General features: G+C 60.9%; 55 protein-coding genes (1 of these 55 running past the window's edge). 27 read left to right on the top strand and 28 right to left on the bottom strand.

Annotated elements, in window-relative coordinates; all coding sequences use genetic code 11:
- Both ACIROW_RS16685 and ACIROW_RS16680 read left to right on the top strand, forming a co-directional pair.
- Window positions 1–110, top strand: partial view of a type 1 glutamine amidotransferase domain-containing protein gene (locus ACIROW_RS16685; RefSeq protein ID WP_402277503.1) — the final stretch only. 571 nt of this gene lie to the left of the window's left edge; 110 of the gene's 681 nt are visible here — the last part of the coding sequence; its start codon lies off the left edge, out of view; it ends in the stop codon at window positions 108–110.
- Complete coding sequence (locus ACIROW_RS16680) at window positions 107–439, top strand: putative quinol monooxygenase (RefSeq protein ID WP_402277501.1); 333 nt, start codon at window positions 107–109, stop codon at window positions 437–439. The genes ACIROW_RS16685 and ACIROW_RS16680 overlap by 4 nt, the downstream gene beginning before the upstream one ends.
- Before the next feature lie 9 nt (window positions 440–448).
- Here ACIROW_RS16680 and ACIROW_RS16675 read toward each other — a convergent pair whose 3' ends face one another.
- Window positions 449–2,236, bottom strand: a complete 1,788-nt coding sequence (locus tag ACIROW_RS16675; RefSeq protein WP_402277499.1) for an ATP-binding protein — start codon at window positions 2,234–2,236, stop codon at window positions 449–451.
- A 112-nt stretch (window positions 2,237–2,348) separates the two neighbouring features.
- Here ACIROW_RS16675 and ACIROW_RS16670 point away from each other — a divergent pair, with 112 nt between their 5' ends.
- The 3 genes from ACIROW_RS16670 (at window position 2,349) to ACIROW_RS16660 (ending at window position 5,932) form a co-directional block, all read left to right on the top strand.
- Window positions 2,349–2,978 carry a response regulator gene (locus tag ACIROW_RS16670; RefSeq protein WP_402277497.1) on the top strand — a complete coding sequence of 210 codons (630 nt, stop codon included), beginning with the start codon at window positions 2,349–2,351 and terminating at the stop codon, window positions 2,976–2,978.
- A 574-nt stretch (window positions 2,979–3,552) separates the two neighbouring features.
- A complete protein-coding gene (locus ACIROW_RS16665) occupies window positions 3,553–4,509 on the top strand; it encodes a hypothetical protein (RefSeq protein WP_402277495.1) in 957 nt (318 codons plus the stop codon).
- Between the two features lies 1 nt (window position 4,510).
- Window positions 4,511–5,932: a surface lipoprotein assembly modifier gene (locus tag ACIROW_RS16660; protein WP_402277493.1), complete on the top strand. Its 1,422-nt coding sequence runs from the start codon at window positions 4,511–4,513 to the stop codon at window positions 5,930–5,932.
- A 6-nt stretch (window positions 5,933–5,938) separates the two neighbouring features.
- Here ACIROW_RS16660 and ACIROW_RS16655 read toward each other — a convergent pair whose 3' ends face one another.
- Together ACIROW_RS16655 and ACIROW_RS16650 are read right to left on the bottom strand one after the other, a co-directional pair.
- Window positions 5,939–6,850 carry a cupin-like domain-containing protein gene (locus ACIROW_RS16655; protein WP_402277491.1) on the bottom strand — a complete coding sequence of 304 codons (912 nt, stop codon included), beginning with the start codon at window positions 6,848–6,850 and terminating at the stop codon, window positions 5,939–5,941.
- Window positions 6,847–7,593 carry a GntR family transcriptional regulator gene (locus ACIROW_RS16650; protein WP_402277489.1) on the bottom strand — a complete coding sequence of 249 codons (747 nt, stop codon included), beginning with the start codon at window positions 7,591–7,593 and terminating at the stop codon, window positions 6,847–6,849. Before ACIROW_RS16650 ends, ACIROW_RS16655 begins: the two co-directional genes overlap by 4 nt.
- 160 nt (window positions 7,594–7,753) lie before the next feature.
- On the opposite strand from ACIROW_RS16650, the gene ACIROW_RS16645 reads away from it, so the two are divergent.
- From ACIROW_RS16645 to ACIROW_RS16635, 3 genes are all read left to right on the top strand, one after another.
- Window positions 7,754–8,932, top strand: a complete 1,179-nt coding sequence (locus ACIROW_RS16645) for a mandelate racemase/muconate lactonizing enzyme family protein (protein WP_402277487.1) — start codon at window positions 7,754–7,756, stop codon at window positions 8,930–8,932.
- Window positions 8,933–8,963: 31 nt separating this feature from the next.
- Window positions 8,964–9,326 (top strand): 5-carboxymethyl-2-hydroxymuconate Delta-isomerase, encoded by a 363-nt coding sequence (locus ACIROW_RS16640; RefSeq protein ID WP_402277485.1) that lies wholly within the window; start codon window positions 8,964–8,966, stop codon window positions 9,324–9,326.
- A gap of 124 nt (window positions 9,327–9,450) precedes the next feature.
- Window positions 9,451–10,743 (top strand): MFS transporter, encoded by a 1,293-nt coding sequence (locus ACIROW_RS16635; RefSeq protein WP_402277483.1) that lies wholly within the window; start codon window positions 9,451–9,453, stop codon window positions 10,741–10,743.
- 141 nt (window positions 10,744–10,884) lie between these two features.
- On the opposite strand, the gene ACIROW_RS16630 is transcribed toward ACIROW_RS16635, so the two are convergent.
- Window positions 10,885–11,502 (bottom strand): CGNR zinc finger domain-containing protein, encoded by a 618-nt coding sequence (locus ACIROW_RS16630; RefSeq protein ID WP_402277481.1) that lies wholly within the window; start codon window positions 11,500–11,502, stop codon window positions 10,885–10,887.
- Window positions 11,503–11,787: 285 nt separating this feature from the next.
- Between ACIROW_RS16630 and ACIROW_RS16625 the strand changes: the two genes are divergently transcribed.
- From ACIROW_RS16625 to ACIROW_RS16610, 4 genes are all read left to right on the top strand, one after another.
- Complete coding sequence (locus ACIROW_RS16625) at window positions 11,788–12,636, top strand: alpha/beta fold hydrolase (protein WP_402277480.1); 849 nt, start codon at window positions 11,788–11,790, stop codon at window positions 12,634–12,636.
- Window positions 12,637–12,676: 40 nt separating this feature from the next.
- Window positions 12,677–13,651: a zinc-binding dehydrogenase gene (locus ACIROW_RS16620; RefSeq protein WP_402277478.1), complete on the top strand. Its 975-nt coding sequence runs from the start codon at window positions 12,677–12,679 to the stop codon at window positions 13,649–13,651.
- A gap of 46 nt (window positions 13,652–13,697) precedes the next feature.
- On the top strand, window positions 13,698–14,465 hold the full coding sequence (locus tag ACIROW_RS16615) for an SDR family oxidoreductase (protein WP_402277476.1): 768 nt from the start codon (window positions 13,698–13,700) through the stop codon (window positions 14,463–14,465).
- A gap of 93 nt (window positions 14,466–14,558) precedes the next feature.
- The gene (locus ACIROW_RS16610) at window positions 14,559–14,984 is read left to right on the top strand and encodes a hypothetical protein (protein WP_402277474.1); all 426 of its coding nucleotides are present in this window, start codon (window positions 14,559–14,561) and stop codon (window positions 14,982–14,984) included.
- Here the strand turns inward: ACIROW_RS16610 and ACIROW_RS16605 are convergent.
- The 6 genes from ACIROW_RS16605 to ACIROW_RS16580 form a co-directional block, all read right to left on the bottom strand.
- Window positions 14,981–16,681, bottom strand: a complete 1,701-nt coding sequence (locus ACIROW_RS16605) for a methyl-accepting chemotaxis protein (protein WP_402277473.1) — start codon at window positions 16,679–16,681, stop codon at window positions 14,981–14,983. The two genes, ACIROW_RS16610 and ACIROW_RS16605, sit on opposite strands and share 4 nt — an antisense overlap.
- Window positions 16,682–17,039: 358 nt before the next feature.
- Window positions 17,040–18,161 carry a porin gene (locus ACIROW_RS16600; RefSeq protein WP_402277472.1) on the bottom strand — a complete coding sequence of 374 codons (1,122 nt, stop codon included), beginning with the start codon at window positions 18,159–18,161 and terminating at the stop codon, window positions 17,040–17,042.
- Window positions 18,162–18,316: 155 nt separating this feature from the next.
- Entirely contained in the window at window positions 18,317–18,772 is a 456-nt protein-coding gene (locus tag ACIROW_RS16595) for a hypothetical protein (protein ID WP_402277704.1), read from the bottom strand.
- 248 nt (window positions 18,773–19,020) lie between these two features.
- Window positions 19,021–19,704, bottom strand: a complete 684-nt coding sequence (ligK, locus tag ACIROW_RS16590; RefSeq protein ID WP_402277702.1) for a 4-carboxy-4-hydroxy-2-oxoadipate aldolase/oxaloacetate decarboxylase — start codon at window positions 19,702–19,704, stop codon at window positions 19,021–19,023.
- An 11-nt stretch (window positions 19,705–19,715) separates the two neighbouring features.
- Complete coding sequence (locus ACIROW_RS16585; RefSeq protein WP_402277700.1) at window positions 19,716–20,747, bottom strand: amidohydrolase family protein; 1,032 nt, start codon at window positions 20,745–20,747, stop codon at window positions 19,716–19,718.
- Between the two features lie 8 nt (window positions 20,748–20,755).
- Window positions 20,756–21,907 carry a 4-oxalomesaconate tautomerase gene (locus tag ACIROW_RS16580; RefSeq protein ID WP_402277471.1) on the bottom strand — a complete coding sequence of 384 codons (1,152 nt, stop codon included), beginning with the start codon at window positions 21,905–21,907 and terminating at the stop codon, window positions 20,756–20,758.
- 125 nt (window positions 21,908–22,032) lie between these two features.
- Here ACIROW_RS16580 and ACIROW_RS16575 point away from each other — a divergent pair, with 125 nt between their 5' ends.
- The 3 genes from ACIROW_RS16575 to ACIROW_RS16565 all read left to right on the top strand — a co-directional run bounded on the left by ACIROW_RS16575 (window position 22,033) and on the right by ACIROW_RS16565 (window position 26,168).
- On the top strand, window positions 22,033–23,238 hold the full coding sequence (locus ACIROW_RS16575; RefSeq protein ID WP_402277469.1) for a LysR family transcriptional regulator: 1,206 nt from the start codon (window positions 22,033–22,035) through the stop codon (window positions 23,236–23,238).
- 268 nt (window positions 23,239–23,506) lie between these two features.
- Window positions 23,507–24,835, top strand: a complete 1,329-nt coding sequence (locus tag ACIROW_RS16570; protein WP_402277467.1) for an MFS transporter — start codon at window positions 23,507–23,509, stop codon at window positions 24,833–24,835.
- 10 nt (window positions 24,836–24,845) lie between these two features.
- Window positions 24,846–26,168 (top strand): gallate dioxygenase, encoded by a 1,323-nt coding sequence (locus ACIROW_RS16565; protein ID WP_402277466.1) that lies wholly within the window; start codon window positions 24,846–24,848, stop codon window positions 26,166–26,168.
- A 46-nt stretch (window positions 26,169–26,214) separates the two neighbouring features.
- On the opposite strand, the gene ACIROW_RS16560 is transcribed toward ACIROW_RS16565, so the two are convergent.
- A complete protein-coding gene (locus ACIROW_RS16560) occupies window positions 26,215–27,102 on the bottom strand; it encodes a LysR family transcriptional regulator (protein ID WP_402277465.1) in 888 nt (295 codons plus the stop codon).
- A 162-nt stretch (window positions 27,103–27,264) separates the two neighbouring features.
- Between ACIROW_RS16560 and ACIROW_RS16555 the strand changes: the two genes are divergently transcribed.
- Complete coding sequence (locus ACIROW_RS16555) at window positions 27,265–28,797, top strand: MFS transporter (protein ID WP_402277463.1); 1,533 nt, start codon at window positions 27,265–27,267, stop codon at window positions 28,795–28,797.
- A gap of 9 nt (window positions 28,798–28,806) precedes the next feature.
- On the opposite strand, the gene ACIROW_RS16550 is transcribed toward ACIROW_RS16555, so the two are convergent.
- From ACIROW_RS16550 to ACIROW_RS16540, 3 genes are all read right to left on the bottom strand, one after another.
- Window positions 28,807–29,472: a response regulator transcription factor gene (locus ACIROW_RS16550; protein WP_402277461.1), complete on the bottom strand. Its 666-nt coding sequence runs from the start codon at window positions 29,470–29,472 to the stop codon at window positions 28,807–28,809.
- A 233-nt stretch (window positions 29,473–29,705) separates the two neighbouring features.
- Window positions 29,706–30,866 (bottom strand): alpha/beta hydrolase family esterase, encoded by a 1,161-nt coding sequence (locus ACIROW_RS16545; protein ID WP_402277459.1) that lies wholly within the window; start codon window positions 30,864–30,866, stop codon window positions 29,706–29,708.
- 22 nt (window positions 30,867–30,888) lie between these two features.
- A complete protein-coding gene (locus tag ACIROW_RS16540) occupies window positions 30,889–31,302 on the bottom strand; it encodes a CopG family transcriptional regulator (RefSeq protein WP_402277458.1) in 414 nt (137 codons plus the stop codon).
- Between the two features lie 366 nt (window positions 31,303–31,668).
- On the opposite strand from ACIROW_RS16540, the gene uvrA reads away from it, so the two are divergent.
- Entirely contained in the window at window positions 31,669–34,248 is a 2,580-nt protein-coding gene (gene uvrA, locus ACIROW_RS16535) for an excinuclease ABC subunit UvrA (RefSeq protein ID WP_402277456.1), read from the top strand.
- Here uvrA and ACIROW_RS16530 read toward each other — a convergent pair.
- The 4 genes from ACIROW_RS16530 to ACIROW_RS16515 all read right to left on the bottom strand — a co-directional run bounded on the left by ACIROW_RS16530 (window position 34,229) and on the right by ACIROW_RS16515 (window position 37,872).
- Window positions 34,229–34,690 carry a cupin domain-containing protein gene (locus tag ACIROW_RS16530; RefSeq protein ID WP_402277454.1) on the bottom strand — a complete coding sequence of 154 codons (462 nt, stop codon included), beginning with the start codon at window positions 34,688–34,690 and terminating at the stop codon, window positions 34,229–34,231. The two genes, uvrA and ACIROW_RS16530, sit on opposite strands and share 20 nt — an antisense overlap.
- 63 nt (window positions 34,691–34,753) lie before the next feature.
- The gene (locus ACIROW_RS16525) at window positions 34,754–36,070 is read right to left on the bottom strand and encodes an MFS transporter (protein WP_402277453.1); all 1,317 of its coding nucleotides are present in this window, start codon (window positions 36,068–36,070) and stop codon (window positions 34,754–34,756) included.
- Window positions 36,071–36,139: 69 nt separating this feature from the next.
- Complete coding sequence (locus ACIROW_RS16520) at window positions 36,140–36,898, bottom strand: aldolase (protein WP_402277451.1); 759 nt, start codon at window positions 36,896–36,898, stop codon at window positions 36,140–36,142.
- A 95-nt stretch (window positions 36,899–36,993) separates the two neighbouring features.
- Window positions 36,994–37,872 (bottom strand): LysR family transcriptional regulator, encoded by an 879-nt coding sequence (locus ACIROW_RS16515; protein ID WP_402277449.1) that lies wholly within the window; start codon window positions 37,870–37,872, stop codon window positions 36,994–36,996.
- A gap of 291 nt (window positions 37,873–38,163) precedes the next feature.
- Here ACIROW_RS16515 and ACIROW_RS16510 point away from each other — a divergent pair, with 291 nt between their 5' ends.
- A complete protein-coding gene (locus ACIROW_RS16510; RefSeq protein WP_402277447.1) occupies window positions 38,164–39,285 on the top strand; it encodes an asparaginase in 1,122 nt (373 codons plus the stop codon).
- 280 nt (window positions 39,286–39,565) lie between these two features.
- On the opposite strand, the gene ACIROW_RS16505 is transcribed toward ACIROW_RS16510, so the two are convergent.
- Window positions 39,566–40,519: an amino acid ABC transporter substrate-binding protein gene (locus tag ACIROW_RS16505; protein WP_402277446.1), complete on the bottom strand. Its 954-nt coding sequence runs from the start codon at window positions 40,517–40,519 to the stop codon at window positions 39,566–39,568.
- Window positions 40,520–40,545: 26 nt separating this feature from the next.
- Window positions 40,546–40,968, bottom strand: a complete 423-nt coding sequence (locus ACIROW_RS16500) for a VOC family protein (protein WP_402277699.1) — start codon at window positions 40,966–40,968, stop codon at window positions 40,546–40,548.
- A gap of 170 nt (window positions 40,969–41,138) precedes the next feature.
- On the opposite strand from ACIROW_RS16500, the gene ACIROW_RS16495 reads away from it, so the two are divergent.
- Both ACIROW_RS16495 and ACIROW_RS16490 read left to right on the top strand, forming a co-directional pair.
- Window positions 41,139–42,062, top strand: a complete 924-nt coding sequence (locus tag ACIROW_RS16495; RefSeq protein WP_402277444.1) for a LysR family transcriptional regulator — start codon at window positions 41,139–41,141, stop codon at window positions 42,060–42,062.
- Between the two features lie 221 nt (window positions 42,063–42,283).
- Window positions 42,284–42,574, top strand: a complete 291-nt coding sequence (locus ACIROW_RS16490) for a putative quinol monooxygenase (protein ID WP_402277443.1) — start codon at window positions 42,284–42,286, stop codon at window positions 42,572–42,574.
- Between the two features lie 90 nt (window positions 42,575–42,664).
- Here the strand turns inward: ACIROW_RS16490 and ACIROW_RS16485 are convergent, their stop codons facing one another.
- Window positions 42,665–43,072, bottom strand: coding sequence for a VOC family protein (locus ACIROW_RS16485; protein ID WP_402277442.1), 408 nt, complete (start codon window positions 43,070–43,072; stop codon window positions 42,665–42,667).
- Window positions 43,065–43,562: a helix-turn-helix transcriptional regulator gene (locus ACIROW_RS16480; RefSeq protein ID WP_402277440.1), complete on the bottom strand. Its 498-nt coding sequence runs from the start codon at window positions 43,560–43,562 to the stop codon at window positions 43,065–43,067. The genes ACIROW_RS16485 and ACIROW_RS16480 overlap by 8 nt, the downstream gene beginning before the upstream one ends.
- Window positions 43,563–43,840: 278 nt before the next feature.
- Here ACIROW_RS16480 and ACIROW_RS16475 point away from each other — a divergent pair, with 278 nt between their 5' ends.
- Window positions 43,841–44,272 (top strand): acyl-CoA thioesterase, encoded by a 432-nt coding sequence (locus tag ACIROW_RS16475; protein ID WP_402277439.1) that lies wholly within the window; start codon window positions 43,841–43,843, stop codon window positions 44,270–44,272.
- Between the two features lie 158 nt (window positions 44,273–44,430).
- On the opposite strand, the gene ACIROW_RS16470 is transcribed toward ACIROW_RS16475, so the two are convergent.
- A complete protein-coding gene (locus ACIROW_RS16470) occupies window positions 44,431–44,685 on the bottom strand; it encodes a hypothetical protein (protein ID WP_402277437.1) in 255 nt (84 codons plus the stop codon).
- A gap of 96 nt (window positions 44,686–44,781) precedes the next feature.
- Between ACIROW_RS16470 and ACIROW_RS16465 the strand changes: the two genes are divergently transcribed.
- Window positions 44,782–45,561 (top strand): AraC family transcriptional regulator, encoded by a 780-nt coding sequence (locus tag ACIROW_RS16465; RefSeq protein WP_402277436.1) that lies wholly within the window; start codon window positions 44,782–44,784, stop codon window positions 45,559–45,561.
- A gap of 194 nt (window positions 45,562–45,755) precedes the next feature.
- Here the strand turns inward: ACIROW_RS16465 and ACIROW_RS16460 are convergent, their stop codons facing one another.
- From ACIROW_RS16460 to ACIROW_RS16450, 3 genes are all read right to left on the bottom strand, one after another.
- Complete coding sequence (locus ACIROW_RS16460; protein WP_402277434.1) at window positions 45,756–46,178, bottom strand: hypothetical protein; 423 nt, start codon at window positions 46,176–46,178, stop codon at window positions 45,756–45,758.
- A 79-nt stretch (window positions 46,179–46,257) separates the two neighbouring features.
- A complete protein-coding gene (locus ACIROW_RS16455; RefSeq protein WP_402277697.1) occupies window positions 46,258–46,641 on the bottom strand; it encodes a TipAS antibiotic-recognition domain-containing protein in 384 nt (127 codons plus the stop codon).
- A 275-nt stretch (window positions 46,642–46,916) separates the two neighbouring features.
- Window positions 46,917–47,822 carry a LysR family transcriptional regulator gene (locus tag ACIROW_RS16450; RefSeq protein ID WP_402277433.1) on the bottom strand — a complete coding sequence of 302 codons (906 nt, stop codon included), beginning with the start codon at window positions 47,820–47,822 and terminating at the stop codon, window positions 46,917–46,919.
- 199 nt (window positions 47,823–48,021) lie between these two features.
- Between ACIROW_RS16450 and ACIROW_RS16445 the strand changes: the two genes are divergently transcribed.
- The 5 genes from ACIROW_RS16445 (at window position 48,022) to ACIROW_RS16425 (ending at window position 52,728) form a co-directional block, all read left to right on the top strand.
- Window positions 48,022–49,344, top strand: a complete 1,323-nt coding sequence (locus ACIROW_RS16445) for an aspartate aminotransferase family protein (protein ID WP_402277431.1) — start codon at window positions 48,022–48,024, stop codon at window positions 49,342–49,344.
- Between the two features lie 110 nt (window positions 49,345–49,454).
- On the top strand, window positions 49,455–50,345 hold the full coding sequence (locus ACIROW_RS16440) for an amino acid ABC transporter substrate-binding protein (protein ID WP_402277430.1): 891 nt from the start codon (window positions 49,455–49,457) through the stop codon (window positions 50,343–50,345).
- A 181-nt stretch (window positions 50,346–50,526) separates the two neighbouring features.
- A complete protein-coding gene (locus tag ACIROW_RS16435) occupies window positions 50,527–51,240 on the top strand; it encodes an amino acid ABC transporter permease (protein ID WP_402277428.1) in 714 nt (237 codons plus the stop codon).
- Window positions 51,241–51,291: 51 nt separating this feature from the next.
- Complete coding sequence (locus ACIROW_RS16430) at window positions 51,292–51,975, top strand: amino acid ABC transporter permease (RefSeq protein WP_402277427.1); 684 nt, start codon at window positions 51,292–51,294, stop codon at window positions 51,973–51,975.
- A gap of 15 nt (window positions 51,976–51,990) precedes the next feature.
- Window positions 51,991–52,728, top strand: coding sequence for an amino acid ABC transporter ATP-binding protein (locus tag ACIROW_RS16425; protein ID WP_402277426.1), 738 nt, complete (start codon window positions 51,991–51,993; stop codon window positions 52,726–52,728).
- 247 nt (window positions 52,729–52,975) lie between these two features.
- Here ACIROW_RS16425 and ACIROW_RS16420 read toward each other — a convergent pair whose 3' ends face one another.
- Window positions 52,976–53,410 carry a hypothetical protein gene (locus ACIROW_RS16420; protein ID WP_402277425.1) on the bottom strand — a complete coding sequence of 145 codons (435 nt, stop codon included), beginning with the start codon at window positions 53,408–53,410 and terminating at the stop codon, window positions 52,976–52,978.
- Window positions 53,411–53,597: 187 nt separating this feature from the next.
- Window positions 53,598–55,415, bottom strand: coding sequence for a glutamine--fructose-6-phosphate transaminase (isomerizing) (glmS, locus tag ACIROW_RS16415; RefSeq protein WP_402277424.1), 1,818 nt, complete (start codon window positions 55,413–55,415; stop codon window positions 53,598–53,600).
- Between the last annotated feature and the right edge of the window lie 48 nt (window positions 55,416–55,463).

The raw sequence follows: 55,463 nt of genomic DNA, 5'->3' as shown, positions 1-55,463 counted from the left end.
GGCACTCCCACGTGGTGGTCGACGGTCGTCTGCTGACCGGCCAGAATCCGGCCTCGGGCGGAGCGCTGGCCGAAGCGATGGTTGACGCGTTGCAAGGAGTATCGCAATGAGCGCCGCAATCAATGCAGTGGACAATGCAGCTTCCGCGATCACGGTGGTGGCCCGCTGGCAACCCGCCAGCGGAGCGCACGGCGACGTGCTCGCGCTGATCGCCGAACTGCGTCCGAAGTCGCTGGCCGAGCCGGGTTGCCTGGCTTACGAGGTGTACCAGAGCGTGGACGTGCCGCGCAGCATCTTGCTGGTCGAGCGTTACCAGGACCAGGCGGCACTCGATGCGCACAAGGCGTCGGCGCATTATCAGGAGCTGGTGGTGGGACGCGTGCTGCCCTTGCTGACCGACCGTCGTGTGCAGTTGTTGCAGGCGCGCGATGCCGGTTGATGCGCGGGATCAGTCCGCCATCAGCAACTGCGAGATGGCTGCGCGCAGTTGTTGCGGATCCAGCGGCTTGTGCAGCACCTGATAGCCGCTGGCGCTGGCCAGTGCGATGCCTTGCGGCGAGGTGTCGCCGGTGACGATGATGGCGGGGACCTCGCGGCCCGTGGCATGAAAGACGGCGTGGATGACGTCGATGCCGGTGACGTCGGCGGCCAGGCGGAAGTCGCTGATCACCAGGTCCGGTCGGCGCGCGTCGTCGTCCGCTGCGTCCAGGGCCTCCAGCGCTCGCTCCAGCGAACGCGCGGCGAGCACCTTGTAGCCCCAGCTGCGCAACAGGATCTGCATGCTGTCGAGCACTTGCTTGTCGTCGTCGACGACCAGTACGGTGGCGTCCGGCGCAGTTGAGGCAACAACAAGCGGCGCCACGAAAGCAGGCGGGATGTCCGCCTGCCGGGTGTCGCGCAGGCTGCGCAGGTGCAACGAGAAGCACGACCCTTTTCCCGGTGCAGAGCGCAGGTCGACGCGCGCATCGATCAGCTCGGCGGTGCGCTGCACGATCGCCAGTCCCAGTCCCAGACCTTGTTCGCGGTCGCGGGCAATGTTCTGGACCTGATAGAACTCGTGGAAGATGTGCCCGAACTGATCGGCGGCGATGCCCACGCCGGTGTCGATCACGCAGATCTCCAGCATATCGTTGCTCCTGCGCCGGCAGGCCAGCAGGATCTTGCCGTTTTCGGTATAGCGCACGGCGTTGGAAAGCAGGTTGGCCAGGATGTTGTGCAGCAAGACCGGATCGGTGTCGAGCCAGGCCGTGGTCGGCCTGACCTTGAGTAGCAGTCCCTTGGCGGCGGCAGCCTGGGCGAACTGGTTGGACAGCAGCGTGAAGGTTTCCTGCAGGCCGAAGCGGCGTTTCTCGATGCGGATCACGCCCGCATCGAGGCGCGAAATATCCAGCAGCACATTGAGCAATTGCGACATGCCGGTGAGCGCCGACTGCAATCGGCCGGCCAGCATGTCGACCATGCCGGGTTCGATGTGCGGCGTCTGGGCCACCGTGCGCAGCGTGGCGATATACAGGCCGAGCGCGTGCGCCGGCTGGCGCAGGTCGTGGCTGGCCGCGGCGAGGAACTGCGACTTGCTGCGGTTGGCTTGCTCGGCGCGTTCTTTCTCTTCGGTGAGCTGGCGGATCAGGGCGTTGTTCTCGAAGCGCAGCGCAATGGCGTCGCGCACGGTGCGCTGGATCACCCGGCTATACGCCAGGTTGACGCCCAGCAGGAACAGCGACAGCACGCCAAGCACCGAAAACAGATGAGTGCCATGCGCGAACGAGCGCATGGCGAATGGCAGCACCGTCGGCAGGGCGTAGACGTAATAGGCCGGCCAGAATGACGACAGCGACGCCACCGAACCGCCGGTCATGCCGGCCAGCACGATGCAGATGTAGACGGTCACGATGGTATTGTCGGGAGAGAAAAACAGCAGTCCCATCGCGCCCCACAGGCAGCCGGATACACCCGCCCAGGCCACGTAGCGCCAGCAGCGGCGCGACGCAGACGCCTCTGCCGCAGTGCCCAGGCTGCGGCGATCGCGCCACACCAGCACGATGCGCAGCGCGGTGAGCAGATAAATGGCCGCCGCCCAGCCCAGCAACGCGGCATGGGCCACTTCCTTCCACAGCAGGAAAATTGTCAGGCCGGCAACCGCAGCGTTGCCGAGAAAAATCGGCGGCGACTGGCGATACAGTGTGTTGACCAGTTCCAGATACACCGACCGGTCTTGGGTGGGGAGCAGGCGCGTCATTGTCGTTGGATGCCGTTGGCTCAGGGCGGCAGGCTTGCCGGGTTGCAATGCAGTTTACTGTAATATCGGCGATCTGATGGGGTGCACGCTGCATTGCAAGGGGATCGCGGGAATGAAAAACATAGTGCTGGCCGAAGACCACGCGATCATTCGCGACGGTCTCAAATTGCTCATCTCGACGCGGCCGAATCTGAGCGTGGTGGCCGATACCGGTGATGGCGGCGACGTCGAGCGTCTGCTGCGCGAGCATCAACCGGACCTGCTGCTGCTCGACCTCGACCTGCCCGGCCTGCATGGCCTCGAGCTGACCCGCCGCATCAAGACATCCACGCCGGCCGTGCGCGTGCTGATCCTCACCGGCAGCCCCGGGCCGGCCTCGGTGCGCGCGGCTTTCGAGGCTGGCGCCGACGGTTACGTGCTCAAGCATGAAAACGCCGATGAATTGTTGCACGCGATTTCCCTGGTGCTGTCGGGCATCGTCTACCTCAGCAAGGGTCTCAACGGCATGGCGGATGATTTGCCGTCGTCGCCGGCGCCGGCGCCCATCACCGCGCGTGAACAGGAAATCCTCGCCCTCATCGCCCATGGCGCTTCCAGCAGCGACATCGCGGACAGACTCCATCTTTCGGTGTTGACGGTGCGCAAGCATCGCCAGAATCTCATGGGAAAACTATCGCTGCACAACGTCGCCGAAGTCACCGCCTACGCCTTGCGCAGCAACTTGTTCCGCCCCCCGCCTTAGCAGCCGTGGTGGAGGCAAATACTACAGATGCAGTATTTACCGCCGGCCCACCCGGTCTTAGCATGATGCCCACAGAAAACAATGCCGTGATCACCGGCAATCCAGGGGGTAAGCATGCCAGGCAACCATCCATCGCGTATCCGTTTGCAGCGTAGCCGCAGCGTTGCACATCGACTTCCCGCAATGATCGGTCTGCCGCTGATGCTGCTGGCGCCCGGCGCACAGGCGCAACTGCCGGCGGGGGTGTCGGGCGTCAACATCGAAGCAATGGATCTGGCCTCAGTCATGTTGCTGGTTCAGCAGCAGCGCACCACCATTCAGAATGCTGATCCCGGTCAGCAACCGCAACTGCAGCAGGAACAGACCAGGCAGGAACAGCAGCAATTGACGAAGCAGGAGCAGGAGCGCAAGGAACAATTGCAGCAGCTGGAGCAAAAGATAAAGCGGCAAGAGCAGGTGAAACAAGAGCAGTTGAAACAAGAGCAGACAAAGCAGGAGCAGCAGACAAAAGCAGGAGCAGCAGACAAAGCAGGAGCAGCAGACAAAGCAGCAGCTGACAGCCAAAGAACAGGCGGTGAAGGAGCAGCAGCAACTGTCCAAGCAGGCGCTGGGGCGCAAGGAGCAACTGGAGTTGCTGCAGCAAAAGATGAAACAGGAAGAGCAAGCGAAGCAGGAGCTCCAGACCAAGACAGGACAGCAGCAGGCGAAATCGCAGCCATCGGCCACGCCCGACGGCAAGATCGTGTCGCCGCCAAGGCAGCAGTTACTGGCACTGCTTGACCCCGGCAATGGCAAGTCTTCCTCTGCACTGACGACAACCGGCGACGTCGCGATCCATCTGGCTTCCGGACAGGGTAACCGCGATGCGCAGGCGCAAATCGTTGCGTCTGCCGTCGGCACCGCCGTTACCGGCCCGGCGCCGACCGGTTCAATTCCGCCCGAGGCCACGATGCCGTCCGCGGGCGTCACCGCAACAGGTATCGCGGGGATATCTACAGGTGTCGCCGCCGTCGCCGCGGCGCTGGGGGCAGCGGTGTCGAGCAGCAGCGACGCCGGTGGCGCCGTACAGAGCGCACTGCAACAGCAACAGCAGCAGAGTGCAGTGACTGCCGCACAACAGCAGGCCTTCAGTTACGTCACGGCCAACCTGGTCACGCCGCTGGCAAGCTTTCCGACTTCCATGCAGGCCACATACACCGGCCCGGTGACCGGCTCCGCCAGCGTGGGCGCAGGCGTGACCGGTACATTCCAGGCGCAGGTCGATTTCGCGACGATCAGGGGCGGCGCACCGTCGGTGCCTGGCACCATCACCTTCGCCAACGGCCTCGGAGGAACGTCCTTCACGCTGACGCTGATGGGCGGTTTTGTCGGCGGCGCCATGTCCGGCACCTACGCGGGACAGGCGGTCACGGGCTTCGTGATGAACGGGCGCTTTTATGGCCCGGCGGCTGAGCAGCTGGCGGGCAGCTGGTCCATGCAGAACGCCGGCGCCACGCTGACCGGATCCGGTTCCTTCAAGGCGCAGCGCTGACATGAACTCATTCTCTTCCGCCCCGTTCCGGCGTCGCGCCACGTCGCGCGCCTTGTGCGTCGCGCTGTGCCTGAGCTTCGCGGCAGGCAATCCGGCTCATGCACAGGGCACTGCCGAGCCCCGCGAACAGCAGGCGGCGCTGCGTGAACAGAACGCACTGGAACTGGCGTTTGCGCGTCGCGCCCTGGCCGAAAAACGTCCAGACCTCGCCTGCGCGCTGTTGGTCAACACGCTGCCGCAGGACGATACCGAAGCCGAGCGCATGCTGCTGCTGGGACGCTGTTCCAGCGCCACGCAGGAGCGCGAGCAGGCCGAGCAATACTATCGCCGCGCGATCGCGCTGGCGCCTGCCGCCGCCGCGCCCAAGGTCGAACTGGCCGGTCTGTATCTGGCCGGCGGCCGACGGGTGGACGCCGCGTCCTTGCTCAGTCAGGCGGCCGACGCCAGCGAAGGCCAGGCGCGCGTCACGCTGGATCAATTGACGGCGCAACTGCGGCCCAATGATCCGGTGTCGGCCAGCCTCGGCTCACGCGACAAGCCCTGGGCGTTGCAGGCGTACATGGGCCTGACCTGGGATGACAACACCAATGCCGGTCCGGTGTCGCGCAGTGTGCCGGCCGTCCTCGGCGGCATTCCGATCACCTTCGACCTGGTGGAGGACGCCATGCCGCGCAAGTCTGCGGGCGCCGCGCTGGGGCTCAACGGCAGCTATGCAGTGCGGCTCGACGAGCGCTTCTCGCTACTGTTCCAGGCGGCATGGTCCGGCACCGGCTACTTTGATCGGCAGGACTACAACAATGACAGCACCACGCTGGCAAGTGCGCTGATCTACAGCGACAAGGCCTGGTCCGCGAGCTTGCAGCCCAACGTGCGTTACACCCGCCTGGACGGACGTTTGCAGGAGACTTCGCCGGGCATGGTCGGGCGCGTCGCCCGTGCGCTCAACGATACAGTCTCGCTGACCGCCACCGGCGGCTACGCCAAACGCATCGTTCATACCGACAGCAGCCGCGATGCCGATGCCTGGCAAGGCGGCGTGGGCGCCATCGCACAGTTGACGCCCGCTCTGCTGGTCGGCGGCGAGTACCTGTGGCAGCGCGAACAAGCGCGTGAAACGGTGTATTCGCGCCGCCTGTCAGGTCCCAGCGCTTACCTGCAATATCGCATCTGTTCCGACGTGCTGCTTGGCGCGAATGTCAGCTACACCGATGTGCGCTATGACCAGGCCATGGCCTTGTTTGACCAGCCGCGCGCCGATCGGCAGATCACCAGTTCGCTTTCCGCACTTTGGGACATCAGCCGCCATGTCGGGCGCAACATGGTGATCCGCGCACAGTACACGCACATCGATAATCCTTCCAACATCGGCTACGGCTATTTCCGCCGCAATATGGCCAACCTGGGCGTACAGATGCAGTTCTGACGCACGTTAAAAATGCGTTGCTGTCGGAGCTTCGTCGCGCAGCACCAGCGGTTGCGCCCGGGCCCAGCGATTGGCCGACAGTGAAAACGTCAGCGCGCGCACCTGGTGATACCAGCCCGCCGGCACGTACAGCAGCTCGCCGGCTTGCATGATGCATTCGGTCAGCGCCGCCTGGCGCGCCAGCGGAAACTGGTCGAAGTCCGGCGCTTCCGGATCGAAGGGCGAGCCGAACAGGATGGCGTTGGCTTCGCGCGGATAGAGGAATTCATCGTGATGCGGCGGCGCCAGGAAGATGCGTTTGACGCCGCGAATCTGCGCAAAGATGTTGTCGTCGTAGTCGCAATGCAGCGGCGTCACGGTGCGCGCCGGCCCGAGCCAGAAGCGCGGCGGCCCCATCTTCTTGAAGTAGGCCGGCCAGTGGCACAGCCGGTTCAACGGGCGCATTTCCAGGTTGCCCACGTAGGGCGGCAAGTCCGGATCTGTCTCGGTGCCGGCGGTGAGATCAAGATATTCCCGCAGCGACATGTCCTGCATCGCGCGGTCACTGGCGAACGCGGTGTTGACGTAATCGCCGACGCGCGCACGCACCGGCAACTCGCCGAATTCTGCGCGCAGGTCTTGCGGCGTCAGCGCGCACAGCGGCCACTTGCCGACCAGACCGGTGATGATGAAGGGCAGGCCTTTTGCCGCCAGCGCGTTGAAGGCGGCGGCGTCGAGTGCAGCCACGCGCGGCACTTCGGAAATGGCGGGCAGAGAGCGACTCGCCTGTTTGATGGCGTCGCGCATTGCCGCGATCGAGGCGACGCCGCGCACCTCTGCATCCTTCTGCTCGCGCGCCTGTTTGCGGGCGAGCGCGTCTTGCGGCGACAAGGGCGTTTGCGGCCGCGGCGGCAACTTGTCGCCAGTCTTCCGCTTCATTTTTCCGTCGCTGCGGTCCAGCGCAGTTCGCTCAGGTAGTCGTGCGTGTCGGTCGCCATCCACGACGAGCGGAACTCCACCGGTTCGCCGCGCAGATCGTAGCCGGTGCGCAGCGACAGCAGCACCGGATGTCCGGCCGGCAAGCCGAAATCCTTTGCCACTTTTTTAGGCAGCAGGCAGGCGCGCAGGCGGTCTTCGACGCGGCTGACCGAGATGCCGCATTGCTGCTCCAGGAAGGAATACACCAGATGGAAGGGCGCGCCATCGGCGCCCCATTCCTTGTTGCCCACGCGCGCAAACGGGAAGCTGATGGTTTCCAGCACCAGCGGCGCGCCGTCCAGCACGCGCAGGCGGCGCAGGCGATACACCAGTTCACCGGCGTCCAGCTTCAGCGCCGCGCGCTCGTCGGCGTCGGCCGCCACGCGTTCGCGCAACAGCAGCGTGTCCTGCGGCAGCCGGCGCACGCCGTCGGCGCGGTCGGTCAGGCGGTAAAAACTGGTGAACGCGCGCTCGTTGGTGGCGCGCGTGACAAAGGTGCCGCGACCGCGATGGCGCGTCACCAGGCCTTGGCCGCTGAGGACGTCGAAGGCCTTGCGCACGGTGCCGACGCTGACTTTCATGTCCTGCGCCAGCGCTTCCTCGCCGGGCAACACCTGGCCGGGCAGCCATTCGCCGGCAATGATGCGGTCGTGGATATAGCGGGCGAGCCGGACGAAAGCCGGGCTGAGGTCGATGGGATTCATTTCTATATTCTATAGAGAATGTAGAAGTAACACTATAGAATTTGATTCCGCATCGCTTGCCCCCTCGCTATAGTCCTTCCTGTCGATGCCATTGCGTCAGGGCCGGAGCCAGGATTGCCCGGCATCGATATTTCCTCCCTTCATTCGTTGAGATATCGCCATGACCCAGCAAATCCATCGCATTGCTTCCGTCGAAGCCCTGCACGTAGGCCAGTTCCTGTATGCCCGCATCCGCACCGAAGCTGGACTGACCGGCTATGGCGAAGCCGGCTCCTGGGGCCACATCGAAGCAGCCAAGGCGGCGCTGGAAAAGTTCGGCAAATACCTGGTCGGCCAGGACGCCAACCAGATCGAACTGCACTGGAACGTGATGCAGCGCTTCTCGCATTTCCGCGGCACTGCCGTCAACGCGGCCGTGTCGGCGATCGATATCGCGCTGTGGGACTTGCTGGGCAAGCGCCTGCAGGTGCCGGTCTGGCAATTGCTGGGCGGCGCCTATCGCAACAAGCTGCGCGTCTACGGCCACGTCTACGCCGAGACGCTGGAAGAAGTCCTGTCCGAATGCCGCCGCCTGCGTGAAGAAGGTTTCACCGCCGTCGGTCATATCAATCCCTTCCTCGATGAACCGGAAGGCCAGGAATATTTCCGCTCGCATGCCGGCAAGGTGCGCGACGCCAAGGAACGCGTGATGGCCTTCCGCGAAGCGGTCGGCCCGGACGTCGACCTGCTGATCGAAATGCACCGCCGCCTCAGCCCGGCCGAAGCCATCGCCATCGGCCAGGTGCTGGAGCCGCTGACGCCGATGTGGCTGGAAGATCCCTTGCGTCCGGAGTTCTATGCGCAGATGACGACGGTGGGCAATGCGATCCGCGTGCCGATCGCCACCGGCGAACGCTTCTGCACGCCGGCCGAATTCCAGCAACAGCTGGCCGGCGGCGGCGTGCGTTACGCCCGCGCTTCGGTCTGCGTCTGCGGCGGCATCACCGGCGCCAAGAAAATAGCGGCATTGGCCGAAGCCCAGAACGTCGACCTCGCGCCGCACAATCCGCTGTCGCCGATCAGTCTCGCGGCCTGCATGCAAGTCGCCGCCGCCGTGCCCAACTTCGCCATTCAGGAATACCCGACCGGCTTTGAAAACCTGGTTCTCAAATCCGGTGCGAAGCTGCTCGGCTCCGATCTGGTCAAGAGCCATCCGGTGCCGCAAGCCGGCTTCATTGCCGTGCCGGACGCGCCGGGTATCGGCGTCGAGCTGGTCGATGACGTCGAATTCAAGCGCCCGCCGCTGTATCGTCCGGTATCCATGCGCCGCACCATCGACGGCGCGCCGCTTGATCAATAGATCAGCAGATAGCAGATAAGAGGAGTTCGCCATGCCGCATCTCACCGTTGAATACACGCCGGGCCTGTTTGCCGCCGACGATCTGGAACAGACACTGCTGGAATTCAACGCCGCCGTCATCGGCAGCGGCTCCATCCAGAAAGAACTGGACCTGAAGTCGCGCATGATCGCGCTCGATGCGACGCGCGTGGGAACGGAGGCCGGCCTGCGCGGATTCGTCTACGCACAACTGCGCGTGCTGCCCGGCCGCACGCCGGCGATGCGCGCGGACTTGTCGGAGCGCATCGCGCAGGTGATTCGCGCCCGCTGCGCACGACCGGCCGGCATGACGGTGCAGCTCAGCGTCGAAGTCGTCGAGATGGAGCGCGAGTCCTACGTCAAGGAAGTACTTTAGAAATTAGTCCATTGCCACAAAGCGGCAGGTCATCGTCAAGGAGGGCGGCAATCCGCTCCGGACGACAGCAGACACGAGACCGCTGGCGCGTTCATCCAAAAGCAGGAACAGAGGAGACTGCAACATGCAAAACACCCAAGCGCTTCAACCCGGGCTCAACGGACTCGACATCGGTCGCAACCGATGGATGATCATCCTGCCGACCGTGTTCATCGTCTACATGCTGTCGTACTTCGACCGCGTCAACATCGCCATGGCGCTGCCGCACATGACCAAGGAGCTCGGCCTGACCTCGACCCAGGGCGGCTGGATCGGCGGCGCCTTCGCCTGGGGCTATGCGCTGACGCAATTGCTGGCCGGTTATCTGGCGATGAAGTTCGGCGCGCGCAGGCTGGTTGCCGTCTGCCTGGTGCTGTTCGGCGCCGCCGCGATGCTGACCGGTCTGGCCACCACCTTCTGGCAAGTGCTGAGCGTGCGCATCCTGCTCGGTCTCGCTGAAGGCCCGGTGTATGCCGGCACCTCGATCCTGCTGGCGCAATGGTTCATGAAAGCCGAGCGCGGTCGCGCCTTCGGTATCTGGAATCTCGGTGCGCCGCTGGGCGGCTTTTTGGCCGGTCCGATTTCGGGCGCCATCATCGCGCACTACGACTGGCGCGTCATGCTGATCGCCGAGGGTTTGCCCGCGTGGATTTTTTGCCTGATCTGGTTCAAGTCGATTCCCAAGAGCCTCGATGCGGCGGCATGGCTTCCTGCATCCGATCGCGAGGCCATCAAGCAGAACCTCGATGAAGAACAGGCCGCGCATGAAGCGCCCGAGAGCGATCCGTGGTGGAAGATTTTCAACGAGCCTGCGGTCTGGCTGATGACGCTGGGGTTCGGCCTCAACACCATCCTGCTGTACGGCATTACCTTATGGCTGCCGACCGTGATGAAGTCCTACGGCCAGCTCAGCGAAACCGCCATTGGCTTCTTCGCCGGCGCGCCGTTCGTCATGTCGATGCTGGGTATTTACTACATCAGCCGCCGCTCCGACAAGCACGGCCAGGAACGCCGCTGGCACGCCGCGATCCCGACCATGATCACCGGCCTGCTGATGGCGGTGGCGGCCTTCGTTCCCGCTCCCTTGTTCTACGTGCAAATTGCGCTGTTCATCCTGATCGGCTTCACGCTGAAGATGCTGATGCCGCTGATCTTCTCGCGCCTGACCGAAATCCTTCCGTTGCGCAAGGCGATGCCGGCGGTGGCCTTCGTCAGCGGCGTCGGCAACCTGATCGGCCAGTTCCTCGGTCCGTTGCTGGTCGGTTACGTGCGTTCGATTTCGCCGGACTACAAGATGTCGCTGCTGATGCTGGGCGTCGCTGCATTCCTGGGCGGCGTGGCGATTGCGGTATCGAAGACGACCAGCGAACGGGGTTGAAGTCCCTGGGTTTTTCCATGCTCACGGCGCGAGGAAATACCGATCGGCGGCGCGCATCTGTCATTCCAAGGGATCCGCATCACGAAAGAGGGAAGCGGCTATCGCTGGCAGCCGCTGAATTACACGCTGCCGCACTGAACGCTAGCCGCCTTCGTTCTTGCGCGAGCGGTGCGCCGCCTGCTTGGCGCGATTGCCGCACACGGCCATGCTGCACCAGCGGCGCGCATGGCCCTTGGTCCTGTCCAGAAACAGCATTGTGCAGGCCGGGCCTTCGCAGGCTTTGACGTAGGTGAAATTGTCGTCGCAGACGACGTTCGCCATCGCCTCGGCCAGCGGCAGCAGCAAAGACTCCGGCGTGCGCCAGCGGCGCTCCTGCTTGCGGACGACGCCATTTCCGTCACTCGCCACCATTTGCACGAAAGCTTCATCGCGCGCCAGCAAACGGTTGAGCGGCTCCAGTTCGGCGACGACCGAATCAGGCAAGGGCTGCCCTTTGTGCCGCACGACAAAATCGCGGAACCACTCCCGTAATCCTCTGGCCTGCGCGGCGATCGCATCCAGTTCGCCGGGACCTGCGCTGCGTGCAAATTCTTCCAGCACGGACGCCGGCGCCAATTTCGCCGCGCTCAGCCACGCCAGAAAATCCCTGCCCGAACCCAGCCATTCGACCGGCGTGTCGACGGGCGTGGCCACGGAGTTCAAAAAATCTAGGCCGAGAGCATCGGCCAGGAACATCGGCGGCGGCAGTTGTTGGTCCATGTTGCGACATCCTTTCGTGCTTGATTACCCAAATAGTAACTTAATAAATGATTTATCAGAAGTTACCTGCCTCTCGAAGGGAAGACCCAGACAGCACATCAAAAGGCTATCGTCGTATTTCGACGTATCCATGCAGTAGTGCGTCTTCCCTATCGATATGCGCTTCACTCCTGGAATTTTCATGGGTTGATTGGATAACCTTTAAAAAATAGTTTGACAGGTTACAGATGAATAAGTAACCTTTAAATTGAAATTTAACCAGTTATTCAATTCGAGGAGCCCGTTATGCAGAAAGTACGCAGCAAGAAGGTGGTAGTGGATGGTCTGGAAGTGTTTTACCGGGAGGCGGGCCGGCGCGACAAGCCGACGCTGTTGCTGCTGCACGGCTTTCCCAGCAGCAGCCACATGTTCCGCGACCTGATCCCGCTGCTGGCGGAACAATTCCACCTGGTCGCGCCGGACCTGCCGGGATTCGGCCGCACCGCGATGCCGCCGCGTGAGCAGTTCGCCTACACCTTTGAAAACCTGGCGCGCGTGACGGCGCGCTTCACCGAGGTGATCGGGCTGGATCGTTTCGCGATCTACGTATTCGACTACGGCTCGCCGGTCGGCCTGCGGCTGGCGACCATGCATCCGGAACGCATCAACGCCATCGTCACGCAAAACGGCAACGCCTATCTGGAAGGACTCAGCGACGGCTGGAATCCGATCCGCCAATACTGGCAGGCGCCCAACCAGGCCAACCGTGACGCGCTGCGCCAACTGCTAACGCCGGAGGCCACGCTGTGGCAATACACGCATGGCGTCAGTGAGATTGACGCGGTGTCGCCGGACGGTTATTCGCTCGACGACTTCTACATGACGCGGCCGGGCGCGCATGAAGTGCAGCTCGACCTGTTCCTGGACTACGCCGACAACGTCGCGCGCTATGCCGAATTCCAGGCCTATTTCCGCAAGCATCAGCCGCCCGTGCTGGCGGTGTGGGGACGCAACGATCCCTTCTTCCTGCCGGCCGGCGCCGAGGCGTTCAAGCGCGATATTCCGGGCGCAAGAATCGTGTTCTACGATACCGGCCACTTCGCCCTCGAGACGCACGCGGCCGAGATCGCCGCCGAGATCCGCGCCTTCCTGTAAGCGCATCCATCACGTTCACAAACATCAGAGAGGGTTTGCCATGCGCGCCATCGTCATCCAGCAATACGGTCCGGTCGAAGGGCTGGTCTATCAGGACCTGCCGCAGCCGGAACCGCAACACGGCCACGTCGTCATCCGCGTCAAGGCCTTCGGCATCAATCACGCCGAAATGCACATGCGCCGCGGCGAATGGGCCGAGTCGGCGCCGGTCAGCGGCATCGAATGCGTGGGCATCGTCGCGGCCTGTCCGGGCGGCGAATTCGCCATCGGGCAGAAAGTCGCAACCCTGATGGGGGGGCTCGGGCGCACCGTCAACGGCAGCTATGCCGAGTACACCCGCGCCCGTGTCGACAACGTCGTCGCCATCGATTCGGACCTGCCGTGGGAAGAGCTGGCGGCGATCCCCGAATCGTATGCGACCGCATGGACCTGCCTGTTCCGCAACCTCGAGATCCGCACAGGCCAGACGCTGCTGATCCGCGGCGCGACCTCGTCGTTCGGCCAGGCGGCGGTCAACCTGGCGGTCAATGCGGGCTTGCACGTCATCGCCACCACCCGCAGCAAGGAGCGTTTCGCCATGCTGGAAACGTTGGGCGTGATGCGCGTCGAACTGGAAGGGCCGTCGCTGTCGGCGCGCCTGGCGGAAGCGGGGCAGGTCGACGCCGTGCTGGACCTGGTCGGCAATAGCGTCGTGATGGATTCGCTGGCGATCGTGCGGCGCGGCGGGCGTGTGTGCCTGGCGGGATTTTTGGGCGGGCTGGCGCCGGTGCCGGATTTCAATCCGCTGCTGCAGATGCCGAGCGGGGTGCACTTCAGCTTCTTCGGCAGCTTCGTGTTCGGCAATCCGCAATTCCCGCTGTCGGACGTGCCGCTGCAGGCCATCGCGCGCGATGTCGCCCTGGGACGCTACCGGGCCAAGCCGTCGCGGGTATTCAAATTCGATGAGATCCATGCCGCGCATCGCGCGATGGAAGCCAACCAGGCCAACGGCAAGATGGTCGTGCTGGTCGACTGATCAATACAAATTACTTAGACATCAACACACATCAAGGATGAACAACATGAAGAGAACTGCCATCGTCACCGGCGCCAGTCAAGGCATCGGCCGCGCCACCGCAATTCGTCTGGCCAGGGATTTCGGCGTCGTGGTCCTGGTCGCCAGAAATGCCGCAAAGCTGGCGGAGACCGCCGCCGAAGTGGAGAGGGCCGGTGCGCAGGCGCTGGTCATCGATGTCGACCTGAGCGAGCCGGCCGCGCCCGACCTGGTGGTCTGCAAGACGCTCGACGCCTTCGGCCGCATCGATGCGCTGGTCAACATCGCCGGCGACGTGCCGCAGATCGACCTGTTCCAGATGACGGACGCGCAGTGGGATGCCGGCATGTCGCTCAAATTCCACGGCGCGCGCCGCCTGACGATACGCGCGTGGGAAGCGCTGAAGGACAGCCGGGGATCGGTGATCGTCACCTCCGGCAACTCCGCCGCGGTGCCGAAGGCCGGGTTTGCCGCCGTGGCCGCCATCAACGCCGCCATCGTCTCGCTGGCGAAAGCCTTTGCCGAACGCGGCATCGAGGACGGCGTGCAGGTCAACAGCGTGTTGCCCGGTCCGGTGATGACCGGACGGCGCGAATCCTTCCTCGGCAAATGGTCGGCCGCACACGACATGTCGGTGGAAGAAGCCAAGTCGAAGTTCCTGGACGCGGCCGGCATCAGCCGCTACGGCCAGCCGGAAGAAATCGGCGAGCTGATGGCCTTCCTGGTGTCGCCGGCCGCGAAGTGGATGACGGGTTCGGCGATACGCATGGATGGCGGGGAAATCAAGGCGATGTGAGGCAGCGCAGACGGGGCGCATCCTGTTCCATGAGATGATGCGCCTCGGAAAGCAGCGCCGCGATTGGCGCTGCCGCAGACACTCATCTTCACCATGCAAACAACTTTCCTGTTATTGAATGCGCTGTGGTTCGCCGCCGGCTTCATCACGTTCAGCCTGCGCAGCAAGCGCTTCATGAAATTCCTGGTGCGCCGCATGGACCGGCAGGAAAATACCTTGCTGCAATTGCGCACTTCGCTGCATTTTCTCGGCGGCTTCAATTTCGCGCTGGCGCTGTTTTGCGTCGCGCTTGTGGTCACGGGTAAGGTGTTCACGGATGCGCGTCAATGGCAGTTGATCTACGCCTTCCTGTCACTGGCGCATGCGACGCAATTCCTGTGCAATGTCCCGGTCGCCTTGCGCGAAGTGAAGAAGCGGCCGCATGCCTGGCCGGTCCTGCGCGGGCCGATGCTGTTCATCTTCGTCACCGATGCCGTCCTGATGGTCGCCAATGCGGCGGCGGTGATCATGCTCGGCTAGAAACTTTCCCAGCTGTCGTTGCTTTGCGTCGCAACAGCAGCAACGCTTGCCTTTGCCGGCAGATCCTTCACCGTCTTGCGCGGCAGCTTTGAAGCTTTGGGCGTCACGTCGACGATTATCACGTCGTCTGAAGCCGCGACGGCGTCGCCCAGCTTGAAAATGCTGACCGCCTGCGATAGCCGTTCAGCCTGCTCCTGCATCGATTGCGCGGCAGCCGCTGCTTGCTCGACCAGCGCGGCATTCTGCTGCGTGACGCCGTCCATTTGCGTGATGGCGCGGTTGATCTCTTCGATGCCGGTGCGCTGTTCCATGCTGGCGGCAGAAATTTCCGCCACGATATTGGTCACGCGCCTGACGCTGGCGACCACTTCTTCCATCGTCGCCCCGGCCTTGCCGACCAGCTTGCTGCCGTCGTCGACCCTGGCCACCGAGTCGTCGATCAGCAATTTGATTTCCTTGGCGGCGGCCGCCGAGCGCTGCGCCAGGCTGCGCACTTCGCTGGCCACCACCGCAAAGCCGCGACCCTGTTCACCGGCGCGTGCCGCTTCCACTGCGGCGTTCAACGCCAGGATATTGGTCTGGAAGGCGATGCCGTCGATCACGCCGATGATGTCGACGATCTTGCGCGACGAGGTATCGATGTCGTTCATGGTGCTGACCACCTGGGCCATTACTTCACCGCCTTGCATCGCGATGCCGGACGCCGACACCGCCAGTTGGTTGGCCTGGTGTGCGTTGTCGGCATTCTGCTTGATGGTCGACGTCATCTGCTCGATAGCGGAGGCGGTCTCTTCGATGGAGCCGGCTTGCTGCTCCGTGCGCGCCGACAGATCAAGATTGCCGGAAGCGATCTCGCCGGAAGCCGTGGTGATGGTATCGGTGCCCGTGCGCACTTCGCTGACGATCTTGTGCAGGTTGTCGTTCATGTGTTTCAGCGCATCCATCAATTGGCCGGTCTCGTCGCGCGACTTCACTTCGACGCCGCCGCCGAGATCGCCGGCGGCAACGCGCTGCGCCATGCGTACCGCTTCGCCGAGCGGTCGCACGATCGAACGCGTCAGCACGAAGCCGAGGCAGAGCGACGCCAGCACCGTCAGTGCGGAGCACGCCAGGATCACGTTGATCGCCGTGGTGCCTTCCGCAAATGCGCTGGCGCCGGCCATCCGCAATTGCTTGTCCTGCACTTCGACGAAGCTGTTGGCCGTTTCCAGAAATGCATTCTGCGACGCCAGCAATTTGCGCAGCACTGCATCGGCGGCGGCTTCGGCATTACCGGCGCGCGCCTGAGTAATCACTTCCAGCTTGGCGACGTCGAAATTGCGCGCGGCGTCGGTCAACGCCTTGGCGCGCTTCCTGCCGATTTCGGTGACCTGATTGGCGTCGATCTTGTTGATGGCCTCCTGGGTCTTTCTGGAAGACTCGTCAAGGCGCTCGTAGCGCACCTTGTTGAATTCAGGGCGTGTCGTGTCGATCACGATCCCGCGCAGGTACCTGATCTGTTCATCAAGTCCGTCGCGCACCTCAAAGGCCAGCCGCACCTTGAGGTAACGCTCGTTCATCATCTGGTCGACCGCGCCGTTGATGTTGGTGATCTTGACCACGGCGGTGGCCGCGACCACCATCAGCAGCAACACCACGATGCCAAATGCAGCGCCCAGCCGCGCCCCCACCTTCATATTTTTTATGGATGCCACCATGTTCATTCCCGGTTAATTTTATTGAAAAAGCGTCAATGCCTGGTTCCGGCTGTTTTTATATTTATGCCGAAAGCACGGATATGTACTCCCAGTATTGACGCAGAGCAAGAGCGGAGAAGGCCGATGGCGAGGGCTGGAGGGCGGGGTACGGAAGGAAGAACGAGGCGGCGGACCGCAAGGACCGGGGCACTGCAGTCAAAAGAGAGGGTTTTCGGGGTTAACAATAATTTATGAGGCGGCCGCCATTATTTATATTCTTTTGCACGCGTACGCCCACACGCTGCAGCCGGCGATGCAAATGCTTGCCGGCCGCCGCATGCGGGCGTGACGCCTCCCCTTGCAGGAGCTCCTCAAGATATCAGAACAGGTGACGGATGCCGACCTGGAAGCCGGTTTCGCTGGCGCCCTGGTCCGGGCTCAGCGCCTGGGTCGCGGTCAGGCTGGCACCGGTCATCTTGAAGGCGGCGGTGTGCTCGTTGATCAGTCGGGATGCAACCGCGTAGGCGCGCGTACGTTTCGAGATGTCGTAGTTGACGATCAGACTGAATTGCTTGGCATTGTTGTTGTAGCTGGAGCTGTCCTTGATGTAGCCGCCGCCGGCGCCGACCGTGGTTTGTGGCGTGACACGGTAGTCGGCCGAGAGGCTGTAGGTGTTGTGATAATTGCCGGCCGTGTTGGCGACCACGCTGCCGGTCGGATCGTACTTGCCGGCCGGATTGGTCAGCGCGTTGCCGGTGGTGGCGGAAATCACTTCGTTGGTGCGGAAGAATCCGAGGTAGACCTTGCCGGCGCCGTAGTCGTAATTACCACCCAGCATGAACTGTTTCACGCTCACCGAGTTGGTGGCGTTGTTGGCGTTCAGGTAGGCCGTGCCCAGGTACAGCGGACCTTGCTGCGTCTGCAGGCCGGCTTGGTAGACGGCGTTCGACGGCGTGCTGCCGGCCTTTTCGCCGACCGAGTAGTGCAACTCAAGCGTGGAGTTGGCGAACTTCGGTGAGATGTAGCTAATGTCGTTGTCGACACGTGCCAGCCAGTTGGCGAAGTTGTTGAAAGCGGAGCCGTAAGTGGCCGCGCCGAAGGCATCCATGTTGCCGCTGTAGAAGAACATCGGCGTGTTCTGGCGCCCCAGGCGCACCTCGCCGAAACCGCCGCCCAGTCCGACCCACGACTGGCGGTCGAACAGGCGGAAGCTGTTTTGCTGTGCGCCTGTGCTGGGGTCGAAACCGGTCTCCAGATTGAATGTCGCGCGATAGCCGGCGCCGAGATCTTCGCTGCCGCGGAAGCCGAGCCGGCTGGTCATTTCACCGTTGTTGCCGATCACCGACAGCGACGTGTTCTTGCCGCCTACGGTGCTCTTCTGATAACCGCCGAAGACGTCGAGCACGCCGTAGACCGTCACCGAGCTCTGGGCCTGGGCGAATGGGCTGTACGCGAGCGCCAGTACTATCGGGGCATATTTGATTTGCTTTTTCAATCTCATGGTGGACTCCTCCTGTTGTGTATGAATTTTTCGCAGCGTTTTTTTTCAGACAAGCAGACCCACTCCGCGCCGCCTCTGAGGTTTGCTCTGAGGGCGGCATGGATCGCTGCGCTGCTCTGGTGAGCAGCGCGGTCCTGCAATGGCCGGTCGACGGCTTAGCGTTGCCGTTCGAAGTGTTTCTTCACGATCAGCGCCAGTGGCACCGCGAAGAAGAAGTGCGACATGAAGCCGCCGATGATCACCACCGGATCGTAGTAGTTGGGATGGTTGTCCGAGGCGATCATGATGGCGACGTGCATCGCGATCCAGGCCACCACGGCGTAGAACATCGCCACCAGGGTCGCCTCATAGCCTTTGCGGCGGAAATACGGCCAGATGGCGGCGAACAGGATTCCCCACACCAGCGTGAAGAAGAAGTGGATGCCGGTGCCGAGGAAATAGGCCAGCACGCCGAGCGACTCCTGTACGTCCTTGCCGAACACCAGACCGGTGGCGTTGCGCGGGATGCCGCCGAGCGGCATCAGGTGCTGTGCACCGACCCAGATCAGGGCTTCGTAAATCCAGATGATGACGCCGCCGGTCAGGCCGCCGATGATGCCGGCCCTGAGCATGTCGCCGCGATTTTTCCATCCGTCCGTGGATGGCGCCGCGCCGGTGATGGCGGTGTGTTGTGCTGTTTGCATGATGTCTTCCTTTTTCCTCTTGCGATGGGATAGGGGCTGGGGCGAGAGCGACGGTGATGTCTCTACGCCTGCCGTTCTTTTGCTCTTGTTATTTCTGGTGCAGCGTGACGAATTGCGGTGTGATCTCCTTTCCTGCGTTCCGGCCGCGCTTTGCCGACCGGCCGTCTGAAAATTGCTCAATCGATGTAGGTAAGTCCGGCCTGCGCCAGCGGACCGCGCATGTCGTACATATCCAGTCCCAGCACACCTGCGGCCAGCCTGGCGCGTTTCGCGCCTTCGAGGTCTTCGCGCTTTTGCGCGACCTGGGCCACACGCACCGCGTCGCCGGCCGGCACCACGGCGACGCCGTCGTCATCGGCCACCACGACGTCGCCGGGATTGACCAGCACGCCGGCGCATACCACCGGGATGTTCACCGAACCCAGCGTGGCCTTGATCGTGCCCTTGGCGCTGATGGCTTTGCTCCAGACCGGGAAACCCATCTCCTTGAGCACCTTGACGTCGCGCACGCCGGCGTCGATGATCAGCGCCCGGGCGCCGCGCGCCATGAAGCTGGTGGCTAGCAGATCGCCGAAATAGCCGTCGGTGCACTCGGCCGTGATTGCCGCGACCACGATGTCGCCCGGCTGGATCTGTTCCGCCGCGACGTGCATCATCCAGTTGTCGCCGGGGTGAAGCAGTACGGTCACTGCGGTGCCGGACACCGCCGCGCCGGAGTAGATCGGCCGCATATAGGGCTTCATCAGGCCGGTGCGGCCTAGCGCTTCATGCACGGTGGCGGCGCCGAATTTGCCCAGCTGATCCGCCGCTGCGGCGTCGGCGCGGGCGATATTGCGATAGACGACGCCGAGCTGATTCATGGTGGAAGTTGTCATGCCGGAAGTCCTCGTTGGGTGAGCGCCTGATCCAGGCGTGGATAGACGCGACGTGCATTGCCTTCGAAGATCTGGCGGCGCTCGGCGTCGCTGAGCGCCGCCGCGTCGATGTAGCGTTTGGTGTCGTCGTAGTAGTGGCCGGTCTCGGGATCGATGCCGCGCACCGCGCCGATCATCTCCGAGGCGAACAGCACATTGTCGACCGGGATCACCTTGGTCAGCAGGTCGATGCCGGGCTGGTGGTAGACGCAGGTATCGAAAAAGATGTTGTTCAGCAGATGATCCTGCAGCAGCGGCTTCTTCATTTCCTGCGCCAGTCCGCGGAAACGTCCCCAGTGATATGGCACCGCGCCGCCGCCATGGGGGATCAGGAACTTCAACGTCGGGAAATCCTTGAACAGGTCGCTGGTCAGGCATTGCATGAAAGCGGTGGTATCGGCGTTCAGGTAATGCGCGCCCGTCGTATGAAAGCAGGCGTTGCAGCTGGTGCTGACATGGATCATCGCGGGGATATCCAGCTCCACCATTTTTTCATACAGCGGATACCAGTAGTGGTCCGACAGCGGCGCCGAAGTCCAGTGACCGCCGGACGGATCGGGATTCAGGTTGGCGCCGACGAAGCCGTACTCGAGCACGCAGCGTTCCAACTCTGCGATGGAGGTGCGCACGTCGGCGCCGGGCGACTGCGGCAACATCGCGGCGCCGATGAAATTGTCCGGGAACAGTGCCGCCACGCGATGGCACAGTTCATTGCAGATCGCCGCCCAGGTCTGGCTGGTGTGCAGGTCGCCGATGTGGTGCGCCATGAAACTGGCGCGCGGCGAAAAAATGGTGAGGTCGGCGCCGCGTTGCTTCATCAGGCGCAACTGATTACCCTCGATCGACTCGCGCAACTCGTCATCGCTGATGCGCAGTTCGGATGCCTTGGGCGCCGCCGCTGGATTCTGCAGGCTGGCGATCTGCCGGTTGCGCCACTCCTCCAGCGCCTTGGGCGCGGTGGTGTAATGGCCGTGGCAATCGATGATCAGGGGATTTCTCATTCCGTTGTTTCTTTCCAGAGGTCGGCGGGAATGAGTACGTCCCCGCGCATGATGGGACGTGCCGTGCGGAGCAGGGCGGCGCTGACGATTTTTTGCGGATCACTTGCATCGAGTTCGAGCTCGACGGTGAATTCGCCGCTTGGGTGTTCTACCGACACGCTGCTCTGCAGTCCGGTGCCGGCGTTCGCCAATTCATCTGCGACGGTGCCTGCCAGCACGCAGGCCGTCGCGACGGTGACGGCCGCCAGCACGCCGATGGCGTCGTGGCAGACGTGTGGAATGAAGCAGCGCGTGGTGATGGCGCCGCCGGCGCGGGGCGCCGCGACCAAGCACATCTTCGGATAGTTGCGGGCGCGGATGTCGCCCAGCCCCATCGGTTCGCCGACGGCCAGGCGCAGCGCTTCCAGCCGCGCGCGCAGCGACTGGTCGGCATTGAGTTCGGCGGCGCTTTCGTAGCCGCTGATGCCGAAGTCCACCGCGCGCACCAGCACCATCGGCATGCCGTTGTCGATCAGCGTGGCCGCGACTTCGTGCAGGGCGCCATCGGGTGTGTGGAAGCGAATCCGGTCAAGCACCTTGCCGGTGGGCAGCATCGCCGGGCAGACCGAACCGGCCGTGTCCAGGAAATTGATCTTGACCGGCGCGGCTGTACCCGGTACGCCGTCGATGCGGGCGTCGCCGCTGTAGTGCAGGCGGCCGCCCGGCGTCTGCACCGTGACATTGCATTGCATGCCGGTGTTGAGCGTGCGGATGCGTGCCGTGGTGACGCCGTCGCGGATGCCGATCAGGCCGCGCTCCAGTGCAAACGGCAGCACCGCCGCCAGCATGTTGCCGCAGTTGGGCGTCAGGTCGACCTTGTCTGACTCCGGCTGCAACTGGGCAAACAGAAAATCCAGGTCGACTCCTGCGCTGCCGCTGCGCGACACGATGCCGATCTTGCTGGTGAGCGGATGTGCTCCGCCCAGGCCGTCGATCTGGCGCTTGTCGGGCGAACCCATCGCGGCCAGCAAGACCCGGTCGCGCACGCCCGGATCGGCCGGCAGATCGGACGCCACGAAGAACGGTCCGCGCGACGTGCCGCCCCGCATCAAGGTGCTGGGAATGGAGCGCAAGTCGGCGAGCAGGTCCGGATTCTGAGTAGTGTCCACGATCTTTACAAATGAAAATTGACCGGGCAAGTATGCGTGAGCGTATCGTGAGCATGGTTGCGTTGTAACCCTTCCTCTGTTCTAATTTTCTTATCGAGGTGGTTTTTAAATTTTTCGGAAACGCCATGGACCTGCTCAATCTCCGTCACTTGCATGTATTCAATGTGGTCGCCGCGACCGGCGGCGTGCGTCGTTCATCCGACACGCTGCTGCGCGCGTCATCGGCGGTGGCGCGCTCAGTAGCCGCGCTGGAACAGGCCCTGAACACGCAGCTGTTCGAGCGCAAGGGGCGCGGCATGCTGCTGACCGGCGCCGGCGAAGCGGTCCGGTTGCGGGTCGATCGCATCGAAGGCGAACTGCGTGAAGTGCGCGACGATGCGCTGCGCCTGCGTGAACGTACCGGCAGCCAGGTCGCCAGCCTGGATGCGTTGTTCAACGAAAGGCGCCTGCAGGCCGCCGTGCTGCTGGCCGATACGCATCACATGCCCAGCGTGGCGCGCCTGATGAACGTATCGCCGTCAGCAGTCAGCCAGTCCATTTCCTTGCTGGAAGGCATACTCGGGCAGTCGCTGTTTTTCCGCACCGCCCACGGCATGCTGCCGACCGATGCCGGCCGGCGCTGGAGCGAACGATTCGAGCGTGCGCTGGCCGAGTTGCGCCACATTCCTGCAGACATCGCCGCGCTGGACGGCATCGTGCAGGGCACTGTCACGGTCGGTGCATTGCCGCTGGCCCGTTCGCTGTTGCTGCCGGCCGCCGTGGCGCGCGTCCTCGAGAAACATCCGCGTCTGCAAATCCGCTCGCTCGAAAGTCCCTATGAAGAACTGGCGGCAGGATTGATGAGCGGCCGCATCGACTTCATCGTCGGCGCGATGCGTGCCTTCAGTACCGACACCTTCGATTCACGGCCGCTGTTTGCGGACAGCGCGGCGCTGATTGCACGTAGCGGCCATCCGCTGGCGAACAAGAAAAAGATCTCCTACGCCGATCTCGAGGGTTACCCCTGGGTGTTGTCGCGCGCCGGTACGCCGCTGCGCGAATCGATAGAACAGTTCTTTCATGACGACGGTCGGCCGATTCCGCGTGCCGCCGTGGAAACCGGCGATCTCGCATTGCTGCGCGGCGTGTTGATATCGAGTGACATGCTGACGGTGATTTCCGCTTACCAGTTGCATCACGAAATTGCCGCAGGCCAGCTGATCAAATTGCCGTTCGCCATGGTGGGCATGGAACGCAAGATCGGCATCACGCAACGCAAGGGTGCGCATCTTTCGCCGGGTGCGGCGGCGCTGGCGCGTGAAATCGAAGCGGTTGCACCGGACTGGAAATGAAGCAGGCATGCAGCGCCGCCGGCAGTGGCCGGCGCTGAAAAGAATGCCTGAACTTGCCGGCCAGGACCGCCGCCGCAGATTTCAAAGAATCCACCGTGATTAGAAAATTGGAACGCTCAGGTAGCCGAAAGCAATACTCGACGGCGTGCGGAAACGTACACTGCTTGCCATGTCGGGGCCGCTTCTTTGCACTTCGGCAAGCCGGCTCTCCCAGCGCGCAGAGGAGCGGCGGCGGCCCATACCAACTAATACCTATATTGGAGACTTAATGAATACAGCACAATCGCTGGATGTGCGCGCCCATATCAATGGGCGCAAGATGTCCGGCTATCAATGGCTTTTACTGATCCTCTGTTTCCTGATCGTGGCGACCGACGGTATGGACGTGGCGATCATGGGTTTCCTGGCGCCGGGCATCACCAAGGAGTGGGGCATCTCGCGCGCCGCCTTCGGTGCGGTGATGAGCGCAGCGCCGATCGGCCTTGCCATCGGCGCGCTGCTGGTGGGACCGTTGTCTGATCGTTACGGACGCAAGAAACTGCTGATGCTGGCGGTTGGCTGGTTCGGCGTGTTCAGTCTGCTCTCGGCGGCCGCACACGATGTGTTCACGCTGTCAGCATTGCGCTTCCTGACCGGCCTCGGTCTTGGCGCAGCCATGCCCAACGCCACCACGCTGCTGTCGGAATATGTGCCTGAGCGTTCGCGCAGCACCTTGCTGGCGATCATGTTTACCGGCTTTAACCTCGGTTCCGCATTGATCGGCTTCGTTGCCGCAGCGCTGTTGCCGGAATACGGCTGGCGCGCGGTATTGGTGGCCGGCGGCGCCATCCCGCTGGTGTGCCTGCCGATCTATATCTGGCTGGTGCCGGAATCGGCGCGTTTCATGGTCGTGCGCAATTATCCTGCTGACCGGATCGCCCGCACGCTGGCCAAAGTCTGTGGCGGCGATTTTGCACCGGGCCAGACCTTCGCCGTCAGCGAGCCTGCCGTCAGCGGTTCGACGCCGGGCAAGGTGTTGTTGTCGGCGGCCTATCGCAAGACCACGCTGTCGCTCTGGGGCACTTATTTCATGGGCCTGCTGGTGATTTATCTGTTGAGCGGCTGGTTGCCGACGCTGATCAAGGACGCCGGCCTGCCGATCGAAAAGGCAGCCAGCATCACCGCGCTGTTCCAGCTCGGCGGCACCGTCGGCGCACTGGTGGTAGGCTATTTCATGGATCGCTGGGCACCGAGCAAGGCGATAGCGGTCGCCTATGTTTCGGGCGCGGTGTTCATCCTGCTGCTGGCCTCGGGCAGCGTGCAGTCGGGCATGTTTGCAGCGTATGTGTTGCTGGCGGGTTTTTGCATGAGCGGCGCACAAACCGGCATGAACGCCTTCGCTCCATCCTGCTATCCGACCGTGGTGCGCGCCACTGGCGTGAGCTGGATGCTGGGCGTGGGACGTTTCGGCAGCATCCTCGGTTCGTTCGCCGGCGGCGTGCTGCTGTCGATGGGTTGGGGTTTTGCGTCGGTGATCGCGATCCTCGCCGTACCGGCGGCATTGGCGGCGCTCATCATCATTTTCATCCAACTCGGTCAGCGTACCGCAGCAGCATAGGAATATCGTCATGGCAAATATCGTAGGCGCGATCGCGTCGTCGCACACTCCCACCATCGGCTTCGCACTCGATGCCGGCAAGCAGCAGGATGCGGTCTGGGCGCCGATCTTCAAGGCCTACGAGCCGGTGCGAAAGTGGCTGGCCGAGAAGAAGCCGGACGTCCTGCTGATGGTCTACAACGATCACGTGACGTCGTTCTTCTTCGATCACTACTCGGCGTTCACCTTGGGTGTCGGCAACGAGTACAAGGTGGCCGATGAAGGCGGCGGCCCGCGCGACCTGCCGGCCATCGGCGGCCACGCAGCGCTGGCGCAACACATCGGCAGCTCGCTCATGGCCGATGAATTCGACATGTCGTTCTTCCAGGGCAAGGCGCTCGATCACGGTTGCTTCTCGCCGCTGTCGATCCTGTGGGAGCACGCCGACGGCTGGCCCGGCAAGATCATCCCGCTGCAAGTCGGCGTGCTGCAGTTTCCGATTCCTTCGGCGCGTCGTTGCTTCAAGCTGGGCCAGGGCCTGCGCCGCGCCATCGAAAGTTATCCGGAAGACCTGAACGTGGTGCTGGTCGCCACCGGCGGCCTGTCGCACCAGGTCCACGGCGAGCGCGCCGGTTTCAACAACACGTCATGGGACCACCAGTTCCTCGACCTGTTTGAAAAAGATCCGGAAGTGCTGCTCGACATGACCCACGCCGATTTTGCGCGGCTGGGCGGCATGGAAAGCGCCGAAGTCATCATGTGGCTGGTGATGCGCGGCGCCATGCCGGCGTCATTGCAATGCCTGCATCGCGAGTACTACCTGCCGTCGATGACCGGCATCGCCGTCGCCGTGTATGAAGGCGCCGCTGCGGCTGGAACGGCCGACGCCGCCTTGCTGGAGCGCCGTGCGGCGGAACATCGCGCGCACATGGCGCGCCAGTTGCAAGGCATCGAAACGCTGCCCGGCACCTATCCGTTCACCCTCCAGACCAGCGTGCGCAATTACCGTATCAACCGTTACCTGCATCAGCTGGCGCAGCCGGCTTTCCGCGAGCGTTTCCGGAACGACGCTGCGGCAACGTACGACGAAGCCGGACTGACGCCGGAAGAGCGCGACATGATTGATCGTCGCGACTGGCAGGCGCTGATTCGCTACGGTGTGATTTTCTTCCTGCTGGAAAAAATGGGTGCGGTGGTCGGTGTTTCCAACCTGCATATCTACGCCGCCATGCGCGGGCAGTCGCTGGCCGATTTTCAACAGACCCGCAATGCCCCCGGCGCGCTGTATTCGGTGGCGGGCGGCGGCGCCGCCAACGCTAAGGAATGGGACCAGCCGAAAGACGGTTCACGCTGAGGCAACCGGCGGCTTCGTCGGCCGAAATTTCGCGCAAAGCAACGGGTCACCGTTGCTTTTTTCTTGTCGGCTTCCGCCTCGTCGCAATCTCTTGCGACAAATCCAGAATCAACTGACCGAAGGCCTGCACCGCCGGTGTCTTTCCTTCGCCGCTGCAGATCAAGGTGAAATTGGCCTTGGGCAGCGGCGGCAAGCCATAGGCGCCGTCGACGATGCGCATGCCCGGCTCGACGTCTTCCTGCGGCAATACCGAAATCGCCAGGCCCGACAGGATCGCCGCGCTGATGCCTTGCTGGCTGGGCGAGGTGAACACGGTATGCCATTTCACACCGGTGTCGTCCAGCGCGCTGATGCCGACGTGGCGATTGATGCACGGCGCCGGGAAGAAGGCGAACGGCAGCAGACGGTCCGGCGCCAGGTCGAACGACTCCGCCGCCACCCACACCAGTTGCGTCTGGCGGATGCGCGTGCCTTCGTCGCTGTCTTCCGTCGTCATGACGACGGCCAGATCCAGGTCGCGGTTGCGCACCAGTGAGCGCAGGTCGAGCTGCATGTTGACGCGTACGTCCAGGCGCACTGACGGGAATGAGCGCGCGAACTGGCACAGCAGCGTCGGCAGGCGATCGCCGACAAAATTCTCCGGCGCGCCGAACCTCACCTCGCCCGAAATCGGTGACGGCCGGAACCGACACTCCAGGGCATCCAGCGCATCCAGGATTTGCCGCGCATAGCGCCGCAGGTCCTCGCCGTCCTCGGTCGGCGTCAGGCTGCGCGTGGTGCGCTGGAACAGCGGCCGTCCCAGTTGTTCCTCCAGCCGGCGGATCTGGTGGCTCACCGCCGACTGCGTCAGGTGCAGGCGCTCGGCGGCGCGCGTGAAGCTGCCGGTATCGAGTACGGCGACAAAGGTGCGCAGCAGCGCGGGATCGAGGTTCATGGAGGGACGGTCGCTCTATTCTCTATTGATGATGGAAATTAATAAGTGCTGCGAAATTAAATCGTTTGTATCACAAATCATCCTTGCCCAGAATCGGGGGTCTGCTTCCGGCCGTCTGCAATCGGCGACCGGAATTCGCTTACTGCTAACCGGGTCTCTGCAATGTCCTTCTCGAAAAACTCCCTGGCCCTGGCCTCGGTCTGCCTGGCCGCACTCATGTTCGGCCTGGAAATCTCCAGCGTGCCGGTCATCCTGCCGACGTTGGAACGCCTGCTGCACGGCGACCTCGCCGACCTGCAATGGATCATGAACGCCTACACCATCGCCTGCACCACCGTGCTGATGGCGGCCGGTACGCTGGCCGACCGCTACGGCCGCAAGCGCCTGTTCATCGCGACCATGTGCTGCTTCGGCGTCACCTCGCTGCTGTGCGGCCTGGCGACCAGCGTGTCGGTGCTGATCGTCAGCCGCTTCCTGCAAGGCATGAGCGGCGGCGCCATGGTGATCTGCCTGCTGGCGATCCTGTCGCATCAGTTTCGCGGCGGCCATGAACGCAGCCGCGCTTTCGGCGCCTTCGGCATCGTGTTCGGTGCGGGCCTCGGTTTCGGTCCGGTGATCGGCGGTGGCATCGTGGCCCTGCTGGACTGGAAATGGGTGTTCCTGGTGCATGTCCCGCTGACTGCGCTGACATTGTTGCTGGCGCTGCGCGGCGTGACGGAGTCGCGCGATCCGCATGCGGGGCGGCTCGACGTTGCCGGCATCGTCACGCTGTCGCTGGCGGTGTTCGGGCTGACGTTCTACATCACGCAGGGAGCCGATTTCGGTTACGGCAGCGTCGCCGGATTGGTGCTGATCGGCGCGACGGCAGTGAGCTTTGCCGTGTTCCTGTGGGTGGAAACCACCGTCGCCCATCCGATGTTCGATTTCTCGGTATTCCGCATCCGCGCATTTTGCGGCGCGCTGCTGGGCTCGGTCGGCATGAACTTCAGCTTCTGGCCTCTGATGATTTACCTGCCGCTGTATTTCCAGGCGGTGCTCGGCTATGACACCGTCGACGCCGGGCTGGCGTTGCTGGCGTACACCTTGCCGACGCTGATCGTGCCGCCGTTCGCCGAACGCTTGTCCTTGCGCTTCCAGCCGGGCACGGTGATTCCTGCGGGCTTGTTCCTGCTCGGGCTGGGTTTCCTGCTGATGTACTGGGGCAGCGCCGGCAGCAATGCGATACAGGCCGGCTGGCTTGCCATGCTGCCGGGTTGCCTGGTCGCCGGCATCGGACTGGGCCTGACCAACACGCCGGTGACCAATACCACGACCGGTTCGGTACCGCCCAATCGCGCCGGCATGGCATCGGGCATCGACATGAGCGCGCGCCTGATCACGCTGGCGATCAATATTGCGGTGATGGGTTTGTTGTTGCTGGAGAGCGTGCAGTCCTATGTGCAGCAGCACGTCGTGGCGGGACTGTCATCGGCGCAGTTGCATCAGGCCGCGGCTTCCATTGCGGCAGGCAACCTGGCGCAGGGCGTGCAGCAGTTGCAAGGGACAGAGGCGGCCGGCGCCTTGGTGCAAGCCGCGCTGGCGCATGGCTTCGGCGTGCTCATGCTGTACGGCGGTTTCGGTGTGTGGATATTGGCGGCGCTGAGCCGGGCGATCTTCGGTGGGAAGAAGGTGGCGGCTATCCCGGCCTATGAATGAAGGCCAAGCTCACCCGATGATGTCGATGCTCTCGCAAAAACTGTAACCCTGACCATGCTCGGTGCGCAGCGGCAGCTTTTCGCCGCTCAGGTTTTGCCAGCGGCGGCGCAGGCGGCTGATGATCTGGTCCAGGCGGCGTTCGTCGTAGTCGATCCACTCGACGCCGAAGGCCTTGGCGATCTGCTGGCGATGCACCACTTGGCCCATGTTGCGCGCCAGCAGTTGCAGCAGCAGGATTTCCATCGCGTTGATGTCGTGGAAGCGCCCGTCCGGCGCATACAGCCGCCGCTCCAGCAGGTGCAGGCGCCAACTGCTTTTTCGGAGGCGGCGCGAGACCGATGACACGTAGGCCGACAGTTCTCCGAGCCGGACCGGCTTGATGAGGTAGTGGTCGGCGCCGCGTTTGAGGCCTTCGATCTTGTCGTCGATGCTGCCGCGCGCGGTCAGCATGATGGTGCCGATATGCGGATGGGTACGATGCAGTTGTTCGAGGACGGCGAAGTCGTTGCCGTCAGGTGCGCCGATGTCCATGATGGCGATGTCGGCGTCGTCAATCCGGTGCAGGAATTCGGCAAGACTGCCGGTTTCCGATACGCCATGACCCTCGCGTTGGAGAAAGTCGGCGACCTCGTTGCGCAGGCCGGCTTCGTCCTCCAGCAGTAACACCCGAGCCATTACCGGCCCTCCCTGTTTGAAAAATCTGGGCGAGTATAGCACCATGCTTTTAGCGCTGCCTGAGGCGGTTGAAATCGTCCTGGATCTCAGCTTGCCGGCGGACTTTCCGACTTTGCGGTCCATTTCCGCTATTGCTGCGGCAGCTTTTCGGAAAGCATATTCCCATACGCATGGCGACCGTCAACATCAACGGCGTCAACGCCCACCTGCCGGCGCCGTTACGCTCGCCGCATTCAGTCCTGCAAGCTCTCGCTGTCGGCTCTCTGCGTACTGAAAAACCGCAGCATTTCACGCGATGCATCCGGGCCGTTGGCGTCGGTGTAAGAACCACGCGCGCTGCCGCCGGCCCAGGCGTGACCGGCGCCGTGGATCAGCCAGTGCTCGGCCAGCACCGGACGGCCGTCGACGTGCAGCGAGGTGCGCGAGTAGCGATGACCGGTTTCGGTTTTTCCTTCTTCCACGACGGTGCTGATCTTCTCTTCGGATGCCGCCGTTTGCTCGAACCTGGCGACGAAGTCATCGATCAGGCCGGTGCCGTTGGACGGGCTGACCGTGGCATCGCGGTCGCCATGGAAAACGATGACAGGAATCGCCTGCAGCTTGGCGGAAGCGCCGCCCCGGCGTGAAGACGAGAGGGAGGTGCCAGAGGCGCCCCGCATCGCGCTCAATGCCGACGTCAGGTCGCTGGCCGACGCATACGGCAAGCCTGAATGCACGCCCACGGCCTGGTAGAGATCCGGATAGGTCGAGCCCATGATGATGGCCATCGCGCCGCCGGCCGACAGGCCGGCGACGAACACCTGCTTGCGGTCGAGACCGTACTGATCGATCACTTCATTGGTGATGCCGGCGATGAGCGATGGTTCGCCCTGGTCGCGTTGTTGATCCATGGCCTTGAACCAGTTCCAGCATTTTGACGAATTGTCGGAGGCTTCCTGCGCAGGATAGACAACCAGGAAACCTTGCTCTTCCGCCAGCGCGTTCATTTGCGTGCCGCGCGCGAAGTCGTCGGGGTCTTGGGTGCAGCCGTGCAGCATGACGACCAGCGGCATTGCCTCGCCGTCGTAGCCGGACGGGACGTACACCTTGTAGCGGCGGCTGCCTGCCGTGTTGGCATAGGAGCCGGCGACAAATTTGCCGCCGTTCAGGTCGGGAGCTTGCGTGTCGGCTTGCGGCGTGGTTGCGGCGCCGCCAAGGCCGAGCTTGCCCAGCAAGTCGCTCACGAAGTTCTGCGGCGCCAGCTTCTGTTTGGTGCCCGCGGACATGGACGGCGGCGTCAGACCCGCCGCAGCCAGCGCGTCCTGGATGACTTGCGTGGTCTTGCCTGCGCCGTCCGAGTTGAGACGACGGGTGATTTCCGCCATGCGTGCTTGTAAATCGCCGAGCTGAGACATGGATTTCCTTTGAAAAATGAAGCTAATGGATTCGTCCCGCCAACGCCGCCTTGACGGCGGCGCTGGCATGGAAGGCGCCGAGGACGGTCACCGAGTCGATGACCGCTGCCGCCAGTTCGGGGGGAACGTCGGCGGCGATGCTGGCCAGTCCGACCACCTGGACCTGCAGTTTTTCTCCGTTGGCCCGGCTGGTTTCGAGCTGCTGGCGGGAAAAAGCCTGCAAGCCCAGCACCAGGCTCTTGCGCACGATGGTTTGTTTGACGACATCGGAGTGGACTGCAAGCTGGTTGCGGACGGCGGTGCGGATCAGGTCCGTGCGATTGGTGTAAAACCCTTCCTGCACCAGCAGGTCGATCTGGCCCAGATCGACCACGCCAAGATTGATCGTGACTTTTTCGCTGTCTCCTACGCGTGGCTTAAGTTCTGTGACCGACATTGCTGTTCTCCTTCTTATTGATAAAAAGCAATTAAATACAATTAAATAGCTATCCGAGATCTGCGTGGAATCCATTTGGAATCCATATGGATGGTAAGTGGAGTATATGCTAAATTTCGATGATGGCAAGCCCTGGTTCGCAGCAGGTGGTGCAAAGCGCCCCAAGGATGGAGTCTTACGCGCGTTATGCCGAGACGCCGCTACGCAGCGCGCCGGCGCGGGCGGATACTCGGGCGGATACCTTTTCACCGGCGGGCTTGCGCGGCGCTCACGGCGCACATGCGCGGGGGCTGGACGTCTTGACGCCCCCTTCGTCGCTACCATCGCTACCCTTGCCGCTATCACAACAACTTACCGAGTGTTGACATGCCAGGAAAAAACGCTTCTCTGCCGCAGCAACCGGGCTTTGTGCAAGTACGCGGCGCCCGCGAACACAATCTGAAAAACGTCGACCTGGATATCCCGCGCGACGCCTTGGTGGTATTCACCGGCGTCTCCGGTTCGGGAAAGTCGTCGCTGGCCTTCGGCACCTTGTATGCCGAAGCGCAGCGCCGTTACCTGGAATCCGTGTCTCCCTATGCGCGGCGGCTGTTCCATCAGATGCCGGTGCCGGAAGTGACCGAGATCACCGGCTTGCCGCCGGCAGTGGCCTTGCAGCAGCAACGCGGCTCGCCGACCACCCGGTCGTCGGTCGGCAGCGTCACCACGCTGTCGAACTCCCTGCGCATGCTGTATTCGCGCGCCGGCGATTATCCGGCGCGCCAGCCGCTGCTGTACGCCGAATCGTTTTCGCCGAATACACCCGAAGGCGCATGCCCGCGCTGCCATGGTCTCGGTCGGGTGTATGAAGTCACCGAACAGTCAATGGTGCCGGACGATACGCTGACCATCCGCGAGCGCGCCATTGCGGCGTGGCCGACCGCATGGCACGGCCAGAACCTGCGCGACATCCTGGTGACGCTGGGCTACGACGTCGATACGCCATGGCGCGAGATGTCTAAAAAAGACCGGCGCTGGATCCTGTTCACCGATGAGCAGCCGGTAGTCCCGGTGTATGCCGGATTCACGCCGGCTGAAGTCCGCCAGGCGCTCAAACGCAAGGAAGACCCGAGCTATCAGGGCACTTTTACCAGCGCGCAGAAGTACGTGATGCAGACCTTCGCCAACACCGAGAGTGCGTCCATGAAGAAGCGCGTGGCGCAGTACATGGTCAGCAACGAATGTCCCTTGTGCAAGGGGAAACGGCTGCGTCCGGAGTCCTTGGCGGTGACCTTCGCCGGCCACGATATCGCCGATATCTCGCGGTTGTCGCTACGGCAGCTGGCGGAGATTTTCCGGCCAATGATTGCCGGGCAATCAGGCCGGCAAACCGCCGCCGCCAGGGCGCATCCGGAAAAGCAGATCGTCAGGCAGCGCATCGCCGCCGATCTGGTCGCGCGTCTGGACGTCCTGCTCGAACTGGGACTGGGTTACCTGACGCTGGAGCGCAGCACGCCGACATTGTCGCCGGGCGAGTTGCAGCGGCTGCGGCTGGGCACGCAAGTGCGTTCCAACCTGTTCGGCGTCGTGTATGTGCTCGACGAGCCTTCGGCGGGTTTGCATCCGGCCGATACTGAGCCCTTGTTGCGTGCGCTGGATCGCCTGAAGGCTTCCGGCAATTCGCTGTTCGTGGTCGAGCATGCGCTGGACGTGATTCGCCATGCCGACTGGATCGTCGACGTCGGACCCGCGGCCGGCGAAAAGGGCGGGCATATCCTCTATAGCGGCCCGGCGGCGGGACTGGAAGCGGTGACGGCGTCGGCAACCGCGCGCTACCTGTTTGCGCGCGATCGCATGCCTGCGCGCCGGCTGCGCATTCCGGATACCCTGGACGGCTTCCTGAAACTGCGTCAGGTGACGCGCAACAACCTCGACCGGCTGGATGTCGATTTTCCGCTCGGCGTGTTGACGAGCGTGACCGGCGTATCCGGTTCTGGAAAATCCAGTCTGGTCAGCCAGGTGCTGGTCGACCTGGTGACCGCGGCGCTCGGCCAGACGCTGGAAAAAGAGCCGGAAGAAGATGGAGACGACTATCTTGAAGAGGGCATCTCGCACGGTCGCATCGCCGCCGGACTGGAGCGCATCCGGCGACTCATCCGCGTCGACCAGAAGCCGATCGGCAGGACGCCGCGCTCCAACCTGGCGACTTACACCGGCTTGTTCGACCACGTGCGCCGTTTGTTCGCGGCGACCAAGACGGCGCGGTCGCGCGGCTACGATGCCGGACATTTTTCCTTCAACGTGGTCAAGGGACGTTGCCCGACCTGTGAAGGAGAAGGCGCCGTGATGGTCGAGCTGCTGTTCCTGCCGAGCGTCTACGCACCCTGTCCGGATTGCCATGGCGCGCGCTACAACGAGAAGACCCTGGGCATACGCTACCGCGATCGCAATATCGCCGACGTGCTGGCCATGACGGTGGATGCTGCGGCGGCGTTCTTTGCCGACGAGGAGCAGGTGCTGCGTTCGCTGGGCATGCTGCAGGATGTCGGGCTGGGCTACCTGCGGCTGGGGCAGCCCGCGACCGAACTGTCCGGCGGGGAAGCGCAGCGCATCAAGCTCGCCACGGAATTGCAACGCGCCCGGCGCGGCGACCTGCTGTACGTTCTGGACGAACCGACCACCGGCCTGCATCCGGCCGACGTCGACCGGCTGATCAAGCAACTGCATACGCTGGCCGATGCCGGCAACACCGTCATCGTGGTGGAACACAACATGCGCGTCGTCGCCGCCAGCGATTGGGTGATCGACATCGGACCGGGCGCCGGAGAAGAGGGCGGCAAGGTGGTCGCAAGCGGCACGCCCGCCGAACTTGCGCTATCCCGGAGCAGCAGGACGGCGCCGTATCTGCGCCGCTTCCTGGAGGAGCATCGGGACCAGACCGGAGAGTTCATTTCGCCTGGGGAGTGACCGGCGCACGCTGCGTCTTTATTTGCTTGCGTGCGCCCGGATCGAAGCCGGCGCTATTCTTGAAGATGTTGGGTTTGCGATAGATCGCCAGGATGACGCAGCCCTCGGCGCTGTGCGTTTCGTGCAGCGAATCCTTCTTGCGCCAGACGTAGTCGCCGGCACGGGCCATGCCGTCATGGTCTGAAAAAGATCCCTCCAGCACGTAGCTTTGCTCCAGGTCTGCATGCCGGTGCATCGGCAGCGTGGTGCCAGGTTGCCAGCGCAGCAGGCAAGTCATTTCTCCGGCTTCCTTGTTTTCGTACAGCACCTTGATTTCCACGCCTTCGAACTGGGATGGCTTCCAGTCCATTTCCTGCGGGCAGACGTAAATCGAGCCGCCCGGTGTCGGCAATGGCTGGCCGCTCAGCCGTTCTTCATAGGACTTGTCGTGTTGCTCGCTCATGCTTGATTTCCTCCGTGGATTGCGTCTCCGCCTTTGCAGACAGGAGACGCAAGATTCAGATGGCTATTCGTTCGGTTTCATCAGCGACACGCTGACCACGGCGATGAGGCCGAGGCAGGTCAGGTAAGTCGCCAGCATCAGCGGATTACCGTGATTGGCCTTGAGCAGCCAGGTCGCCACCAGCGGTGCCAGCCCACCGCCGATGGCGCCGGACACCTGCACCGCCAGCGAGATGCCGCTGTAGCGCACATGCGGTGGAAACTGTACCGAAAACAGATTGCCTTCCGGGCCGTACAGCAGTGAATAGATCACGCCGATCGCAATCACCATCGCCAGGTAGATATAGGCCTCGGTGCCGGACGCCAGCAGCTTGAAGAACACGAAGCCGAACAGGCAGATGCCGACAGCGCCGAGCGCAAAGATCCTGCGATGGCCGAACTTGTCGCCAAGTATCCCGGTCATTGGCATGAAGAACAGTGCCACCAGCGCGCCGACGATGATGGCGTTGAGCATCAGGCTCTTGGTCAGGCCCAGCTGCAGGGTGCCGTAGGACAGGGCAAAGGTGGCGACGGTGTAGAACCAGGTGACTTCGGCCAGCCGTGCGCCGCAGACCTTGAGCAGGCTTTTCCAGTGATGCCGGATGACGTACACGACCGGCAGCTTCACTTCCTGGCCGCGCTTCTTCATGTTCTCGAAGTCGGGTGACTCGGCCACCTTGATGCGGATGAACCAGCCGACGATCAGCAGGGCCACGCTGGCCACGAAGGGAATGCGCCACGCCCAGCCCAGCATGTCCGCCTCGGGCAGGCGCGCCACTGCAGCCATCGCCAGCGACGACAGGATCAGCCCCGGGGCCACGCCGGTCTGCGGCAGGCTGCCGAAGAATCCCTTCTTGCCTTTCGGCGCATGCTCCACCGCCATCAGCACTGCGCCGCCCCATTCGCCGCCGACCGCCAGGCCCTGGATGATGCGCATGATCACCAGGATCACCGCGCCCCAGTAGCCGATTTGTTCATAGGTCGGAATCAGGCCGATGATGATGGTCGGTATCCCCATCATCAGCAGCGTGATCAGCAGCATTGATTTGCGTCCGATCTTGTCGCCGAAGTGGCCGAACACGATGCCGCCCAGCGGCCGCGCCAGGAAGCCGACGGTGTACGTCGCGAACGACGCCAACGTGCCCGTCAGCGGATCGAAGGCCGGGAAGAACAGCTTGTTGAAGATCAATGCGGCGGCGGTGCCGTAGATGAAGAAGTCATACCATTCGATGGTGGTGCCCAGCATGCTGGCGATGCCGGCCACCACGTGCTGGCGGCCTTCCTTCTTCTCGTGCGGGACGGCGCGCGCGTCCAACTCAACGTTTCTTGCGTTTCCTTGCATGTTGTCTCTCCTCTTTTTGTCCCGGCACGGGCCCCAGGTATGCAAGCTGCGGGCCGGATTGAATCCGTGTCAGCGGGAAGCGTCGTCCTGGCGGCACCAGTAGTCGAAGGTGCCTTTGACGATGGCCGGCTTCAGCAGGTAGTCGTGCGCCTCGGCGGCGAGATGGTCGGGCAGCGGCGTGGTCGGGCCGAACACGCGCGCGCGGATCTGCATGCGTGCCGCGCGTTCCAGATAGACCGCCAGATAGGTGGCTTCCTCCACGCAGTTGCCGGTGGTCAGCTGGCCGTGGCTGGCCAGGATGATCGAGCGGTTGGGACCCATTGCCTCCGAGATGATCACGCCCTCCTGGTCGGCGATCGGCACGCCCGGCCACTCCGCCAGGAACGCGCAGTCGTTGTGGAACGGCGTCATGTCCATCTGCGACACCACCAGCGGCTGCCTGGCGGCCGCCAGCGCCGAGACGTAGGGAGAGTGGGTGTGAACGATGCTGTTGCAATGCGGCCGCTCCTTGTACACCCAGAGGTGGAAGCGCGTCGCGGGATTGGCCATGCCCTCGCCGGACAGGGTGTTGAGGTCGCCGTCGACCTCGATGAAATCATCCGCCGTGGCTTCGTCGAAACCGAGGCCGAAGCGCAAGGTCCAGTAGGCGCCGGCGCGTTCGGAGCGGGCGCTGATCTGGCCCGCCAGGCCGGCTTCCTGGCCGGTCATCGCCAGGATGCGGGCGGCATAGGCCAGTGTCTCGCGCAGGGAGCGATTGCTTTTGCCGAGGTGCTGCTGCATTTCCTGCGTGGCGCGCTGGTCGAAATATTCCTTGCTTCGCAGTTCCATCACTACTCTCCTCATCTGATTTGGAATGGGAGGAAGTATTGGTGACGGACTTTATTTAATCCATGACGCCGGATGCATAGCTGCTATGCGTTTTTTTACTTGCTGTTTTGCAGTGCGATCTCAAGAATGAAATCGACCAGCGCCGTCTTTGCACGCCCCTTTTTGGTGATGGCGACGATGCGCCGCTTCAGGGCAGGACCGGCCAGCGGCACGCGCACCAGGCCGTAGTCGTGCAGCAGTTCGGCGGAGATGCGGTCGGGCAGCACGCAGCATGCCGAGGTCAGCGACACCAGCTTGAGCATGGCGTCGACGGTCTCGACTTCGGCCGAAATCTTCGGCGTGAAACCATGGCGGTCGAGCATGCGCCGCAACGCGTAATGCGGCGGAAAGGCCACCAGGGGAATCTCCTGCGCCGCCAGGTCAACCGACGGCTTGTTCGCCAGCGGCGAGCCGGCCTGCACCACCAGCACCATGGTCTCTTCGAACAACGGCGTGATCTCCACCGCATCGGTGGCGACTGCCGTGTCGTAGACAAAGCCGATCTCGGCCTGGCCCGCCTCGACCAGGTCGACCACCTCCGGCGAACTCCGGCCGACCACGGAAATATTCACCGCCGGGCGCTGGCTCATGAAACTGGCCACCACATTGCCCATGAAGTAATAGCTCAGCGTGTGGATGGTGGCGACCTTGATGCTGCCGGTGGTCCGGCCTTGCTCGTTGCGCAGCTGCTTGACGACGTCGTCGATGGCGTCGTAGGCGGGACGCGCGGCATCGCGCAAACGCACGCCCGCTTCGGTCAGCTTGATGCCGCGGCCGTTGCGGTCGAACAGCTGGTTGCCGACTTCGACCTCCAGTCCGGCCAGGGTGCGGCTCAGGCTGGACTGGCTCATGCCGAGCAGATTGGCGGCTTCCGAGAGCGTCGGGCAGCGGCAGATTTCGAGGAAGAGGCGGACTTGGTGGTCGGCGTGTTTCATGGCTTGGCTGTGATGGCGGAGATGGCTGAAGTGGCTGAGATTGACGACGCTGATGAAGCTGCGATTTTGCGATAAGTCGGACGTCTCCGATACCAAATTCTGGAATTCCGCCATAGGCGGATGATGACCATGAGAAACAGGTAGTGAAATCAACAGCTTGCAGCGTGGGAGGTGCGTTTTCCGGATTGGCCTGATACTTGCACATGTTTCGCAGGCCAGGTCTGGATTGTCGTTTTTTAACTGACTCTCCGTACCGACGCCATTTCTATAAATACAACATCAGGAGACAGCATGAATCAATCTGCACGTTCGTCCACACCCCGCCAGCCGGAAAATCTTGCCGCAACATTCTTCCGCTTCCTCAAACCGAAACGCTCCCTTGTCACCTTCGCCGCTTGCTGCCTGGTATCCGGCGCCACGCTGGCGCAGGGGAAGCCCGTGGTGCAGTTCATCGCCACCGGCGGCACCATCGCCATGAAAATCGATCCCGTGACCAAGGGCGTGGTGCCGGCCATTTCCGGCGACGATTTGATGAAGACCGTGCCGGACGCCGGCAAATTCGCCACGATCGAGGTGAATAATTTCTCCAACATGTCGGCCAACTATGTCGAGCCGAAATGGTGGTCGCGCCTGACCAAGGCGGTCGACGATGCGCTGGCCCGGCCGGAAGTCGCCGGCGTGGTCGTCTCGCAAGGCACCGACACGATGGAAGAGACGGCCTACTGGCTTGACCTGACCGTGAAGTCCGACAAGCCCGTGGTACTGATCGGCGCGCAACGTAACGCGTCCGAATCCGACTTCGACGGCCCGCGCAATCTGCTCAACGCCATCCGCATCGCCACCACGGCAGAGGCCAAGGGCAAGGGCGTGATGGTGGCGATGAACAACCAGATCAATGCCGCCCGCAGCGTGACCAAGACGCACACCGGCGCAGTGGAAACCTTCAAGTCGGGCGACTTCGGTTTCCTCGGCGAAGTGTGGGATGACAAGGTGGTGTTTTCACGCACGGCATTGCGTCGCCAGCACATCGATATCGGCCCCGGCGAGATGCCGCGCGTGGAAATCCTGTCGATGTTCGGCGGCGCCGACGGCTCGCTGCTGCGCTATGCAGTCGACCAGGGCGCCAAGGGCATCGTGGTGCAGGCGGTGGGGATGGGGAACATGAACGTCTCGATGTTCGAGGCGGTGAAATATGCGCTGTCCAAGAACGTCCCGGTGGTGATCTCGACCCGCGTCTATAACGGCCGGACCATGCCAGTGTACGGCTTCCCCGGCGGTGGCAAGACCACCTTCGATGCCGGCGCCGTCATGGCGGGCGACCTGAGTCCGCAAAAGGCGCGCCTGCTGCTGATGCTGTTGATGCATCAGGGCAAGACCAGCAAGAAGGACTTGCAGGCGGCGTTTGAGAATTGAAGCCGGCCGGGCTTGGTTGAGTCTGCCGCCGGCAGGGGCGCCGCCGGCGTCGAAATAAACGGTTTCCGGCTCGCGCTTTGGCCTGTCCCTTTTTCCACGTCACGAGGCACCAGGCCCATCACGTCTTGCACTTGCACGGCATTGTCGTGTTCCCCCGGTTGCTGATGCGGCCGGGGGTGTTCAGTCAGCGGCCTCTGACGTAGTGCACGTGCTTCAATAGTTTCTGTACGTGAAGCCACGAGGACTGATCTGCGACGGGCAGGTCATCGGTTTGATTCGCCTATTTCTTCCTGATCGTCGACAACTGCTCTTTTGGTATCGGAGCGTAGTCGGCCGGATTCGGTGAGTTGCTGATCTTGGCGATGGCCGCCTGTGTTTCGGGACTCATCGGCCAGTTCAGGTTTTGCCCATGGGGCAGCGCCGGCGACTGGAACCACTTCGCGTAGATCTTGTTGATGTCGCCGGACTTGAAGATAGTGCTGATGCTCGTGTCGACGATCTGTTTGAATGCAGGATCGTTCTTGCGATAAATCAAGCCGAACGGTTCGACCGACAGCGCTTCTTTTCCGACCACCAGTTCGTTGCTGATCTTGCTCCCGCCTGCCAAGGACGCCAGTACGATATCGTCATTGATGAATGCGGCGGCCCGGCCGGTTTCCACCAGCAACATTCCTTCCGCCGTATCACGTGAGGCAATGATGTCGATACCCAGCTTCTGCTCGTCATTGAGCGTGCTGACCATCTTGATGTGGGTGGTTCCGCTATTGATGGCCAGCTTCTTTCCACGTAGATCTGCCAGGGTCGTGATATTGCTGCTGCGTTTGCTCAGGATGCGGGAGCCGCTCACATAGTAGGTCGGCGAAAACTCCACGATGTTCTGACGTTCTGCAGTATTGGTGGTGTTGCCGCATTCGATATCAACGGTGCCGTTCTGGATCAGGGGAATGCGGCTGGAGGAGGTCACCGGCAACATGGAAATATTCAACTGCGACATGCCCAGCTTGCGTTGAATATTCTTGGCAATGGCCAGGCACAGGTCCACTGCATAGCCTTCATAACTCTGCTTGTCGTTCAGGTAAGAAAATGGTTTGGTCGAATCGCGGACGCCAAGCACCAGCACGCCTTTTTCCTTGATCTTCTTCAATGTTCCGGTCAATTCTTCATCTTGAGCGGCGTTGGCAAGGTGTACTGCCTGGGTGCTCACGAGGCAGAGCGTCATGATGATTTTCTTCATTTTCTTTTCCCTTGAGATTTCAGCGGCTACTTGGCAAAGATGTAGTCCATATTGGCGAATGACTTGAACTCAAGTGCATTGCCGGACGGATCCAGGAAAAACATCGTGGCTTGCTCGCCCACTTCGCCTTTGAAGCGGATGTACGGTTCGATGATGAATTTGATATTCGCAGCCTTCAACTTTTCCGCCAGGGCTTCCCATTCAGACAGTTCCAGGATCGCGCCGAAATGACGCGATGGCACGTCGTGGTCGTCTACCGAATTGCTCACGCTGAAACCAGTCTCTTCCGGCGCCAGATGCGCCACCAGCTGGTGGCCGTAAAAATTGAAATCCACCCATTTGTCCGAACTGCGACCTTCCGGGCAGCCCAGTAAATCGCCGTAGAAAGCGCGTGCTTCGGCAATGTCTTTCACGGGAAACGCCAAATGGAACAACGATGTCGATGTCATTTTCAATCCTTCTGTTGATGTCGGTAAATACTGCCCGGCAATGCGCGCGGAACGCATGCGGACGAAGCACATGGCCCTGTGAATGGCAAGGGATTGAAGCAGTCTAAATACATAAATTTATAATGTAAAATTCTGTATTTTCGTCTTTCATATTCATATTTTTCATAAGCATGATTCGCTATCTGAAGACATTCATCGCCGCCGCACGGCTCGGTTCCTTCTCGACTGCGGGCGCCAGGCTCGGTTTGACGCAGTCGGCGGTGAGCATGCAAATCAGGCGACTTGAAGATGAGTTGAACTGCGAGCTTTTCACTCGCGTGGGAAAGACGGTCGCTGTCAGCGAGCACGGCAAGCAGTTGCTTGTCACAGCAGATGAAATCGTGCGGCTCTTCGAATCCATGAAGGGGCAGACGGAGATCGCTGCCACGCGAGGGAAAATCGACATCGGTGCGATCTCCACCGTGCAGCTCGGATTGCTTCCTGCGGTGCTGGCCGATTTCTGCAAGGAGTTGCCGCTGGTCGAAGTGAACGTGGTGCCGGGGACCTCGGTGCAACTGATGTCGCAGATCGACAGCAACGACTTGTCGCTGGCGGTCATGATCCGGCCCAACCTGAAAATGACCAAGGGCTTGAAATGGACGACCATGCTGCGCGAAACATATGTCGTCATCGCCCCCACCTCGGCGCGTGAGACCTCGATCAAGTCCTTGCTGGAGTCGTATCCGTTTTTGCGTTACAGCCGCAGGTCGTACGGCGGACAGCTGGTCGACCGCTATCTGAAACGCACGCGCTTGCAGGTGAATGACACCATGGAGCTGGATGAGCCGATGGTCATTATCGAGATGGTGAGGAAGGGGCTGGGCGTGGCGATCATTCCCTATGACCTTGCCGCCGGCGCCTCTATCCGGAAAGTGCGTGTCCTGCCGCTGGAAGGGGAGGGGTTCTTCAGGGAAATCGGCGTTTTGCAGCGCGTTACGCCGACACCAAGCGTCGTGGTGTCCACGCTGATGGAGTGTATTTCCCGCGCGGCGGAGGCAAAGGAAGAGAGCAGCATGAAAACGTTGAAGGCGGATATCGACAAAGGGATGCGTTAGTAATCACGCCAATAATCATGCCAAAATCGCGCCAAAATCGCGCGGATAACAAGAATTGCAGATCCGCATCTTGACCGGGGACTGTGCCGCTGACATCAGATTACTTCCTTGGTCCAGCCAGAGGGTGCGCTCCGGCACCAAGCCAGTTGGGGCCGAAGCCTCGTACGTCGTTTGCAAAAATAGGATAGCGTACGTGGCTTGATTACTTGTGCGAGGGAAAAATGGATCAAAAATTAGTCATTGTCGCCACGCTGACGGCCAAGCCGGGCCATGGCGCCACGTTGAAAGCCGCGTTGGAGAAGGTAGTGCCGCCAAGCCGGGCCGAAGCCGGATGCCATCGCTATGATTTGCACGCCGACAACGGGAATCCCGATTCCTTTGTGATGCTGGAAGAATGGCGGAACGCGGCTGCGCTGACAGAGCATGAGTCGACGCCACATTTCCAGGAGCTTGTCGCTGCGGTGGGAGGGATTGCCGAGATCCAGATCCGCAAGCTGACCCAGATTGCCTGAGAAGAATGAACGCGGATTGATCGGGAGGGAGCTGCGCAAGGCTCCGCTCCCAGCTCGCAGCGCATTTCTGAAAGCCTTGGTTGGCTCAGTTCAGCGCCGTTCCTGAATCACCTTCCAGCCGTTTCCCGACGGATCGCGAAAACCCGCGTCGACCGTGCCGTAACGCTCCACGGGCTCCTGGGTGATTTCCACGCCCTGCGCTTTCATCCTGGCGCAGGTCTCCCGGCAATCGCGCACGCTCAGCACCAGCGGCGGCATCGCGCCTTTGGCCACCATCGCTTTGAGCGTCTGCGCAGTCGCGGCATCGTGCATCGGCGGCCCGGGGGTAAACAGGCCCAGCTGAAAACCTGGCTGCTCCGGATGCTGCACGGTCAACCAGCGATAGTCGCCGTTCTTGACGTCGGTATGAACGCCGAAGCCAAGCTTGTCCACGTAAAACGCCAGCGCTTCATCCTGGTCCCGCACGTACAGACCCGTTACTTGTACACCATCACTCATTGTCGATCTCCTTTGGTTGGGTCTCCTTTATACCGTCGGCCGACTGGCGCCGCTTCTCCAAAACTGAGGTCTTGAGATCGGGACGGTGGGCGGCGCTGACGATGCAGGCAGGAACGCTGCTCAGTTCTTGCGCGGCAGCCCGCGCCTGCATGCGTACCGTGCTGGGCTTTTCGCCGGCGATTTCGCGGAAAACGCGCCCGAACGTGCCGAGGCTGCGCCAGCCCGTCTGGAAGGCGATCTCCGTGATCGAAAGTTCGCTGTCGCGCAGCAAGGCGACTGCCCGCTCGATGCGCCGGGTCAGCAAATAGCGATGCGGCGGGGTGCCGAAGGCTTCCTTGAAGGCGCGTGCGAAATGCGCTTGGGATACGTGGCTGACACTTGCCAGCCGTTCAACCGGCCAGTCTTCGTGCGAGGCGGCGTCCATGCGGTCCTTGGCGCGAAGCAGGCGGCGCAATAACTCAGGGCTCTGGATGACGGGCTCGTTGCTCATTTTATTGTCGGGAATTCTCCTGCATACACCGCCGCAGCGGCCAATGAATAGTCACCTTGCACTTGTCGGGCTTGCAAAGAGTGACGCATCGATACGTCCGGCCGGCGTTGTGAAAGATACGACGTGAAGGCGGATCGGAAGCCCCCGGATCTTGCATTTTAAGAGCTGGGGGCAGATTTTTTTGTTCTTGTCAGCGCGTTGTCAAAAAAAAAGAAGCTCTATCATCAATAATCTGCCAAGTGCTGCCTGGAGTGAGTCGGGCGGTTTCGATTTTTATCTTGAAAACATCACTGCCAGATTGGGTTAAATGTATGTTCACAAAGCACTTCGAAGTAGATCCTGCTCATATCGATTTTCAAGGCGTGGTTGACGGCCTCTATTACCCGTTTTACATGGAGTGGACTCGCCATGCATTCATGAAAGAAGGGCTTGGAATAGATATCGAAGAGGAATTCAAGCAAGGAAAGCTGTATATGGTGCTTGAATATTCTTTGCGCTTCCGTAAAAGCCTGAAGAGCGGGGATAAGGTGGAGGTCACGTGTGAGCTGCAAAGAAATGAAAAGCGCAATCGCGTCAATTTTTTCCAGCAGATCAAAGTTGACGGAGTGCCTTTTGCAGATGCTACGTTCGTTGCGACATGCTTCGTCAACGGCCGTCCGTCCATGCCCGATGCGGTGGCAGAGGCGTTGGCTGAAATGGAAGTGGAGTGAGCAGCGACGCTGGAGCGTGATCTGTTGATTCGCTTGCAGAATGACGAGCCTCAGTTGATCCGTCTTCCAACGTCTGGCGAAAGCGTCCGTCACGATCGTGCGAGCCCCTCATGCGGCGTCAGCTTCTGGCCGATAGCAGGTGAGCAACTCCAAACGCATCAATGTCTCTCCACGAAATCGCGTAAAGCATCGTCACTGATCGAAAGTACCTCGAACAATCCCAGCGCTCGCAGCGCCGGCAAGGAGTCGAGGAGGTCACGTTCGGCAACTGCTCGCTGCGCAGGGTCAGCCGCCGGATCGCACCATACCTTTGCGTTGACCAGAAAAGCACCGACGGTACCCTTGCGGATGATGGTGCCATCTGAAAATTGGAATTTATTCTGGTGATCGGGTAACAGGTCTTCGGCTCTCATCGGAACTCCTTAAGTAGTGGTAACGGGATCATCGTACGTGGCGATCAATGACCAATGTGCGGTATAAAGGACATTCAATAGTCTTTCAAGGCCACAATGACTGCCACTTTGATACCGCTCGAACAAGCTTCTTCTACCGGAGAGCCGCTACTATTGGCCGTGGCGCAGCAGTCTGGAACGGTGCGCATGACCCGTCGCCATCGCCATGCGCGCGGACAATTGCTCGGTGCCGCACAAGGGCTGCTATCGGTCGACGCGGGTAACAGCCGCTGGGTGGTGCCCGCCACGCACGCGGTCTGGATACCACCGGAGGTGCCGCATGGGCTGCGCTCGCACGGGCCGTTCGCTGGTTGGAGTATCTATGTCGCGGCGCCTGCTTGTGCTGAACTACCCGACAAGCCCTGCATCCTGGCAGTTTCCGGCTTGTTGCGCGAAGCTGTGGCGCGCGCTGCATCATGGAAGGACAAGGCGCTGAACGCGGCGCAGTTGCGACTGGCTGGTGTGATCCTCGACGAGATTCGCATCTCGCCGCATGAGGCACTGGGTTTGCCCATGCCGCAGGACGCCCGGTTGCTGAAGATTGCGCGCGCACTATCAGATCGTCCCGATGACGAACGTCGGATGGAAGAATGGGCCAACTGGGCCGGTATCGCGCCGCGTACGCTAACACGTCGTTTCACGGCAGAGACGGGATTCAGTTTCATGGGATGGCGCCAGCGCGTGCGTCTGCTGCGAGCATTGGAACTGCTGGCAGCCGGTAAGCCGGTGACGTCGATTGCTCTGGACTTGGGCTATGACAACGTGAGTGCCTTCATAGCCTTGTTCCGACGCACTTTCGGTGTTACGCCGGGACGCTACGATACGTTGATGCGTTGAATGTCGTGCGGCTGTTAGCGACAAGATGCCATGTTGGCGAGCGGCGACATTCTTTCAAATTCAGCGTCTGCTCCTGGCCGGAAGCGGACTTCCCGTCCCGGCTTGTTGATGGCGTTACACCTTCGCCGCGACCGCGCCAATATAATTCTTAAAGAAACTTCGAGACGGGTGAGTAGCGTCAGCAGGCTTAAGATTTACCTTCCGTATTGAACCCGGTGTTCAGCGTAGTCTCTTACCAGTTCGCTACTACGAGCCCACTCCAGCCAAGCATCGAAGTTCGCCAGTTCTTCGAGCACTTGGCCTGTCTCTCTCCACTCGTCATCAACGAGCGTTTGCGCCCACGGATTGAGCACCATAACCTTTGGGTCGTCCCCAGTACCTATTACGAAACAAGCAATCATGTCTTCATGCCATGCCTGCGCAAACTTCACTAAAGGTAATCCGTATCGTTCTGAATATCGCTGGTTGGATTCAGTATCTGTTGTCGCCCCCCAAGGGTCCAACTCCGCCTCAAACTTTGGATGCGCTTCCAAGTAGGCATCAAAGCTCATGGGATAACTAAAGCCAGCTGGCAACTCTGCAAACTCAAGCTTAGGTTTAACTGGTTCAAATTTCATGTTGGCTAATCATAAGATTTAAGGACCGCTTCTGGCCGGATGCGGACACCGTGCAGTCATGTTCCGGGCGCACTAATTCTTAGAGATACTGATGCGAATAGTGTTGAATGGCTATGCCAAGAAAGCTAACCATAGCAGGATGATATGCATTGTGGAAATTCCGCATATCTTCATTCTCTTCGTAAAACAAACTAATCCCAATATAGGCTTGCTTCGAGGGAGTATAAAAACGGGAGAGAGTTTTGTAGTGACGCTCTATTAACGATTGGACCTCCGGTGAGGTAGCGTCAGAATCTTGAATTAGTGGGCTTAACTCTTTATATAGAACGTCCCAATCTTGATGAACCTTATTTTTATCTACATGGGACCAGTTGTCAGTTGCGGATAGGGACGCGGCCTGCTCTGTAGCGAGTGCATCTCGGCATTCTTGAAAGTATTGAGGGCTTGTGTTTTGTGTCGTCATTATTTTGGGGTGATAAGCGGTTCTACTCATAGTCTCCAAGAAAAAATCCTTCTTGTAGCGATTGCGGGCATCATAGCGACGCATAACTAGGAGAGCAACGGGATCTTAAAGGTCTGTTCCCCAAATGACAAAAACCTTCAGCATTTTCTCTTCCCCCTCCAGGTAAGAAAACACATCGACGCTACACGATATTGTTGTATTGGATGGCTGCTACTGGCCGATGGCGCCCTTGATGATCCAGGCAGGGCGATTCTGTTGCCCGTCCCGGGCAATGGTCAGGCTTGCATTTCTTTGTACTTGAGAATCTCTCGCCACATTCTAACCACCAGCGGCCGTAAATTGTTCTTCGGTTTGAATGCGAGGATGGAGACTTCCGTATCCCACGCCCCGTCGCCGACCGGTTCAAGACTCCAATGACGGTGCTGACTGAACGAGCTGTCGGGCAGCCACGCAACTCCCAGTCCCTGAGAGGCGAGGTCGCCCAGCACATCCGACATCTCTGTCTCGAACATGGGCGTGCCTTCCAGCTTGACTTCAGATCCTTCGATGATCTGATCGACGACGCGCGCGAAATACACGCTGGAGCTGTACATCAGCAAGGGTGCAGGGTTGCCTGCACTACCAAGCGAAGCGTGCATTCCGATTTTTTCAATCAAGGCGGGCGACGCGTACGGACGTACGCGCTCTCGACCCAATTCGACGCTTTCAAATAGCAGAGGATCGATCTGGATAGGTGACGCTGCATGATAAAAGCAGATGAGCAGATCGACATTGCCGGCAATGAACGACGACACGATGTCGTGCACGTTGCCGGTCTCCAGCGCACAGATCAGCGGTTGGCCACTGGTCCAGCTGTCCCACCATCCAGGAAGCCGGGTAGTCGCCAGCGCATAGGGCATGGCCAGTTTGATCTTGTCGCGCGACTGGTTGCCGGCCAGGTCGGCCTTGGCGTCGGCTATCTGGCTGACAATCTGCGCCGCGACGCCGCGAAATTTTTCTCCGGCCGGGGTCAGCCTGGTCGGGTACGAACTGCGGTCGATCAGCTTGGCGCCCAGCATCTGTTCCAGAGAACCGATGCGTCTGCTGAACGCTGCCTGAGAAAGATTTCTGATCTCGGACGCACGCGTGAAATTGAGAACTTCCGACAGCGTCAGAAAATCCTGGAACCACTTGATATCCATTATTGCCTTCCTCCCTTACCTATCTTACGTCCAGATCCGCCGATTTCGGCCATGTGAATTTGCGATCACGCGATGCGTCCTGAACATGACGGCGATGCTGCACTTTGCATTGGACGCTCTGCATTCTCAACGTAATACTTAAGCAAATTCTGTGCAACCAGAACTCATCTCATCAAACCATTTTTTGAAAGGAATAGCGATGCCAACATCGACAGAACTGCATTTCGCTGCGAAAGAATTCATGGTGCGCTATGGCGGCGATACGTTTCCGAATCTGTTTCGTTCGGCCAAGGGGGCGGTGGTCATCGACGATACCGGTCGCGAGATCCTTGACTTCACTTCGGGGCAGATGTGCGCCACCATCGGGCATAACCATCCGGCCATCGTCGCAGCGGTGCAAAAGGCGGGCGAAGAAGCGTTCCACATGTTCAGCGGCATGATTCCAGAGGTGGTCGCCGAATTGGCGACCACCATGGCGCAAGACTGGATGCCGGAGTCTCTGACCAAGTCCATCTTCGTCAATACCGGTTCGGAAAGCAATGAGATCGCACTGCGCATGGCAAAGATGTACACCGGTGGTTATGAAGTCCTGGCGGTAGGCGGCTCATGGCATGGCGTCACCGGCGGATCGAGCAGCGTGTCGTTTGCCAGCGATCGCAAAGGTTACGGCGTGTCGACGCCAGGTGTCTATGTGTTGCCGGAACCGAATGACTATCGTCCCTATATCAAGGGCATGAATGGAGAAGAGTCGGCGCTGACCTGTCTGGAAATCGGGTTGAAGATGTTCGACATGGCTTCCTCTGGTCGTCCCGCTGCGATCATCATCGAACCCATCATCAGCGCCGGCGGCGTGCTGGTACCTCCCAAGTCTTACATGCAGGCGCTACGCAAAGCCGCGGACGAACGCGGCATGCTGTTGATCTTCGACGAGGCGCAAACGGCGTTCGGCCGCATCGGTCAACGCACCGCCTCAGACCTGTTCGGCGTTGTTCCGGACATCATGTCTGTCTCCAAGACCATGGGTGGCGGCTTGCCGCTGGCGGCGACTGTCACGACAGCGCAGATCGAACAGGCTGTGCATGAGCGCGGCTTCACCTTCTACACCAGTCACGTCTCAGACCCGTTGCCTGCGCGCGTGGGCCTGGCAGTGCTCAATACGATTCGCAATGAGGATCTGATTCGTCGCGCGCAGTCTACCGGTTCTTATCTGCGTTCTCGCCTGTTGGAACTACAAACGCGCTATGAAAGCATCGGCGACGTGCGTGGTGAAGGCTTGCTTCTGGGCGTGGAACTGGTGGCCGACAGGGAGTCACGCAATCCGGCGCACGAATTGGGTGCATTAACCACTCAGCGTTGCTTCGAACTGGGACTGAGCATGAACATCCGGCGCCGTCCGGAACGCGGATCCGTGTGGCGCATTGCGCCGCCGCTGACGGTAGAGCACAAGCAGATCGATCAGGCAGTGGATATTCTGGATCGTGCCCTGCGAGAAAGCCTCGACAAGATGGCTGGTGCCTGCTAGTCCCGCCCCGAACCTGTTGCAAATTGCTGTCGAATGCCGCGCCACCTCTGTACCTCATGTGGCTCGTCCAGATTGTCGCGTCTTAAACTCACTTCATGGGGAGCACTGTCATGGTTTCAATTCGTCTTGCAGCATTTACTTTTACCTGTGCGTTGGCAGCATCGGGGGCGATGGCCCAATCCATCGGCACGCTGCAAAAGATTAAGCAGTCCGGAGAGATCGTGTTTGGCTACCGCGAAAGCGCGATTCCATTTTCCTATATCGACGCGAATCAGAATCCGGTCGGCTTCTCCATCGACCTCTGCAACCGGATCGCTGCCGCCGTGCGCGACAAACTGAGCCTGCCCTCCCTGAAAGTGAAATTCGAACCCGTGACTGCATCCAACCGGGTCCCCTTGCTGGTCAATGGTGCTGTCGATGTCGAGTGCGGTTCCACCACCAACACGCTGGAACGGCAAAAGTCAGTCGATTTTCTGAATACGACTTACGTCAGCGGTACGCGGATCATGGTGCAGACCAGCAGCAACATTGCCTCCATTGCCGACCTGAAAGACAAAGCCATTGCGGTCACCGCCGGTACGAACAATATAAAAGCGGTCCAGCAAGCCAATCAGGCCGGCTCCCTCAATCTGAGTCTTGTCTACGGCAAGGACCACGCGGAAAGTTTCCTGATGCTGCAAAACGGCCGGGTAAGCGCGTTCTCAACAGACGACGTTCTGCTCTACAGCATCCGCGCGATGTCGCGCAATCCTGCCGGCACCAAGGTGGTTGGCCCGTTGCTGTCGCAAGAACCCTACGGTCTCATGATCCGCCGCAACGATGATGAATTCAAAAAATTTGCCAATGACGTGCTGGGCGGCATGTTCGGCAACGGTGAATTCAAGAAGACTTACTACAAGTGGTTCAACGCGCCGATCCCTCCCAAGAACATCAATCTCAGCATTCCCATGTCGCCCGAGCTGGAAAAACTGATGGCTGCACCAAACAGTCACGGCGTGTAACAGGCCAGCCTGGTTCAGGCCGCCGCAGGCGGTATCAGCAACGCGATTTCATCCATGTTGCCGCCTGCCTCAATGCTTCCCTGATTTCTTCTTTAACTTGCAGCTCGTGCCCGATATTCCGAGAGGCGATGCATGATCGCTTACGAGTACGCGTTACTTCGGATATGGCAAAGGATAAGCGATGGAATATCAATGGCACTGGAACGTTTTCTTCCAGATATCGCCGGACGCCGGCCAAGCGTACTGGATTCTTTTTGTCAAAGGCTTTGCCGCCACGCTGGCCGTATCGGCCGCGAGCTGGATCATCGCCTTTGTGCTGGGTGTGATCGTCGGCGCGGCGCGCACTTCCCTGATCTTTGGGATACGCATGCCCGCGTATCTGTATGTGCACTTGTTTCGCGGCGTTCCCTTGCTGGTCCAGCTATTCCTCTGGTATTTCGTCTTCCCCGAAATGTTCGACAGCGTGAAGGCGGTGGTAGTGAGAACCGACGCCACGTACGTGCAATTCACCGCCGTGACAGTTTGCCTGGGCTTGTTTACCTCGGCGCGGGTGGCAGAGCAGGTGCGCTCCGGCATTGAATCACTGTCGCGTGGCCAGCGTAGCGCCGGCATGGCGCTGGGATTGCATCCGGTACAGATCTATCGGTACGTGTTGCTGCCGCAGTCGATGCGCCTGATCGTTCCACCGTTGACCAGCGAGTTGATGAACCTGATCAAGAATTCATCTATTGCACTGACCATCGGCTTCGCAGAACTGACATTTCGTGCGCGTGAAATCGGAGAGACCACATTTTCCTATTTCGAGGCGTTCATTGTGACCACCATTGTCTACATCGCCATCGCGCTGACTGCCTATGCTGTCATGGCGCGTTTCGAACCGAGAAAAACGGCGTAACTGCTGTATTTGCCGTAACGCACGCTTGCGCAGGCAGAGAGGATATTCAATATGACACTGGATTTCGGGATCGTTTCCGACAATATTTCCTACATTGCCAATGGCTTCGCCTTTACGTTGCAGCTGACGGCGGTCGCGACAGTAATCGGCATGCTGCTCGGCCTCATGCTGGCGCTGGCGCGAGAATCCAAGGTGCGGCTCGTTGCGCGCTGTGCCTCGACCTACGTCATCGCCATGCGGTCGATTCCACTGATTCTGGTGCTGTTCTGGATATTCTTCCTGATGCCTTTGGCTTTGCAGTTTCTCTTGGGAGCGGGGGCGCCCGTCAAGGTCGATGGAAAACAAACGGCCATGGTCACGTTCAGCCTGTTTGAATCGGCTTACTTCTGCGAGATTGTTCGCTCGGGCATACGCTCGGTATCTGCAGGCCAGCGCTCTGCTGCATTCGCGCTCGGTCTCAATCCGGTGCAGACGATGGGCTATGTGATATTGCCGCAAGGATTGCGCAATATGTTGCCGATCTTTCTGACCCAGATCATCGTCCTCTTTCAGGATACTTCGCTGGTTTATGTGATTTCGGTCACGGATTTCATGGGCGCTGCTGCCAAGATCGGTGAGCGCGACGGCAGCCTGATCGAGCCGTATCTGTTCGTCGCGGCGATTTATCTCGTGATCAGTGTGGCGATAGCCGAAAGCGCAGTCCGGTTGTTTCGAAAAAAGACCGCACGCGTTTAACTACAAGGAAAATTCATGCTTGCAATAGACAATCTGTCGAAATGGTATGGCGATTTCAAGGTTCTCAGCGACTGTTCCGTTCGCATCGACAGGTGCGACGTCGTGGTCATTTGTGGACCGTCCGGTTCAGGAAAGTCTACGTTCATCAAGACGATCAACGGTCTGGAACCGTTCGATCAAGGGCGTATCTCGATACAGGGAATCGCCGTCAGCTCAAATATGCTGCGCAGCGCGGCGCATCGACGACGCGTCGGGATGGTATTTCAGAACTTCGAATTGTTTGGTCACCTTAGTGTGTTGGAAAATCTCAATCTTGCTCAACGAAAGGTACTGCGGCGTTCACATGAAGAAGCTTCGGGACGTAGTAGAGCAATGCTGGCACGTGTAGGTCTGACAGCTCACGCGGCCAAATATCCGCACCAACTATCCGGTGGGCAGCAGCAGCGCGTTGCCATTGCAAGAGCGCTGACCATGGACCCCGACATCATGTTGTTCGACGAGCCAACTTCTGCCCTTGATCCCGAGATGGTGAAGGAGGTGTTGGATGTGATGGCGGAACTGGCCGCAGCGGGCATGACGATGTTGGTCGTGACCCACGAAATGGGTTTCGCCCGGCAAGTCGCCGATCGGATTATTTTCATGGAGGAGGGGAGAATCGTCGAAGACTGCAGCAAAGAACATTTTTTCGGCGCCGCCAACGACCTCAGTGCTAGAGTACGGCGTTTCTTATCTGTGACACAGGTCTCTCATTGAGAAAATCGTCTGTCGTTGAATGTAGACGTAGTGATATTCTCCAAGCTCACTTCTCTCGGTCATGTTCCTATGGTGTGGTTTCCTAAATGAGAGGGCTGTTTTTGACCGACTGCAGATGTCAAATAATACCAAACTGCAATCCGCGCTATTCGTGGTCACTAGCGAAAATGCACCATTATCGATAGTCAGCAATGGCGTATTTTCCACGAGCCTAAATTGTTCAACGACTGCTCCTGGCCGGTTGCAGTCACTCGATATTCAACACTGCGGTATCACTATGTTGATTGTGAATTGCTGCCAAACCTCGTAAAAAATCATCTAGTTGCGCTGGATGGGATCGCAGATGAAGTTTTCCTTCGTTGGCAACTTTCTTCCCGTCAAAGTCGAAAAATTGCGACTGCAAATGTGCGGTGATGATCAGCACCCCCCGCGCATTGAATTTCAGCAAAAAATGACAAGCCCCTGCAGCGAATTGCGGATCAAACTCTCCGAACCGTAAGTCATATTGGGTGCCAGGAGCCTCCCCCTTGAATACCTCCAAGGCTAAAACAAGCTGGCCTAGTTGTTCGTGCCCTGCATAGACTTCAGTCTGAAATCGGGAGCGGCCTTCATTGATTTCGATTCGTAGTTCCAGGAGATCGTCATCCGACCATATCTTGGTGAAACATATTCCTGCATTCATTTCATTCTCGTTCTCAGGATGGCCGCCTCTGGCCGATTGCGGACGGAATGTTGCAAGTGTCGCAAAAGAAAAGCCACTCGTACAAGTGGCTTTTAACTTTTGAAGCGGCGCAGCTGAATCAATTTCCGACCAACTTTATTCGGGCCCGACCAACTTTATTCATTGTAGTCACCAATTTTGTGCAACCTCACTCCACCGTCACAGATTTAGCCAGATTGCGCGGCTTGTCCACATCCGTCCCCCGCGCCAGCGCCGTGTGATACGCCAGTAATTGCAGCGGCACCACGTGCAGGATCGGTGACAGCAGGCCGTAGTGTTCCGGCAGGCGGATGACGTGGACGCCTTCGCTGGAGGCGATGCTGGAGCCGGCGTCGGCGAAGACGTACAGCTGGCCGCCGCGCGCGCGCACTTCCTGCATATTTGACTTCAGCTTTTCGATCAGCGCGTCATTCGGCGCGACCGTGACCACCGGCATTTCTTCCGTGACCAGCGCCAGCGGACCGTGCTTGAGTTCGCCGGCGGCGTAGGCTTCGGCGTGGATATAGGTGATTTCCTTGAGCTTCAACGCGCCTTCGAGGGCGATCGGGTAGTGCAGACCGCGGCCGAGGAACAGGGCGTTCTCCTTGCGGGCGAAGGCTTCGGCCCAGGCGGCGATGCTTGGTTCCAGCGCCAGCACGCTTTGCAGCGCGGCGGGCAGGTGGCGCATGGCCTTGAGGTGTTCGGCTTCCTGTTCGTCGCTGAGCAGGCCGCGGGTTTGCGCCAGCGCCAGCGTCAGCAGGAACAGCGCCGCCAGTTGGGTGGTGAAGGCCTTGGTCGAGGCGACGCCGACTTCGACGCCGGCGCGCGTGATGTAGGCCAGTTGCGATTCGCGCACCATGGCGCTAGTGGCGACGTTGCAGATGGTCAAAGTGTGCTGCATGCCCAGCGAGCGCGCGTGCTTGAGCGCGGCCAGGGTGTCGGCGGTTTCGCCGCTTTGCGAAATCGTCACGACCAGCGAGTTTGGATTCGGCACGCTGTCGCGGTAGCGATATTCGCTGGCGATCTCGACGCTGACCGGGATTTTGGCGATCGACTCGAGCCAATATTTGGCGGTCAGCCCGGAGTAATAGCTGGTGCCGCAGGCGAGGATCAGGATGGAATCGACGCTCTTGAACACCTTGTGGGCGCCGTCGCCGAATAGCTCCGGCATGATGCCGCTGACGCCTTCGAGCGTGTCGGCGATGGCGCGCGGCTGCTCGAAGATTTCCTTCTGCATGTAGTGCTGGTAGGGGCCGAGTTCGACCGCACTGGTGTAGGCCTGCACGGTCTTGACTTCGCGCGTGACGCTTTTGCCCGCAGCGTCGACGATCCAGTAGCGTTGCAGTTGCAGGTCGACCACGTCGCCTTCTTCCAGGTAGATGATCTGGTCGGTGGTGCCGGCCAGCGCCATGGCGTCGGAGGCGACGAAGTTCTGTCCTTCGCCGACGCCGACGATCAGCGGCGAACCCTGGCGCGCGGCGACCACGCGGTGCGGTTCGTCGACGCAGAAGACAGCAATGGCGTAGGCGCCGGTGAGGCGGCGCACGGCTTGCTGCACGGTCTCGAACAGGTCGCCGGTATACATGTGATCGACCAGGTGGGCGATGACTTCGGTGTCGGTCTGGCTTTCGAACACGTAGCCGACGCCTTGCAGTTCTTTGCGCAGCTCTTCGTAGTTCTCGATGATGCCGTTGTGGACCAGCGCGATACGGTCGCGCGAGAAATGCGGGTGGGCGTTGTGCGTGGCGGGTGCGCCGTGCGTGGCCCAGCGCGTGTGGGCGATACCGGTGAAGCCGGCCAGGTGGGTTTCGGCGACTTGCTTTTGCAGCTCGGCGACGCGTGCGGTGCTGCGCGAGCGCTGCAGCTTGCCGTCCATGTGCACTGCCACGCCACAGGAATCATAGCCGCGGTATTCGAGGCGCTTGAGGCCTTCGAGCAGGATGGGAGTGACGTCCTTTTGCGCAACCGCGCCGACAATACCGCACATATGCTGCCTTTCAGAATTGGGTGAATGGCGTCATCTTAGGCTAGCGTG

Origin of the sequence: Herbaspirillum sp. NPDC101397, from assembly GCF_044767325.1 — a bacterium.
Lineage (GTDB): Bacteria > Pseudomonadota > Gammaproteobacteria > Burkholderiales > Burkholderiaceae_D > Herbaspirillum.
The sequence above is the reverse complement of the archived record's forward strand: the minus strand, read 5'-3'. Positions and strand labels throughout refer to the sequence as shown.

Bases quoted from the DNA above. Each gene is read 5' to 3' on its own strand.
- ACIROW_RS16680 (WP_402277501.1), top strand. From the start codon at position 107: ATGAGCGCCGCAATCAATGCAGTGGACAATGCAGCTTCCGCGATCACG.
- ACIROW_RS16675 (WP_402277499.1), bottom strand. From the start codon at position 2,236: ATGACGCGCCTGCTCCCCACCCAAGACCGGTCGGTGTATCTGGAACTG.
- ACIROW_RS16670 (WP_402277497.1), top strand. From the start codon at position 2,349: ATGAAAAACATAGTGCTGGCCGAAGACCACGCGATCATTCGCGACGGT.
- ACIROW_RS16660 (WP_402277493.1), top strand. From the start codon at position 4,511: ATGAACTCATTCTCTTCCGCCCCGTTCCGGCGTCGCGCCACGTCGCGC.
- ACIROW_RS16655 (WP_402277491.1), bottom strand. From the start codon at position 6,850: ATGAAGCGGAAGACTGGCGACAAGTTGCCGCCGCGGCCGCAAACGCCC.
- ACIROW_RS16650 (WP_402277489.1), bottom strand. From the start codon at position 7,593: ATGAATCCCATCGACCTCAGCCCGGCTTTCGTCCGGCTCGCCCGCTAT.
- ACIROW_RS16645 (WP_402277487.1), top strand. From the start codon at position 7,754: ATGACCCAGCAAATCCATCGCATTGCTTCCGTCGAAGCCCTGCACGTA.
- ACIROW_RS16640 (WP_402277485.1), top strand. From the start codon at position 8,964: ATGCCGCATCTCACCGTTGAATACACGCCGGGCCTGTTTGCCGCCGAC.
- ACIROW_RS16635 (WP_402277483.1), top strand. From the start codon at position 9,451: ATGCAAAACACCCAAGCGCTTCAACCCGGGCTCAACGGACTCGACATC.
- ACIROW_RS16630 (WP_402277481.1), bottom strand. From the start codon at position 11,502: ATGGACCAACAACTGCCGCCGCCGATGTTCCTGGCCGATGCTCTCGGC.
- ACIROW_RS16625 (WP_402277480.1), top strand. From the start codon at position 11,788: ATGCAGAAAGTACGCAGCAAGAAGGTGGTAGTGGATGGTCTGGAAGTG.
- ACIROW_RS16620 (WP_402277478.1), top strand. From the start codon at position 12,677: ATGCGCGCCATCGTCATCCAGCAATACGGTCCGGTCGAAGGGCTGGTC.
- ACIROW_RS16615 (WP_402277476.1), top strand. From the start codon at position 13,698: ATGAAGAGAACTGCCATCGTCACCGGCGCCAGTCAAGGCATCGGCCGC.
- ACIROW_RS16610 (WP_402277474.1), top strand. From the start codon at position 14,559: ATGCAAACAACTTTCCTGTTATTGAATGCGCTGTGGTTCGCCGCCGGC.
- ACIROW_RS16605 (WP_402277473.1), bottom strand. From the start codon at position 16,681: ATGGTGGCATCCATAAAAAATATGAAGGTGGGGGCGCGGCTGGGCGCT.
- ACIROW_RS16600 (WP_402277472.1), bottom strand. From the start codon at position 18,161: ATGAGATTGAAAAAGCAAATCAAATATGCCCCGATAGTACTGGCGCTC.
- ACIROW_RS16595 (WP_402277704.1), bottom strand. From the start codon at position 18,772: ATGCTCAGGGCCGGCATCATCGGCGGCCTGACCGGCGGCGTCATCATC.
- ligK (WP_402277702.1), bottom strand. From the start codon at position 19,704: ATGAATCAGCTCGGCGTCGTCTATCGCAATATCGCCCGCGCCGACGCC.
- ACIROW_RS16575 (WP_402277469.1), top strand. From the start codon at position 22,033: ATGGACCTGCTCAATCTCCGTCACTTGCATGTATTCAATGTGGTCGCC.
- ACIROW_RS16570 (WP_402277467.1), top strand. From the start codon at position 23,507: ATGAATACAGCACAATCGCTGGATGTGCGCGCCCATATCAATGGGCGC.
- ACIROW_RS16565 (WP_402277466.1), top strand. From the start codon at position 24,846: ATGGCAAATATCGTAGGCGCGATCGCGTCGTCGCACACTCCCACCATC.
- ACIROW_RS16560 (WP_402277465.1), bottom strand. From the start codon at position 27,102: ATGAACCTCGATCCCGCGCTGCTGCGCACCTTTGTCGCCGTACTCGAT.
- ACIROW_RS16555 (WP_402277463.1), top strand. From the start codon at position 27,265: ATGTCCTTCTCGAAAAACTCCCTGGCCCTGGCCTCGGTCTGCCTGGCC.
- ACIROW_RS16550 (WP_402277461.1), bottom strand. From the start codon at position 29,472: ATGGCTCGGGTGTTACTGCTGGAGGACGAAGCCGGCCTGCGCAACGAG.
- ACIROW_RS16545 (WP_402277459.1), bottom strand. From the start codon at position 30,866: ATGTCTCAGCTCGGCGATTTACAAGCACGCATGGCGGAAATCACCCGT.
- ACIROW_RS16540 (WP_402277458.1), bottom strand. From the start codon at position 31,302: ATGTCGGTCACAGAACTTAAGCCACGCGTAGGAGACAGCGAAAAAGTC.
- uvrA (WP_402277456.1), top strand. From the start codon at position 31,669: ATGCCAGGAAAAAACGCTTCTCTGCCGCAGCAACCGGGCTTTGTGCAA.
- ACIROW_RS16530 (WP_402277454.1), bottom strand. From the start codon at position 34,690: ATGAGCGAGCAACACGACAAGTCCTATGAAGAACGGCTGAGCGGCCAG.
- ACIROW_RS16525 (WP_402277453.1), bottom strand. From the start codon at position 36,070: ATGCAAGGAAACGCAAGAAACGTTGAGTTGGACGCGCGCGCCGTCCCG.
- ACIROW_RS16520 (WP_402277451.1), bottom strand. From the start codon at position 36,898: ATGGAACTGCGAAGCAAGGAATATTTCGACCAGCGCGCCACGCAGGAA.
- ACIROW_RS16515 (WP_402277449.1), bottom strand. From the start codon at position 37,872: ATGAAACACGCCGACCACCAAGTCCGCCTCTTCCTCGAAATCTGCCGC.
- ACIROW_RS16510 (WP_402277447.1), top strand. From the start codon at position 38,164: ATGAATCAATCTGCACGTTCGTCCACACCCCGCCAGCCGGAAAATCTT.
- ACIROW_RS16505 (WP_402277446.1), bottom strand. From the start codon at position 40,519: ATGAAGAAAATCATCATGACGCTCTGCCTCGTGAGCACCCAGGCAGTA.
- ACIROW_RS16500 (WP_402277699.1), bottom strand. From the start codon at position 40,968: ATGACATCGACATCGTTGTTCCATTTGGCGTTTCCCGTGAAAGACATT.
- ACIROW_RS16495 (WP_402277444.1), top strand. From the start codon at position 41,139: ATGATTCGCTATCTGAAGACATTCATCGCCGCCGCACGGCTCGGTTCC.
- ACIROW_RS16490 (WP_402277443.1), top strand. From the start codon at position 42,284: ATGGATCAAAAATTAGTCATTGTCGCCACGCTGACGGCCAAGCCGGGC.
- ACIROW_RS16485 (WP_402277442.1), bottom strand. From the start codon at position 43,072: ATGAGTGATGGTGTACAAGTAACGGGTCTGTACGTGCGGGACCAGGAT.
- ACIROW_RS16480 (WP_402277440.1), bottom strand. From the start codon at position 43,562: ATGAGCAACGAGCCCGTCATCCAGAGCCCTGAGTTATTGCGCCGCCTG.
- ACIROW_RS16470 (WP_402277437.1), bottom strand. From the start codon at position 44,685: ATGAGAGCCGAAGACCTGTTACCCGATCACCAGAATAAATTCCAATTT.
- ACIROW_RS16465 (WP_402277436.1), top strand. From the start codon at position 44,782: ATGACTGCCACTTTGATACCGCTCGAACAAGCTTCTTCTACCGGAGAG.
- ACIROW_RS16460 (WP_402277434.1), bottom strand. From the start codon at position 46,178: ATGAAATTTGAACCAGTTAAACCTAAGCTTGAGTTTGCAGAGTTGCCA.
- ACIROW_RS16455 (WP_402277697.1), bottom strand. From the start codon at position 46,641: ATGACGACACAAAACACAAGCCCTCAATACTTTCAAGAATGCCGAGAT.
- ACIROW_RS16450 (WP_402277433.1), bottom strand. From the start codon at position 47,822: ATGGATATCAAGTGGTTCCAGGATTTTCTGACGCTGTCGGAAGTTCTC.
- ACIROW_RS16445 (WP_402277431.1), top strand. From the start codon at position 48,022: ATGCCAACATCGACAGAACTGCATTTCGCTGCGAAAGAATTCATGGTG.
- ACIROW_RS16440 (WP_402277430.1), top strand. From the start codon at position 49,455: ATGGTTTCAATTCGTCTTGCAGCATTTACTTTTACCTGTGCGTTGGCA.
- ACIROW_RS16435 (WP_402277428.1), top strand. From the start codon at position 50,527: ATGGAATATCAATGGCACTGGAACGTTTTCTTCCAGATATCGCCGGAC.
- ACIROW_RS16430 (WP_402277427.1), top strand. From the start codon at position 51,292: ATGACACTGGATTTCGGGATCGTTTCCGACAATATTTCCTACATTGCC.
- ACIROW_RS16425 (WP_402277426.1), top strand. From the start codon at position 51,991: ATGCTTGCAATAGACAATCTGTCGAAATGGTATGGCGATTTCAAGGTT.
- ACIROW_RS16420 (WP_402277425.1), bottom strand. From the start codon at position 53,410: ATGAATGCAGGAATATGTTTCACCAAGATATGGTCGGATGACGATCTC.
- glmS (WP_402277424.1), bottom strand. From the start codon at position 55,415: ATGTGCGGTATTGTCGGCGCGGTTGCGCAAAAGGACGTCACTCCCATC.